The following is a 57127-nucleotide window of genomic DNA, read 5'->3' on the forward strand; positions in this document are numbered from 1 at the left end:
TAGTCGTCGTAGCCGCTGATGAGGAAGGCCTCGGCGAACATCCCGTACGCGGCGGTGAGGGCCCACATCCAGGCGGCGGTGCGGGGCCGGGTGCGGGCGGCGACGACCGTGAGCACGACGATGTGCGCCGTGAACGACACCGACGACCACGGCACGTCCCCGCCCCTGATGAGCGCCACGGGGGCGGCGCTCATCAGGGAGAGCCAGAAGGCGGCGACGGGCCGTACGAGGGTGAGCAGTACGGCGCCGGCGGCGGCGACGGCGATCGGGAACGCCCCGGTGTCGAACACCGCCATGAGGAGGACGAGCGCGAAGAACGCGATGGCGGCGTGCCGGATCCAGACGGCGTACCGGCGTATGCGCTCGGGCAGCCGCCGGACGACCGGGGCGTCCGGCGGCAGGGGCGGCAGCAGCCGGTAGGCGAGTGCGTCGTCGAGGAGGTCGTGGCGCAGGCCCCGGAGCGCGTTCTGGGCGAAGTGGTATTCGGGGCTGCGGCCGCCGGGGGCGTCGGGGCGCCGGGTCCGCTGGGTCGTCTCGGTCACAGCAGCCACGGTAAGCGGGCGGGGCGGACGCGGGCGTCGGCTGGAAAGCGGATTCTCCCGCGTCCGCCTTGAGTACTACGCGGTGGTACGGGGCCCCGGACCGGCCGGATACGACCGGGCCGCAGGCGGGGTCAGGCGCGGAAGGCGTCCGCGTGTTCGGCCGCCCACGCGGCGAAGGTGCGGGCGGGCCTGCCGGTGACCTTCGCCACGGTGTCGGTGACGGTGCGGCCGACGAGCGGGGTGTCGCCGTACGCCTCCAGCAGGAAGTCGATCACGTCCTGCGGCTGGCCGGCGGCCCGCCACCCCTCGACGGCCTCGGCCTCGGTCAGCTCCACGAGCCGTATCGCGCGGCCCCGGGCGGCGGCGAGCGCGCCGACCTTGTCGTGGAGGGTGAGGACCTCGGGGCCGGTGATCACGTACTCCTGGCCGCCGTGTCCTTCCTCGGTGAGGGCGACGGCGGCGACGTCGCCGATGTCGGCCTCGTGGACCATGGCGCTGAGGCGGCCCGCGAAGGGCTCGCGCACCTCGTCCGCCGTACGGACGAGGTCGGCCCACTCCAGGGCGTTCGCCATGAACTCGACGGGCATGAGGACGGTCCAGGGCAGGTCGCTCGCGCGGACGGCGTCCTCCAGGAGACTGGGGCCGCCGCCGTGCAGCACGGTGACGCGGCGGACGCCCGCGTCCCGGGCCATGTCCATGATGCGGGGGCCCGTCTCCAGCGGGGCGAAGTACGCCCCGCCGAAGGTGATCAGGTGCAGGCCGGTGACGCCGTCGAGGGCGCCGGTGAGGGTTTCGGGGTCGGTGAGGTCGCCGCGGACGACGTCGACGCCGGCGGGGAGCCGGGCGGTCGAGGGGTCGCGGGTCAGGGCGCGGACGGGCTCGCCTCGGCGCAGCAGTGCGGCGACGACCTGGCGGCCCACGGTTCCGGTGGCTCCGGTGACGAGATGGGTCATGCGGAGCACGTTACGAACCGTCGCGGTCAGCCTCCGTCCTCGACCGCCGTCGGGGGCGAGCCCGGACGGTCACCACGCCAACTGGGCGATCTCCTCCGCGACGACCGCGCAGGCGTCGGCCGCCGGGTCGATCAGCGGGAAGTGCCCCACGTCGGCCAGCAGCGTGAGCCCGACCATCTCGCCCGCCTTCGCGGCGGCCTCGACGTATGCCTCGGAGACGGCCTGCGGGACGACCGTGTCCTCGCGGCCCTGTACGACGGCGGTGGCGATACCGGTGGGCAGCAGCGCGGACGGGTCGGCGTATCCGGCCCGCTCGTCGAACCGGTCCGCGCCGCCGAGGAGTTGGGTCACCGCGCCCCCGCACACGTCCAGCTCGGCGGCCCGCTCGAAGTGGGCGATGGGCGCGAGGGCGACGACCCCGCGCAGCTCGGGCGGCGCGTCGAGCCGCCAGGGCGACCCGGTGGGCAGGACGTGCCGGGCGGCGGCCCACAAGGCGAGATGGCCGCCCGCGGAGTGGCCGGTGAGCACCGTACGGCGGCGGTCGGCCCGCGGCAGGTGCCGCGCGACGAGCGCGGGGAGCGCGTCCAGGGCGGCGGCGACGTCGTCGAACGTGTCGGGCCAGCGTCCGGCGACGGGGCCCTCGGCACCGGAGCCGCGGGGTCCGGGGATCTCACCGCCCCGCCGGTACTCGACGTTGGCGACGGCGAATCCACGGCGTGCCAGATAGTCCACGAAAGGGGTGATGTGCCGCCGGTCGTACGGCGCGCGCCACGCGCCGCCGTGCAGGACGACGACGAGCGGCGCGGCGTCACCCGGGCCGCCGCGCAGACCGTCGCGCGGGGCGTAGAAGTCGACGATCTGGTCCGGGTGTTCACCGTAGGAGGCGGTGGAGTCGGGGTCGACGGCCGGATGCGACAGGGCCGATGCCTCCTCGGCTGCGTCGCGTGCGGCGGGGTCGGGCATGCTGCTCAACCTTTCGGTGACGGGGCCGAATTGGCCTGACCTGCGGGGACGTTATCAGGACTGACGCCCCCGCAGACCGGATCGCGCACCGCCGCTAGCGCCCCGAACACACCTCCGCGAGGACGTCCGCCAGGACGCGTGCCGCGCGCTCGGTGTCCGCGAACCCGACGTACAGCGGGGTGAAGCCGAACCGCAGCACGTCGGGGCGGCGCAGATCGCCCACGACACCGCGTGCGATCAGCTCTTTCATCACGGCCGGGGCCTCGGCACAGCCGAGTGCGACCTGGCTGCCCCGGTCCGCGTGGGCGGCGGGGGTCAGCGAGGTGACGGTGCCGGGGGGCGCGTACGCGTCGACGCACTCCAGGAAGAAGTCCGTCAGCGCCAGGCTCTTGGCCCGTACGGCTTCGATCGCCACGCCGTCCCACACGTCGAGCGCCGCTTCGAGCGCCAGCATCGACAGGATGTCGGGCGTGCCGACGCGGCCGCGCGGGGCTCCGTCCGCCGCCGTGTACGCGGGGGTCATCGCGAACGGGTCGGCGTGCGAGTTCCAGCCGGGCAGCGGGGAGTCGAAGCGGGGCTGGTGGCGTTCGGCGACGTACAGGTACGCGGGCGAGCCGGGCCCGCCGTTGAGGTACTTGTACGTGCAGCCGACCGCCAGGTCCACGCCGTGCGCGTCGAGGCCGACGGGCAGGGCGCCCGCGCTGTGGCACAGGTCCCACACCGCGAGTGCGCCCGCGGCGTGGGCGGCGGCGGTGATGCCGGGCAGGTCGTGGAGCCGGCCGGTGCGGTAGTCGACGTGGTTGACGAGCACGGCGGCCGTACGCGGGCCGACGGCGGCGGCCACGTCACCGGGGGCGGCCGGGACGAGCCGGCAGCCGGTCAGCCGGGCGGCCGACTCCGCGATGTAGCCGTCCGTCGGGAAGGTGGTGGCATCGACCACGATCTCGTCGCGTGTCGCGTCACCGCTCCCGCCGGCACCGGCACCGGAACCGGCACCGGCACGGTCGCTGTCGGCACGGTCGCCGTCACCGGCCAGCCGTACGGCCGCCACCAGCGCCTTGAAGACGTTCACGCTGGTGGAGTCGCCGACGACGATCTGGCCGGGGGCCGCGCCGACGATCGGGGCGATCCGCTCGCCGATCCGCTCGGGCGCGGTCCACCAGCCGCTCTCGTCCCAGGAGCGGATGCGCAGCTCGCCCCATTCGCGGGTGATGACGTCGGCCATGCGGTCGGGTACGTGGCGGGGCAGCGCGCCCAGCGAGTTGCCGTCCAGGTAGACGGCCCCGTCCTCGATGGCGAACAGCTCGCGCCGCTTGGCCAGCGGATCGGCGGCGTCCAGGGTCTCCGCCCTGGTCCTGAGGTCAGACATGGCTGCGCGCCGTCCACAGCTCGGGGAAGACGTTCTTGCGGGCCCGCTTCTCCAGCCAGGCGACCCCGGCGGAGCCGCCCGTACCGGTCTTGGAGCCCATGGCGCGGCGCGTGGCCACCAGATGGTCGTTGCGCCAGCGCCACACCAGCTCGCCGACGTCGGTCAGGGCCTCGCCGAGCTGGACCAGCTCCGCGTGCCGCTCGGGCTCGGCGTAGAGGGACGCCCAGACCTCCTCGACCTCGGGCGACGGCTCGTACCGCTGCGACAGGTCGCGTTCCAGTACCTGCCCGGGGACGGGGAGCCCGCGCCGGGCGAGCAGCCGCAGCACCTCGTCGTACAGGCTCGGCTCGTACAGGGCCTTCTCCAGCTCCGCGTGGACGCGCGGTGCGCCCCGGTGCGGGACCAGCATCGACGCGGACTTGTCGCCGAGGAGGAACTCCATCCGGCGGTACATCGCCGACTGGAAGCCGGAGCCCTCGCCGAGGGCGCCCCGGTAGGAGTTGAACTGCGCGGGGGTCAGCCGGGCGAGCGGCTTCCAGGAGGCGTTCAGCGCCTCCAGCTCGTACAGGGACCGCCGCAGCGCGTCCATGGCCACGGGGAGGCGGTCCTCGCGCAGGGCGCGGCTCGCGGTCTCCCACTCGTGGACGATCACGGTGAACCACAGCTCCATGACCTGGGTGGTGACCAGGAAGACCATCTCGCCCGGATCGTCCGAGCGGGGGTGCTGGAGGTGGGTGAGGACATCCGCCTGGACATAGTCCTCGTACGGTGTCGTGCCTGCGAAGTCCAGGTTCGGGGTGTCCGAACCGGCTGCGGAGGCATCGGGGGAAGTAGACATCGCTGTCTCCATCAATGCGTGCTACCGGGTAGCGGTCCGCTCCCTCCCATCGGCTGTGGAGCCCCGGTCCCCTCGGGCCGCCGCACGGGCGGTCCCAGTCGCATCATGGCATGTCCGGGCCGGTGATGTAACGGCCGTCCCCGTCGTAGGGCCACGCATTGGACAGACAGCCGTTCAGGCCCTTGATCTGCTGCATCATCACCGGGGCGAGCCGGCCGGGCCCCGGGCAGCCCATGTGCCGGCGGATGCCGATCTCATGCCCGACCTCGTGGTTGATGATCAGATGCCGGTACTCGGCGGGGGTGCCGCTGAAGGTGGGCGACCCCAGCATCCACCGTTTGAGGTTGACGACGACCCCGTCGGCGGTCTCGCAGTTGAGCTCGCCGCGTGTGTTGAGGCCCTGGGCGAGGCAGAGCCGGTCGGCGGTCTTCGGCGTGGCGATCCGGATCACGAAGTCGGCGTTCTCCGAGACCAGTTGGAACGAGCCGCGGCCGTGCGCGGCCCAGCTCCGCGGATGGGCGAGGATCTGCTCGATCTCGCGGGCGGCCTCCTTGGCGGACAGCTCGATGCCGTCCTCGACCTGGACGCGGTAGCGGCGGAGCGTGCCGGAGCCCACCTTGTCGCCGGACGCCCGCGCCGTGGTGAAGGTGCCGGCGCCGGAGGCGGGCACGGCCGGGGGCTTCACGGACGACGTGGACGGCTTCGGGGGCGTCTTCGGCGGGGTGCTGCGGGGAGGCGGGGACGCGGGCGCGCTGCGGGAGGCGCCGGGCTCCGGGGACGCGGCTGCGGAGCCCGTGACGGCGGGGCGGGGCGAGGTGGAGCTCGCGGCCGCGGCGCTGTCGGTGCCCTGCCAGTGCGCGAGGGCGGCGCCCCCGCCGAGCGAGGTGACGGCGACGGCCAGTCCGGCCAGGACTATGCGGGCCGCTGGACGGCGAGCGCCGCCGCCCCGGCCACCCCGGCCGCTTCTGCCACGGCGGCTACGGCGTCCTCGCGGTGCGGCGGCACGCTTGCCCAAGACAGACTTCTCCCCTGTAGCGGCCGGGTGGGGGGAGCCGGCTCTCGGAATCGATGGTCTGTGCGATCGTACCGGCCGGTCGTGCGGACACGGCGGAGCCCGCGCCCCCGGCGAGCCGGGGACACGGGCCCACTGGCGGGCGGGCGGCTCAGCCGAGGATGTCGGCGGCCAGCTCCGACGAGTCCCGCAGGAACGTGCTGCACCGCTCGTACTCGGCCTGCTCGCCGATCGCCTGCGCGGCCCGCGCCAGCGCGTGCAGCGCCCGCAGGAAGCCGCGGTTCGGCTCGTGCTCCCACGGCACCGGGCCGTGGCCCTTCCAGCCGTTGCGGCGCAGGGCGTCCAGGCCCCGGTGGTAGCCGGTCCTGGCGTACGCGTAGGACTCGACGGTCCGCCCGGCCGCGAACGCCTCGTCGGCGAGCTGCGCCCAGGCCAGCGAGGACGTCGGGTACTTCGCGGCGACCTCGGCGGGCGCGGCACCGGCGGCGAGCAGCTCGCGCGGCTCGGGCTCGTCGGGCAGATGGGTCGGGGGCGGTCCCCCGAGCAGGTTCTGGTGAATGGACATGCCCCCAGTCTCCTATGCCGCCCCGTCTCCCACGCCGCCACCGTGCCCAGCGTGTGACCCGTCTCCCACGCCGCCACCGTGCCCCGCGCGTGACCCGGCTCCTACGCCGCCAGCCGGGTCAGGGTGCGGGTCAGCGCGTCGACGCCGTGCTCGGCCTTGGTACGGGGGCAGCCGAGGTTGACCCGGACGAAGCCCTTCACGCCGTACGTCGAACCCGGCTGCACCGCGACCTTCTCGCGCGCCACCAGCTCCCGCAGCAGCACGTCGTCGTCCACGCCCAGCGGCCGCAGATCGAGCCACGCGAGGTATCCGGCCTGCGGCGGCGTCCAGCCCAGGCGCCCCGGGAACGCCGCCTCCAGCCGGTCGGCGAGCATCCGCAGGTTGCCCGCCACATAGGCGCGCAGCTCGTCCAGCCAGGGCGCGCCGTGCCGGTACGCGGCGATGTGCCCGGTGAGGGAGAGCGCGCCGGCCGAGCCCAGGCCCGCGCCCGTCTCCATGTGCCGGATGAACGCCGTACGCTCCTCCGGGTCGCCGATGATCCCGTACGCGCCGGTGAGCCCCGGCAGGTTGAACGCCTTGGACGCCGAGGTGATCAGCGCCCAGCGGCCGTCGGCCGGGGCGAAGCGCAGCCACGGCAGATGGCGGTGTCCGTCGTGGGCGAGGTCCGCGTGGATCTCGTCGCTGATGACGGTCACGCCATGGGCGTCGGCCAGCCGCGCGAACCGGGAGAGCTCCTCCTCGGTCCACACCCGGCCGGTCGGGTTGTGCGGCGAGCACAGCAGCAGCACCCGGGTGTCGGGCCGCGCGAGCTGCGCCTCCAGGGCGGCCGTGTCGCCGACGGGCACGCCCCGCAGTTCCCGCCCGAGGCCGGTCAGGGCCTTGATGAACCCGTCGTACGTCGGGGTGTGGACGACGACGCCGTCCCCGGGCCCGGTCCACATGCGGAGCAGCTGCGACAGCTGGCTGAGCACCGAGGGCCCGTACACCAGCGTCTCCGGGTCGGCCTCGGTCCCGTGGCGCCGCGCGTACCAGTCGCACACCGCGGGCCTGAAGTCCCCGTACCGCCAGTCGGTGTAGCCGAAGACGCCGTGCGCGACGCGCCGCTGGAGCGCCTCCAGCACCTCGGGCGGGGAGCGGAAGTCCATGTCGGAGATGGTGAACGGGACCAGGTCCGGGACGCCGTAGCGCTCCGGCAGGACGTCCCACTGGAACGATCCGGTACCCCGCAGGTCCACCGGTGTGTCGAAGTCGTACGTCACCGAACCCCCTCCTGTACGAGAGCGGGCCCGACCCCGCCTCCGCGGTGTCGGGCCCGGCCACGATCGAGAACGATCAGAGCGCCACTGCCTCGCGTGCCCCGTGGGCCCGGCGCGCCACGCGGCCGCATGTGCCGCGCGGCCTCGTGTGCTACTTGAGCTTCGTGCCCGTGGAGCGCAGCGCCGCGCACGCCTCGGTGACGCGCGTGGCCATGCCCGCCTCGGCCAGCTTGCCCCAGGTGCGCGGGTCGTACGTCTTCTTGGAGCCGACCTCGCCGTCGACCTTCAGGACGCCGTCGTAGTTCTTGAACATGTGGTCCACGACGGGGCGGGTGAACGCGTACTGCGTGTCGGTGTCGAGGTTCATCTTCACGACGCCGTTCTCCAGCGCCGTGGCGATCTCCTCCGCCGTGGAGCCGGAACCGCCGTGGAAGACGAAGTCGAACGGCGACGCCTTGCCGTACTGCGCGGCCACGCCCTCCTGGAGGTCCTTCAGCAGCTCGGGGCGGAGCACGACGTTGCCCGGCTTGTACACGCCGTGGACGTTGCCGAAGGAGGCGGCCAGCAGGTAGCGGCCCTTCTCGCCCAGGCCGAGCGCCTCGGCGGTGCGCAGCGCGTCGTCGACGGTGGTGTACAGCTCGTCGTTGATCTCGTGGCTGACGCCGTCCTCCTCACCGCCGGTCGGGGTGATCTCGACCTCAAGGATGATCTTCGCGGCGACGGCCTTGGCCAGCAGCTCCTGGCCGATGGCGAGGTTGTCGGCGAGGGTCTCGGCGGAGCCGTCCCACATGTGCGACTGGAACAGCGGGTTCTCGCCCTTGGCGACCCGCGCGGCGGAGATGTCGAGCAGCGGGCGGACGTAGCCGTCCAGCTTGTCCTTCGGGCAGTGGTCGGTGTGGAGCGCGACGGTGATGTCGTACTTCGCGGCGACGATGTGCGCGAACTCGGCGAGGGCGACGGCGCCGGTCACCATGTCCTTGCTGTACTGGCCGCCCAGGAACTCCGCGCCACCGGTCGAGATCTGGATGATGCCGTCGCTCTCGGCCTCCGCGAAGCCGCGCAGGGCGGCGTGCAGGGTCTGGGACGACGTGACGTTGATGGCCGGGTAGGCGAACTTGCCTGCCTTCGCCCGGTCGAGCATCTCGTTGTAGACCTCGGGGGTTGCGATGGGCATCTGTCCGCTCCTTGTGATCTGCGGTTGCGTTGCGTTGCTGATCCCTGACCTGGGGGCGACGTCATCGTCGCCCCTATCTTTCCAGACGGCCGCACGGGCCACACCGGCCGGAGGGCCCCGTGCCGCACGGCGGGTGGCCCGTTTCCCGCGAAACCGGCCACCCGCATGAAAAGCCGCAGGTCAGGTCCCGCATCCGGGACGGGGCGCCGATCGGACCGCTCAGGCGAGGCCCAGCTCGTCCAGGGCGTACGCATACCGGTAGGGCACCCCGGCCGTCGAGCTGATCTTCTCGGCGGCGCCGGTCGCGCGGTCCACGATCGTCGCCACCGCGACCACCTCGGCGCCGGCCTCGCGGACGGCCTCGACGGCGGTCAGCGGGGACCCGCCGGTGGTGGAGGTGTCCTCGACCACCAGCACGCGGCGGCCCGTGATGTCGGGGCCCTCGACCCGGCGCTGCATGCCGTGCGCCTTGGCGGCCTTGCGCACGACGAACGCGTCCAGGGTGCGGCCACGCGCGGCGGCGGCGTGGAGCATCGCCGTGGCCACCGGGTCGGCGCCGAGCGTGAGGCCACCGACCGCGTCGAAGTCGAGGTCGTCGGTCAGATCGAGCATGACCTGACCGACGAGCGGCGACGCGACCCCGTCCAGGGTGATCCGCCGCAGGTCGACGTAGTAGTCGGCCTCGAGACCGGAGGAGAGGATCACCTTGCCGTGCACCACGGCCTTGTCCTTGATCTGCTGGAGCAGGTCGGCTCGTACGTCCGTCACGTCAGTCATGCCCCTGAGCTTAAGCGGAGCGGTCGGCCGGGCCGGTCGCAGGCGGAACCCGGCCGTCCGCGCCCGGCGGGCTCAGAGGCGGCGCCAGGCGAACGTCGCCGCGATCTCCAGCGGCTCGATGGGCGTGACCAGCCGCGGCTGGGTGTTGAGCCCGTTCGGCGGGCCGGACTGGGGCTCCACGCAGACGGCCTCGTCCTGCTCGTCGTAGACCACGACCCACTGGGCCCGGCTGGTGATCCGCAGTTCCAGCAGCTCCGGCCAGGTGAGGGTCACCTCCACCCCGTGCGGCATGCCGAAGCAGTCGTCCCAGGGGCCGGGCGCCGGGGCGATCCGGTGTCCGGTGGGCAGATGGTCGTCGCCGCGCTCCTCCTGCCACTCGGGGGCGAAGTCGACGCGTACGTCGTCGCCGCCCAGGTTCCGCAGGAACCACGGGTGCCAGCCGGCCTGCGCGGGGAACGAGTCGCCGTGCGTCTCCACACCGAGCTGGAGGGTCAGCGACTCGTCGGTCAGCGCGAACGTCTGGGTGACCCGGCCCGGGTACGGCCACGGCTCGTCCAGGTCGTAGGTGAAGGCCGCCGCGTCCTTCTCCGTCCGCACGGTGCGCCAGGCCGTGTCGCGGCCGGTGCCGTGGATGGCGTGCGGCGGCGAGTTGAGCGGCAGTTGATGGACCGTCGCCCCGTTGAGGAAGCGGCCGTTCGCGGTACGCCCGCACCACGGCACCATCGGGAAGCAGCCGTACTTCTCGCCCTGGCGCAGCAGTTCCGTGCCGCCCACCCGCAGGCTGCTCATCCGGCAGCCGTTCGCCGGGGTCACCGTCAGCTCGACGTCTCCGGCCGCCAGCCGGACCGGTTCGGCGCTCTTCGCGTTCTTCTGGCTCATGTCGCTCAGGCTCACAGCGAACGACCCTACTTGCGGCGGCGCAGGGCGCGCCCGACCACCACGGCCGAGGCGATGGCGAGCGCGGCGGCCGGCGCCAGCCAGCGCAGCGCACCGGCGGTGCCACCGGCGTCCGGACCCGGCACGGGGGCGTAGCGGCCGCGCGGCGGCGCGTGGTCGACCTCCTCGGCGCTGCGGCCGATCATGGTGCGCCGTGCGTGGGCGGCCTCGGCCGGCGCGGTCCAGTCCTCGGCGTCGACGGGGTCGCCGGCGCGGGCGTCGTCCAGGGGGAACGCCTCGTCGGCGAGCGGGTCGAGCGACGAGGGCGGCACCGGCGCGTCGAACACGGACGGGGCGGGACTCTCGCCCTCGGCCCCGTCGTCCACCCCGTCGTCGTCCACGTCGGCGTCATCGAGGTCGGCGTCATCGAGGTCGGCGTCACGGATGTCGGCGGCGTCCGCCTCGTCGCTCGCGGCGGCGGCGAGCGCACCGCCCGCCTCCTCCGTATCCGCCGCCTCCTCCGTATCCGCCGGCTCCTCCGTATCCGCCGGCTCCGCCGACTCTCGCGATTCCGCCGACTCCGCAGCCGATTCCTTGGGCGACCCGCCCGGGGCCTGTGCCGACGGTTCGGCGAGTGATTCGGCGAGTGATTCGGCGAAACGGTCCAGCAGCCGGTGCGCCGCCGACTCCGCCGCGTCCGCCGGCAGCTCGGCGAGACGGCCCTGCGCACTGGCGGTCCCGCTGAACGCGAGCGTCGTCCCGCCGTCGGCGGCGGTCGGACGTACCGTCATCGCCAGCTTCGCCGAGCCGGAGCCGCGCACCTCCGTGCCCTCGGCGTCCACGGCGAACGCCCCGTCCTTCCGTGGCCCGGTCACGCGCAGGGCGCCCCGGTAGGTGATCGTGTGCCCGCCGACGCGTACCTTCAGCCGGCCCGACAGCGGGTCGGCCGACGCGTCCGCGTCCTGTTGGAGCCCTGGGACGCAGCGGGCGACGCGGGCGGGGTCCGCCAGCGCTTCGCGGAGGGTCTGTACGGGAACCGGAACGAACACCTCATGCTCCATGGAAACCGAGCCTACCCACGTGGGGGCGCCACGTCGCCCATCTGTGCGTACCTGTTGCCCCGTCCCGACCCGCCCGGCACCCGACCCGCCCGGCACCCGGCCCGTCCGGCACGTCCCGTCCGGCACGTCCCGTCCGGCACCGTCCCGCGCGGCGCCGGACGCGCGGGGTCAGTTCCCGTACCGGGGGTGCATGAGGGTCGACGGGCGCAGCCCGGACAGCCGGGCCCGCTCGGCGTGGCGCGCGCCGTCGTCCAGGGTGGCCGGGTCGGGGGCGTAGGCGTGGGGCGCGTCGGCGGACAGGCGCAGCTCCGGCGGTACGCCGCCGGGCACGGCGAGCAGGAACCCCCAGTCGGAGGGGCCCGCCGCCGTGCCGTCCAGGACGGCGCCGTCGGGGGACGACCGGTCGGGGCCGCTGGTGAACGCGGAGCGGCGCTCGGTGACGCAGTACGGGCGGGTCGCGAAACCGGCGGCCCGCAGCGTGGCGTCGACCGTCCAGTAGGTGTGCGGCCTGGCCTCCACGGGGCCCGCGTGCACGGCGAGCCGTCCGCCGTCGGCGACGACCCGGGCGGCGAGGCCGTAGAACTCCTCCGAGTAGAGCTTGCCGCTGACGGTGATGCCGGGGTCGGGCAGGTCGGAGATCACCACGTCGTACGGTCCGGTGGCCGTGCGCAGCCAGGCGAACGCGTCCGCGTGCACGACACGGAGCCGGGGGTCCTCGTACACGCGGCCGTTGAGCCGGGACAGCGCCGGGTCGGTGCGGGCCAGGTCCACCACGCCCGCGTCGACCTCGACCACCGTGACCCCGTCGACGCCCGGGTACCGCAGGACCTCCCGGGCGGCCAGCCCGTCGCCACCGCCGAGGATCAGCACGCGCGCGTGCCGCCCCGCCATCGCCGGGTGCACCAGGGCCTGGTGGTACCGGTACTCGTCGCGGCCGCTGATCCGCAGCCGCCCGTCCAGGAAGAGGTCCGGGTCCTCGTCCCGGCCGCCGGTCAGCACGATCTCCTGGACGGCCGTGTGGACGGCGACCCGGACCCGGTCGCCGTAGACGGCCCGTCTGGCCGCCCGCTCGAAGTCGTCGACGAGCACGGTCGCCGTCGCGAGCAGGCCCAGCACCACGGCGTTGGTGACGATGAGCAGGCAGCGGCCGCGCGCCGTCAGGTCCCGCCCGAACAGGCACAGCACCAGCGCCCCGCCCGCCACCGCGTTGACCGCGCCGGTGAGCAGCGCGCTCGTCAACTGCCCCAGCCAGGGGAGCAGGAGGAACGGGAACGCCAGCCCGCCGACGAGCGCGCCCACGTAGTCGGCGGCGAACAGATCGGCGACGGTGCCGCCCGCGTCCTGCTCGGCACGCCGGGAGATCCGCTGGATCAGCGTCATCAGCAGCGGTATCTCGGCGCCGATCAGCACACCGATGGCGAGCGAGAACGCCACGAGCGCGTACCGCGATTCGCCGATCCACGCGAAGCTGGCGTACAGCGCGAGCGCCGAACAGCCGCCGATCAGCGCGAGCACGGCCTCGACCAGGCCGAAGCCGACCGCCGCGTGGCAGCGCAGCCGCTTGGCGAGCAGCGAGCCCACGCCCATCGCGAAGACCATCACGGACAGGACGACGGACGCCTGCGTGACCGAATCACCGATCAGGTACGAGGCCAGCGCGACCAGTTGCAGTTCGTACACCAGACCGCACGCGGCGCAGACGAACACCGTGGCCAGCACCAGGAATCGCCCCGCTCGCGGCCGCTCGGACCGCGGCGCCGCCTCCTGGGACGGCGCCGCCGAGACGGAGGCGGGCGCTTCGATCATGCGTTAACGCTACGTCACGCCATCATCGCTCTTTGTCACCCACACGAGTGCTACTGGGGCGTTGCGGGCATACGGGCGCCGACACTGGTTCTGGTCACCACAAGTTGCCCTTCCTGCGGATACGCGTGCCAGGTGCGCCACCGGACCTTGCCCTCGTGCCGCTGCGCGAGCATCGCCGTGAAGGCGTGCGGCGAGCCGGGGAACGTACCGGCGAGGCCGTGCGGATGGTCGGCCACAAGGGCCAGGAGTTCCTGCGCACGACCGGCGAACGAGCCGTGCGAGAGGGTCTCGACGCGGGCGGCGAACTCGTACTCCCATTCGCCGATGCGTTTGGCCACGCCCAGCGGCAGTGGCGTGCTGCTGCCTGGCATGCAGGCGACGGTCTCGGAGCAGCTGCCCCGCTCCTCCTCCAGCAGGACCTGGTGGGAGGCACCGAGCAGTCTCAGCTGGAGGGTGGCGCCGGACAGTTCGAGGTCGAGCACGGCCAGGGCGGGCAGCGCCTCCCGGCCCAGCGCCCAGGCGAGGTCGGCTGCGCGCGTGTCGGTATAGGCGGTCTGGAGGGTCGTGAGCATGATTCGGCTCCGCAAACACGGTCTGTCGGGTGGACCGGGGCGTCGTCCCGGGAAGACGTTCAGGGGACTTGGGGATCGCCGGCTCGGGTCCACACGAGGTCCGAGGGGGGCTGGAAGTTCTCGACAGCGAGGGAATCATGAACCGCGCGAGGCTCATAACGCTTTTACCCACCTTTGCGGGGTTTCCATCCCCTCGGGGGCCGTACGGTTCAACTGTTCACCGGACAACGGCCCCCGCCTGCGGTGACCCCGCCGCGTCCGCCAATGAGGGCACGTCCGGCGGGAGTTCATCCCGCCGGACGCCCTGTGCCGCGACGGACCAGCTGCCCCGTGTCAGCTGCCTCCGCCGCCACATCCACCGCCACCGCCACCACCGCCACCGCAGGACGAGCCGCCCCCGCAGGAGTGGCCGCCGCCGTCGCCGCCGGCCCACCAGCTCCCGCCGGACGCCGCTCCCGAGTGCGGGCGTGACCGGCGACGCCCGCCGCCGCCGCCGCTCAACAGGGCGAACAGTCCACCAGCGATCACCACCACGATGACGATTCCGAAGAACGCGTCGGCCATGTGATTCACCATCCCCCGTGTCGTTCGTGAGAGGGGGATGCCCCCGCTCCCCGAACTCCCAACCAGAATTGAGGAACTCCAGAGGTTCGGCCCGGCTCGTCAGGAGCCGCCACCGCAGGACGACGAGGAACCGCCGCACGACGACGAGGAGCCGGAGCAGGACGATCCGCCGCTCGAAGACGATCCGCCGCTCGAACAGGATGAGGAAGAGGGCGACGCCCCGCCGTCCCCCACCCACCAGCTCGCGTCGGCCCCGGTCGAGCCGGACGAGCCCGCGTACCCGGACGACCCCGCGTATCCGGAAGTCCCTGGGGACCCGGGCGGCCCCCACGGCCGGGACGAACCCGAGCGCCGGGAAGGCGCGCCGGACGGCGAGCGCCGCGCCCCGGCCACCACCCACACCGCGACCCCGATGGCAACGGCGAACACCAGGACGACGATCGCCCCGAACACGAAGACGATGATTCCCACCGTCCCACCTCCCCCTGTGTCGATCCCCGGCCGTTCCCGGACGGGTCCGTTCCTGACGAGCCGTTCCCGGACGGGTCCGCTTCCGGGCGTCCGGCCTCTCGTCGCGGCTGATCCCCCGGCGCGACACCACCCAAAGCACACTTGAGCAACTCCAGAGCTTCGGCCGAGGATGGCCGCCATGACGAGAGCACCGCTCAACCGCCGGCTCGCCGGGTTCGGCACGACGATCTTCGCCGAGATGTCCGCGCTGGCCGTCGCCACCGGCTCCATCAACCTGGGGCAGGGCTTCCCCGACACCGACGGCCCGGAGGAGATCCGGGAGGCCGCGGTACGGGCCCTGCGCGACGGGCGCGGCAACCAGTACCCGCCCGGCCCCGGCGTGCCGGAGCTGCGCACCGCGATCGCGGCGCACCAGCGGCGGCGGTACGGCCTGGCGTACGACCCCGACACGGAGGTGCTCGTCACGGTGGGCGCGACGGAGGCCATCGCGGCGTCCCTGCTGGCGCTGGTCGAGCCCGGTGACGAGGTCATCGCGCTGGAGCCGTACTACGACTCGTACGCCGCGTGCGTCGCCATGGCGGGCGGCACCCGCGTCCCGGTGACCCTCCACCCGAGCGAGGGACGTTTCGTACTCGACCTGGACGAGCTGCGCGCGGCGGTCACGGACCGCACCCGGCTCATCCTGCTCAACACGCCCCACAACCCCACCGGTGCGGTGCTGACCCGCGACGAGCTCGCCGCCGTCGCCGCGCTCGCGGTCGAACGGGACCTGCTGGTCGTCACCGACGAGGTGTACGAGCATCTGGTCTTCGACGGCGCCGACCACGTCCCGCTCGCGACCTTCCCGGGGATGCGGGAGCGTACGGTGACCATCTCGTCCGGCGGGAAGACGTTCTCGTTCACGGGCTGGAAGGTCGGCTGGCTCACCGCGCCGCCCGAGCTGACCACCGCCGTGCGCACCGCCAAGCAGTTCCTGACGTATGTGGCGTCCGGGCCGTTCCAGTACGCGATCGCCGAGGCCCTGGCCCTGCCGGACAGCTACTTCGACGCGCTCCGTGCCGATCTGCGGGCCAAGCGGGACCTGCTCGCCGACGGGCTGGAGCAGGCCGGGTTCGCGGTGTTCCGCCCGGCCGGGACGTACTTCGTCACCGCGGACATCCGCCCGCTGGGCGAGCGGGACGGGATCGCGTTCTGCCGGACGCTGCCCGAGCGGTGCGGGGTCGTCGCCGTGCCGAACGCGGTGTTCTACGACCACCAGGAGCAGGGCGCGCCGTTCGTGCGGTTCGCGTTCTGCAAGCGCCGGGAGGTGCTGGAGGAAGCGGTGAAGCGGCTGGAGGCCGCGCACTGGCCCGGCCGAGGCCACTGAGGCCGGCCACGGGGCCGGGCCAGGCGCCGGGCGCGGTGCCAGCCGGTGGGGCGGGCGCGGGCGGGGCGCTGGCCGGGCGAGGCGGACGCGGGGGCCGGTTGAGGCGGGCGCGGTGCTAGCCGGTGGGGCGGGCGCTGTCACGGCGACACGCGCGTCCGGTCCCGGTCGCGGGGGCGGACCACCCGGGCGGGCCGTTCCCGCTCGCGCCGCCCGCGCGCCCTGCCGATGGTCGGGGTGACCGATCCCGCGCGCACGGAGGTGCACCCTGTCCGCCGACACCTTCGACCCCGCCGCCCTCCCCCGGGCCAGGCCCGTCCCCCGGTGGCGGGCGTCGCTGTACCGGGCCGCGCCCGCCCTGGGGCTGTTCGCGGCGGCACGGCTCACCGGGATGGCCGTCCTGGCCGTCTGGGCGTGGCACATCGGCCGGTCGCCGCGCGCGCTGCTGGCCGGGTCCTGGGACTCCGACTGGTACCTGCGGATCGCCGCGCACGGCTACGGCAGGACCCTGTACTGGCCGGACGGAGTCGTCCAGTCGGACCTGGCGTTCTTCCCGCTCTACCCGGGTCTCGTGCGGACCGTGACCGCGGTGCTGCCGGTCGCGGGCGGCACGGCGGGGCTGCTGGTCTCCTGGGCGTCGGCGGGCGCCGCCGCCTGGGGGATCTTCCTGGTCGCCGAGCGGCTGCGCGGGCGGCGGGCCGCGACCCTGCTGGTCGTGCTCTGGGGGCTGCTGCCGCACTCGATCGTGCTGTCCATGGCGTACACCGAGCCGCTGCTCACCGCGTTCGCCGCCTGGTCGCTGTACGCGCTGCTCACCCGCCGCTGGCTGTGGGCGGGCGCCCTGGCGGCGCTGGCGGGGGTGTCCCGGCCGAACGGCATCGCGGTGGCCGCCGCGGTCTGCGTGACGGTGCTGTGCGAGCAGTACCGGCTGCTGCGGCGGGAGCGGCGCGCCGACGCGCGGCTGTGGGCGGCGGCCGCCGCGGCGCCCGCCGGGTGGGCCGGGTTCGTGCTGTGGGTGGGCGTGCGGAAGGGCGATCCGCTGGGCGGGTACTTCGCGGTGCAGGCCGGGTGGACGTCACGGTTCGACTTCGGGGCGGGCCTGCTGCGCTTCGTACGGACCGTGGTGACCCGGCCGATGGACCTCGGGTTCACGATGGCGCTGGTGTTCACGGCGGTGGGCGTGCTGCTGTTCGCGCTGTTCCTGCTGGACCGGCCGCCGCTGCCGCTGCTCGTGTACACGGCGGTGCTGGTGGTGATCGTGGTGGGCGGGACGGGCTTCTTCGAGTCGAAGCCGAGGTTCCTGCTGCCCGCCTTCCCGCTGCTGCTGGCGCCCGCGTGCGCGCTGTGCGAAGCCCGGCCCAGGACGGCGATCACGGTCGTCGTCGCCCTGGCCGGGCTGTCGTTCGCCTACGGGGCGTACCTGCTCACACTCGCCCCGATGGCCCTGTAGGCGCCGGGGCGCTCAGCCCTCGTCGCCGTCGGCTTCCTTGTCCTCGGGGACCTCGATGCCGAGCTGCTCGGCGAGCCACTTGTCGAACTCGATCGACGCGCGGACCCAGCTGACCGTGGACGACACGAAGTGCTCCAGGCTCACGCCCGTACCGATGAGCATCTGCGCCTCACCGATGAGCCGCACGGTCGCGCCGCCCTGCTCGTCCTCGTGGAGGTGCGTGTAGACCTTGGGCCACAGGGTGCGGCGGTTCCAGTCGTCGACCAGTTCCATGATCTTCATGCGGTCCTGGACCGGGTGCGGGCGGTCGTAGAAGGTCCGCACGGAGAAGACCTGCTGCTCCGCCTCGCCGCGGAACATGAAGTACGTGCGGAAGTCCTCCCACGGGGCGGCGAGGTCGCCCTCGTCGTCGACGACGTACTTCAGCTCCATCTGTTCGAGGAGCTGCTTGACCAGGTCCTGGTCGGGGACGACGGGGCCCGCCGGTCCCTGGGCCTGAGGCTGGGGCTGGCCCCCGAAATTCGGAATCGAGGACGGGTCGATGCTCACCGGGTGATTTCCCTTCGTACGGATACCGCCATCCTCCCCCATGCCGGGCGGTCGGTGGCAAGCCCGGACGGCGGCGATCCGCTGCGGGCTGACAGATCTCCTCCCCCTGGCCGGAAAAAGCCCCGCGAGAGGGGCGGGGCGGCGGCACCCGCCACCGCCCCGCCCGATCCCGTCGAGCCCTGTCCGTACGGCTCCGGCCGCGCCCGCTGCCGTCTGGCCCCGCCCGTACGGCCCCGCCCGCTGCCGCCTCGCCCTGTCCGTACGGCCGGCCCCGCCCGCTCCCGTCTGGCCCCTCCGTACGGCTCCGCCCGCTGCCGCCTGGCCCTGTCCGTACGGCTCCGGCCCCGCCCGTCACGCCCGCCGGCCCCGTACGGCCCCGCCCGCTGCCGTCAGGTCCGCCGGGCCCGTACGGCACGGCCGCTGCCGTACCGCCGTGTCACAGCGTCTTGGCCGCCGGGGCCGGGGCCGCCGCCCCCACGGTCAGGCCGTCGGCCGCCCGGTCCACGCGGACCGTGTCGCCGTCCTTGACCTCGCCGGACAGGATCTCCCGGGCCAGCCGGTCGCCGATGGCCGTCTGGACCAGGCGGCGCAGCGGCCGGGCGCCGTACGCCGGGTCGTGGCCCTCGTCGGCGAGCCACTCCAGCGCGGCCGGCGTGACGTCCAGCGTCAGCCGGCGTTCCGCGAGGCGCTTGGCCAGCCGGCCGATCTGGAGGCGGGCGATCCTGGCCAGCTCCTCCCTGCCGAGCGCCGAGAAGACCACCAGGTCGTCCAGCCGGTTGAGGAACTCCGGCTTGAACGAGACGCGGACGACCTCCAGGACCTGCTCCCGCTTCTCGGCCTCGCTCCTGAGGGGGTCCACCAGGAACTGGCTCCCCAGGTTGGAGGTGAGGATCAGGATCGTGTTGCGGAAGTCGACCGTGCGCCCCTGACCGTCCGTCAGCCGCCCGTCGTCCAGCACCTGGAGCAGGATGTCGAAGACCTCGGGGTGGGCCTTCTCGACCTCGTCCAGGAGCACGACGCTGTACGGGCGGCGGCGCACCGCCTCCGTCAGCTGGCCGCCCTCCTCGTAGCCGACGTAGCCGGGGGGCGCGCCGACGAGCCGGGCGACGGAGTGCTTCTCGCCGTACTCGCTCATGTCGATGCGGACCATCGCCCGCTCGTCGTCGAAGAGGAAGTCGGCGAGCGCCTTGGCCAGTTCGGTCTTGCCGACGCCGGTCGGGCCGAGGAAGAGGAACGATCCGGTGGGCCGGTCGGGGTCGGCGATCCCGGCGCGGCTGCGGCGGACGGCGTCCGACACGGCCCGTACGGCCTCGCTCTGGCCGATCAGCCGCCTGCCGAGCTCGTCCTCCATGCGCAGCAGCTTCTGCGTCTCGCCCTCCAGGAGCCGGCCCGCCGGGATCCCGGTCCAGGAGCCGACCACATCGGCGATGTCGTCGGGGCCGACCTCCTCCTTGACCATGGTGTCCTTCGCGGCCTCCTGCTCGGCCTCGCTGGCCGCGACGAGCTCCCGCTCGACGGCGGGGATCTCCCCGTACAGCAGCTTGGACGCGGTGTCGAAGTCGCCGTCGCGCTGGGCGCGCTCGGCCTGGCCGCGCAGGTCGTCCAGGCGTTCCTTCAGCTCGCCGACGCGGTTGAGGCCCTGCTTCTCCTTCTCCCAGCGGGCGGTCAGGCCGCGCAGCTCCTCCTCCTTGTCGGCGAGGTCGCGGCGCAGCTTCTCCAGGCGCTGCACGGAGCCGGGGTCGGTCTCGTTCTTCAGCGCCAGCTCCTCCATGCGGAGGCGGTCGACGGCGCGCTGCAGCTCGTCGATCTCGACGGGCGACGAGTCGATCTCCATCCGGAGCCGGGACGCGGCCTCGTCCACCAGGTCGATGGCCTTGTCCGGCAGGAACCGGGAGGTGATGTACCGGTCGGAGAGCGTGGCGGCGGCGACGAGCGCGGAGTCGGCGATCTGGACCTTGTGGTGGGCCTCGTACCGGCCCTTCAGGCCGCGCAGGATCGCGATGGTGTCCTCGACGGTCGGCTCGGCGACCAGCACCTGCTGGAAGCGCCGCTCCAGGGCCGGGTCCTTCTCGACGCGCTCGCGGTACTCGTCCAGGGTGGTCGCGCCGACCATGCGGAGTTCACCGCGGGCCAGCATGGGCTTGAGCATGTTGCCGGCGTCCATGGCGGAGTCGCCGCCGGCGCCGGCGCCGACGACCGTGTGCAGCTCGTCGATGAAGGTGATGATCTGGCCGTCGCTGGCCTTGATCTCGGACAGGACGGTCTTGAGGCGCTCCTCGAACTCGCCCCGGTACTTGGCGCCGGCGACCATCGCGCCGAGGTCGAGGGAGACGAGCCGCTTGTTCTTGAGGCTCTCGGGGACGTCGCCCTTGACGATGCGCTGGGCGAGGCCCTCCACGACGGCGGTCTTGCCGACGCCGGGCTCGCCGATGAGGACCGGGTTGTTCTTGGTGCGGCGCGAGAGCACCTGGACGACGCGCCGGATCTCCTGGTCGCGCCCGATGACGGGGTCGAGCCTGCCCTCGCGGGCGGCGGCCGTGAAGTCGGTGCCGAACTTCTCCAGGGCCTTGTACTGGCCCTCCGGGTCGGCTGTGGTCACCCGGCGTCCTCCCCGTGCCTTCTCGAAGGCGCTCAGCAGTTTCCCGGCGGTGGCGCCCTGGCGGCTCAGGACCTCGCCGGCCTGGCCGCCCTTGGCGGCGATGCCGATGAGCAGGTGTTCGGTGGACAGGTACTCGTCACCGAGGTCCTTGGCGCGGCTCTGGGCGTCGGCGATGACGGCGAGCAGGTCGCGGTTGGGCTGCGGCGGGGCCACCGTGGAGCCGGTGACGCTGGGGAGCGCGGCGAGCAGCCGCTCGGCCCCGGCGCGCACGGCGGCCTGGTCGGCGTCGGCGGCGGCGAGCAGGTCGGTGATGTTCTCGTTGTCCTGGCCCTCGATCAGGGCGAGCAGCAGATGCGCCGGGGTGAGGTCCGGGTGTCCGCCGGACACGGCGCGGCTGCCGGCGGCGTTGAGCGCGTCCCGGCTCCTGTTGGTCAGCTCGGCGTCCACGGGTACTGATCCTCCTCCACTGCGGGTGATGTCCACTGCGTCGGGCCCACCGCGGTCACGTCCACGACGGCCACGTCTTCGGTGGCCAAGTGCACCGTGGTCACGTCCACCGTGTGCCCGACCACTGCTGTGACATGCCTGCCTTTGACCCGGTCAACCTGCACAAAGTTGAGTCTATTCCACTCAAGGTGGTCGGGGCCAGCGCCCCCGGGTAGGTTCCGCACCATGGCCATCGACCTGCGCGACCCCGACCCGTCCTACGTCGGCTTCTGGCGCGAGTACCACATGTGCACGCTGACCACGATCCGGCCGGACGGCACCCCGCACGTCGTCGCGGTGGGAGTGACGTACGACCCGGAGGGCGGCGAGAAGGGCATCGCCCGGGTGATCACCAACAAGCACAGCCGCAAGGTCGCCAACGTCCTGGCGGCGGGCCCCGAGGGCGCGAAGGTCGCGGTGTGCCAGGTGGACAAGGGCCGCTGGGCGACGCTGGAGGGTCGCGCGACGGTCCGTACGGAGCCGGATGCCGTCGCGGACGCGGTGGCCCGTTACGCGGACCGGTACGGGCGTACGCCGTCACCTAACCCGGACCGGGTGGTCATCGAGATCGCCCTGACCCGGGCGATGGGCCGCGCCTGAACCGCGCCGGGGCTCCGGCGGCACGGACGCCGGACACGGCGGGACCGGACCCCGGCGGGCGGCGGAGGCTCGGCGGGCGGCGGAGGCTCGGCGGCGGCGCTCGCAGGACACGCGGACAGCACAGCGGCGCCATCGTGTTTCAGGTCCACGATGGCGCCGCTGTGTGGGGGAAGCACCTGAGCGATCTACAACGACGGGGGAATCGCTCAGGCGCTGCGGGGGGTGGCGGTGGTGGTCTCCGGCTCGACGAGCTGGTGGTCACGCTGGTCGAGGTTGACGAAAATCATGCCGTACCTGATGGCACAGCGGACGGGCTGCGGGGCGCCCCGGGGCCTGCGCAGGCACCGGTAGGCGCGGATGTCCTCGTCGTCGCCGCGCGTGATGACGATCGGCTCGCCGAAGAGGGTGACCATCAACGAATCGCCACGGTGCGGCACGGCCGTGACGAGGTCGATGAAATGCCACCCCGAACGGTAGGCGGACGCCATCTCGCGCCGGAAGCGCGAATCGTCGGGGACGTTCATGCCGCTTCGCCCGCCGGTGCGGCATCCCAAGTGGGCTCACGCGGGGCCGCCGGCGCGGCATCCCAAGTAGGCTCACGCGGGGCCGCCGGCGCGGTGTCCCACGTGGGCTCACGCGGGGCCGCCGGTGCGACCTCCCACGTGGGCTCGCCCACGCTGATCGCCGGCGTGGTGTCCCACGTGGGCTCACCCACGCCGCTCGCCGGTGCGGTGTCCCAAGTGGGCTCGCCCAGGCTCGCGGGCACGGCGTCCCATGTGGGTTCGCCCAGACTGCGGCTGGGCGCGACATCCCAAGTGGGCTCGCCTACGGCGACGTTCCCCGCGGGTCCGGACTCCCACGTCGGCTCGCCGCTGGCGGCGAGAGCGCCGAGAGCAGCCGCAGCAACAACAGCTATGGCGCTAAGTGCACGAACCATCCTGGTCATGGACGATCTCCACCTCTTTTTGTCCTTACCTCCTCCCCCGCGCCTATGACGATGGCTCACTCCGAACGCTTCCACCAGCCAGGCCAGGCATCATGTTCCTGAAATACAGGACCCTGAGGGGGGTGCAATGCAGTCGAAAAGGGGCCATTCGGACGCCGGGCACAGTCACGACGAGCTGTGCGAAGCGGGAAAGCGCCTTTACGCGGCCGCTCTTCGCGCTGGCCGGATCGCCCGGTCGGAGGTGGACGCGGCACCCTGCCTCATCGATCTCGCGCTGCTGCACCCCGACCCGGACGAGCCGCAGTGGCTCCGTCCGATCCCGCCGTCCATCGCGCTCAATCAGCTGATACACCCCATCGAGCGCGAGATCCAGCAGCGCAGACAACTGGCCCTCAACCTGGCCGATACTTTCGAGCCGTTCATGACGATCACGGCGTCGTCGGCGCCGCCGAGCGAGGCCATCAACGTCCTCGAAGGGCTCACGCTCATCAACGCCACCCTGGACCGGGTGATGGACGAGTGCTCGGAGGAGCTCCTCACCATCCAGCCGGGCAGCGGCCGCAAGCCCGAGACGGTGAAGGCGGGACTGCGCCGGGTGGAGCCGCTTCTGGGCCGCGGCATCAGGATGCGGACGCTCTACCAGCACACGGCCCGTCACCATTCGGCCACGATGGCCTATGTGGAGCGCATCAGCCCCTACGGGCTGGAGGTCCGCACGCTGGAGGAGATCATCGACCGGCTCATCATCGTGGACCGCAAGGTGGCCTTCGTCCCGGCCCGCCGCGACCGCCAAGTCGCCCTGGAACTCCGCCACGAGGGCCTCGTGCAGTATCTCGTCGGCGTCTTCGACCAGTTCTGGCTACGCGGGGTGCCCTGGGACGAGGAGGTCTCCTACGCTCCCACCGTCGACGGCATAAGCGGCGTCCAGCGCTCCATCGCCAAGCTGCTGGTCGAGGGCCATGTGGACGAGGCCATCGCCCGCCGGCTCGGGATGAACGTACGGACCTGCCGGGCCCACATCGCCAAGCTCGCCTCCGCGCTGGGCAGCGGCAGCCGCGCCCAACTCGGCTATCTCATCGCCCGGTCCGGGATCCTGGAGCAGGAGTCCTGCGAGTGAACGAACGATTCTCCGCCGCCGATGCCGTTGTCGACGTCCAGCTGGACCACACCGCCGGCACCCTCGCCGTCTCCGGTCCCGGCCTGCCGGCCGTACGGCTCGTCCGCGCCCCCGGCACCGAGCCGGACGAGCACGTGCCCATCGGCACCCGCACCCCCGGCGCGCTCACCTTCACCGCCGACGGCGCCCCCGCGCCCATCGCCCCCGCCAAGGGCCGGCTCACCCGCCGCTCGTACCGCGTAGACACGACCGTCGGCGGCACCGCCTACCGGCTCGTCCCCTGCTCGTACGCCGAGAGCCGCCTCCTGCGCGACGGGCGCCGCCTCGGCCTGCTGGACTCCACCGGTGACGGCAGGGTCGGTGCGGAGTGGCTCGACGGGGCCGACGTCACACCGCTGGACCTCGCGGTCGGCACCACCCTCGCCGCGGCCTTCGGGACGGGCGCGCAGCCATGGTGGGAGACGGCGACGGCGTTCGTGGCCGACCTGACCCCGTAGGGGACCCGGGAGAGACGCTGGACGGCGGCTGGACGCGGCTGGGCGGCGGCTGGACGCCCTGAGCGTACGTCAGCCCTGTCCGGGCGCCCACGGGGTGACCTCGACGGCGTCGGTGTTGCCCAGGTCCAGCGGGCCGTCCGACGGCGCCACCGTCTGCGCCGCCGCACCCGGCGCGGGCACGACCGTCAGATAGGCACCGCTCGTCGCCACGATGTCCGCGCGGGTCACCGTGTTCCGCCACAGCAGGGACGCCCTGGCCCGCTCGCCGGGCCGCAGCGTGAACGTGGAGCGGCGCGCCGTTCCGTCGACGCTGTTCGTACCGAGCCGCACCGAGACGTCCAGCTTCTCGCGCTCCTCGTCCAGGACGGCGACATCGGGGTAGCCGCTCACCTCGAAGGGCCGCGTGCCGCAGTTGGTGAGGGTCACGCCCATCGCCCGCAGCCCCATGGCCGCCTCCACGGGACCGGTGGCGACCCGCACACCGGACGGCGGGCACGCGGACGAGGCGGCGGGCGGCGCGGCGGACGGTGACGCGACCGGGGGCGCGGGCGCCCCCGTGCCGCCGGAGCCGGCCGCGGCACCCGTGCCCGTACCCGTACCGGTGCCGCCGCAGCCCACCGCCGTCAGCGACAGCAACACACCGGCCACCCACACGCGCCCCGCCAGGGCTCCGCTCCCCCGTGTCCGCATACGGGAATCCCCACACGCGCGGCGCCCCACGACGCGGAAGGCCCCCTCCGAAGAGGGGGCCTTCCGCGCACGCCGAGACATCGCTCGCAGCTCCGGTCACTCGCCGCGCTTGGTGCCCGGCCGCCACACGACCAACGCGCTCGTCTGCTGCACGTCCTGATACGGCACCAGGTCGCGCCGGTACGAGGCGTGCACCTGCGCCTCGCGCTGGCGCATCGCCGCCGCCGCGCCGTCGACCGCCGCGCTCAGTTCGGCCACCCGGGCCTGGAGCGCGGCGACCTGGTTCTCCAGCTCGATGATCCGCTTGATGCCGGCCAGGTTGATGCCCTCGTTCTGCGACAGCTGCTGCACCTGCCGGAGCAGCTCGATGTCACGGGCCGAGTAGCGCCGGCCGCGGCCGGCCGTACGGTCCGGGGAGACCAGCCCGAGCCGGTCGTACTGGCGCAGCGTCTGCGGGTGAAGCCCGCTCAGCTGGGCCGCCACCGAGATGACGTACACCGGTGTCTCGTCGGTCAGTTCGTAGGCACCGCTACCGAATTCGCGCTGTCGTCGACGTGGGTCCATCGTGGCGTCAAGCCCCCTTCGCGGCCTGGAACAGATCCGCCCGCGGGTCCTCGCCCGCGGTCGCCTCGCGGTACGTCTCCAGCGCCTCGCGCGCCTTGTCGCCGAGCTCCTTGGGCACCGCCACCTCGACGGTGACCAGCAGGTCTCCGCGCGTACCGTCCTTGCGCACGGCGCCCTTGCCCCGGGCGCGCATCGTACGGCCGTTGGGTGTGCCGGCCGGGATCTTCAGCGTGACCGGGGGCCCGCCGAGCGTCGGCACCTTAATCTCACCGCCGAGCGCCGCCTCGTGGAACGCGACGGGCACCGTGACGGTGAGGTTGTCGTCCTTGCGGCCGAACACGGGGTGGGCGTCGACGTGCACGACCACGTACAGGTCGCCTGCCGGTCCGCCCCGCTCGCCGGGCGCGCCCTTGCCGCGCAGCCGGATCCGCTGCCCGTCGGACACGCCCGCCGGGATGCGGACCTGCATGGTGCGCGACGACTTGGCGCGTCCGCTGCCGTGGCAGACGTCGCACGGGTCCTGGGCGATCAGCCCGCGGCCCTTGCAGTCCACGCACGGGTCGGTGAGCGAGAACGAGCCGCTGCCGCCCCGCGACACCTGGCCGGTGCCGACGCAGGTGGGGCAGACCCTCGGGGTGCCGTTCTTGTCGCCGGTGCCCGAGCAGGCGGCGCACGGCTGCTGGCTGGACATCCGCAGCGGGACCGTGGCCCCGTCCACCGCCTCGGTGAAGCTGAGCGTCACCTCGGACTCGATGTCCTGGCCCCGGCGCGGCTGTGTGCGGGTGCCCGCGCCGCCGCGGTTGAACAGCCCGCCGAACACATCGCCGAGGCCGCCGCCGAAGCCGCCCGCGCCGGCGCCGCCGGGCCCGCCCTGGGCGCCCCCGAAGAGGTCGCCCAGGTCGAAGTTGAACGTGCCGCCGGCGCCACCGGGTCCCGGCCGGAAGCCTCCGTTGCCGAACAGGGCGCGCGCCTCGTCGTACTCCTTGCGCTTCTTGGGGTCCCCGAGGACGTCGTTCGCCTCGGAGATCTCCTTGAAGCGCGCCTCGGCGGAGGCGTCGCCCTTGTTGGCGTCCGGGTGGAACTCTCGGGCGAGCTTCCGGTACGCCTTCTTGATCTCGGCCTCGGTGGCGTCCTTGGGGACGCCGAGAACCTTGTAGTAGTCCTTCTCGACGAAGTCCTTCGTACTCATCGACGTCCCTCCTCCCGGACGATCACCACATCCACTACGTCAGCCGGGGGGCCGGCGGCCCGGAGGCCGCCGGTCCCGAGGCTGTCAGCCCTCCTCGGGGCCACCGCTCTCCTCGTCGCCCGACGACTGCTGGTCCTCCTTGGAGGCCGCGGGTGCCGCCCCCGGCTGGGGTTCGGCGACCGCGACCCGCGCGGGGCGGATCGTACGCTCGCCGATCCGGTACCCCGGCTGCAGGATCGCCACGCAGGTCGTCTCGGTGACGTCCGGCGCGTACGAGTGCATCAGGGCCTCGTGGATCGTCGGGTCGAAGGGCTCGCCCTCCTTGCCGAACTGCTGGAGGCCCATCTTCGCGGCGACCGTCTCCAGCGATTCGGCGACCGACTTGAAGCCGCCGACCAGCTCGCCGTGCTCCCGGGCGCGGCCGATGTCGTCGAGTACGGGCAGGAGCTCGGTGAGCAGGCTCGCCACGGCGAGCTCCTTGACCGCGACCCGGTCGCGTTCGACCCGGCGGCGGTAGTTCTGGTACTCGGCCTGGAGCCGCTGGAGGTCCGCGGTGCGCTCGTTGAGCGCCGTACGGGCCTGGTCCAGCTGGGCCGTCAGGCCGGCCGTCTGGTTCACGTCCCCGCCCTGGGCCGCCGGGCCGTCCTCCGTGGAGGGCGCCTCGGCGGCTTCGGCGGCGTCGTCGGGGCCGGCGCCGGAGGGGACGTCGGGCTTCTCCTCGAAGCCCGGGGTCTCCTCCGTCATGCGGCACCGCCCTTCGGCTTCTCGTCGTCCACGATCTCGGCGTCGATGACGTCGTCGTCAGCCTTGGCGCCCTGGCCGTCACCGGCGGTCGCGCCACCGGCCGCCTGGGCCGCCTGCGCGTCGGCGTACATGGCCTGGCCGAGCTTCTGGGAGACGGCCGCGACCTTCTCGGTGGCGGTGCGGATCTCGGCGGTGTCCTCGCCCTTGAGCTTCTCCTTCAGCTCGGTGAGCGCGGTCTCGACCTCGGTCTTCACCTCGCCGGGGACCTTGTCCTCGTTGTCCTTGAGGAACTTCTCCGTCTGGTAGACGAGCTGCTCGCCCTGGTTGCGGGTCTCGGCGGCCTCGCGGCGCTTGTGGTCCTCCTCCGCGTACCGCTCGGCCTCCTCGCGCATCCGGTCGACCTCGTCCTTCGGCAGCGAGGAGCCGCCGGTGACGGTCATCTTCTGCTCCTTGCCCGTGCCCAGGTCCTTCGCGGTCACGTGCATGATGCCGTTGGCGTCGATGTCGAAGGCGACCTCGATCTGCGGGACGCCGCGCGGGGCCGGCGGCAGACCGGTCAGCTCGAACATGCCGAGCTTCTTGTTGTACGCCGCGATCTCGCGCTCGCCCTGGTAGACCTGGATCTGCACCGACGGCTGGTTGTCCTCGGCCGTCGTGAAGATCTCCGAACGCTTCGTCGGGATCGTCGTGTTGCGCTCGATCAGCTTGGTCATGATGCCGCCCTTGGTCTCGATGCCGAGGGACAGCGGGGTGACGTCGAGCAGCAGGACGTCCTTGACCTCGCCCTTCAGAACACCGGCCTGGAGGACGGCGCCGATGGCGACGACCTCGTCCGGGTTCACGCCCTTGTTGGCCTCGCGGCCGCCGGTCAGCTCCTTGACCAGCTCGGCGACGGCCGGCATACGGGTCGAGCCACCGACGAGAACGACGTGGTCGATCTCGGAGAGCTGGATGCCCGCGTCCTTGATGACGTTGTGGAACGGAACCTTGCACCGCTCCAGCAGGTCCTGGGTGAGCTGCTGGAACTGGGCGCGCGTGAGCTTCTCGTCCAGGTGCAGCGGGCCCTCGGCGGAGGCGGTGATGTAGGGCAGGTTGATCGAGGTCTCGGTGGACGAGGACAGCTCGATCTTGGCCTTCTCAGCGGCCTCGCGGAGGCGCTGGAGCGCCATCTTGTCCTTGGACAGGTCGACGCCGTGGCCGCTGAGGAACTGCTTGACCAGGTAGTCGACGACGCGCTGGTCCCAGTCGTCACCACCGAGGTGGTTGTCGCCGTTGGTGGCCTTCACCTCGACCACGCCGTCGCCGATCTCCAGCAGCGACACGTCGAAGGTGCCGCCGCCGAGGTCGAAGACCAGGATGGTCTGGTCGTCCTTGTCGAGGCCGTACGCGAGGGCGGCGGCCGTCGGCTCGTTGACGATGCGCAGGACGTTGAGACCCGCGATCTCGCCGGCCTCCTTGGTGGCCTGGCGCTCGGAGTCGTTGAAGTAGGCCGGGACGGTGATGACGGCGTCCGTGACCTTCTCGCCCAGGTACGCCTCGGCGTCGCGCTTCAGCTTCTGGAGGATGAACGCGGAGATCTGCTGCGGGTTGAAGTTCTTCCCGTCGAGCTCGATCTTCCAGTCGGTGCCCATGTGGCGCTTCACGGACCGGATGGTCCGGTCGACGTTCGTCACCGCCTGCCGCTTGGCGACCTCGCCGACGAGCACCTCGCCGTTCTTGGCGAAGGCGACGACGGACGGCGTGGTCCTGGCGCCCTCGGCGTTGGTGATGACGGTGGGCTCGCCGCCTTCCAGAACGCTGACGACGGAGTTAGTCGTGCCCAGGTCGATGCCGACCGCACGTGCCATTTCGATTCCTCCAGCTGACTTGAGTGGAACAGGCTCAAGGATGCACGACGGCTCTGACAGAGTCAACAGACCTGAGTCGGGCCCGCTCAACTTTTATCCCGCCCTTATGCGCAACACGGGGCGCCGGACCACCCATGGGCCCTGCCGTACCCCTATTGTTCTGGACAAAAGCCGCGACCACCCCAGAACGGTCAGGTGTGTGCCATGCACCCCAAGCGCATCCTGGATCTGACTCTCGGCTCGGCACTGCTGGCCCTCTCCGCCCCGGCGCTCGCCGTCGCCGCGATCGCCACGGCCGCCCCGGGCCTGCTCGCCACCGCGTGCGGCCGCCCCGGAGCCCGCCGCGCGGTGTTCGTCCGGGAGACCAGGACCGGCCTCGGCGGACAGCCCTTCACCCTGCGGACGCTGCCCGTGCGGCGGCTGCGCCTGGACCAGCTGTCCCGCCTCCCCCATGTCGTACGGGGCGAGATGTCGCTCGTCGGGCCCGCGCCGCTCGCGCCGGGCGAGCCCGGCGAGGACGCGCCCTGGCGGCGCGGCGTACGGCCGGGGCTGACCGGACTGGCCCAGGTCAGGCGCGGTTCGCGGCTACCGTGGGATGAGCCGCTGATGCTGGATCAGCACTATGTGGAGCACCATTGGATCGGGCTGGACGTCGCCCTCCTGCTCCGTACGCCCGCGGCCCTGCTCACGGCCCGCCGTGAGAGCGGTGGTCAGGCTCACCTGAGCGACGCAGATCACCGCGTGCGCGGCTACAGTGCGGCGGAATAAGTGGGTACGCTCAGCACGGACTGAATAAGTTACCGCTTAGTAGTGCACTGGGTCAGGACTGAGTCAGTGCGGACCCTGCCACCGCCTCGCAGGCCCGAGGAGCCCCCATGCAACTCGCCGCGATCATCGTGTCGCTGACCCTGACCGTGGTCGGCGTTGCACTCATCGCCCGAGCCGTCGCCCAGATCTGGCGCTTCGTGAAGCTCGGCCAGCCCGTGCCGGCCGGCAGCCGCACGGACGCCCCGAAGCAGCGGACGATCACCCTGGTCAAGGAGTTCCTCGGCCACACCCGGATGAACCGGTGGGGGATCGTCGGCTTCGCGCACTGGTTCGTCGCCATCGGTTTCCTGACCCTGCCGCCCACGCTGGCGCAGGCGTACGGGCAGCTCTTCCAGGCCGACTGGACGCTGCCGGTCATCGGCGGGTTCCTGCCGTTCGAGATGTACATCGAGTTCATCGGCCTGATGACGGTCGTCGGCATCGCCGTGCTCATGGTGATCCGGCTGCTCAGCCTGCCCTCCCGGGCCGGCCGCAAGTCCCGCTTCGCCGGCTCCAAGGCCTGGCAGGCGTACTTCGTCGAGTACATCATCCTGACGATCGGCCTCGCGATCTTGGCGCTGCGCGGCCTGGAGGGCGCGCTGCACCACGTCGACTCGTACGAGGCCGCGTACTTCGTCTCGTACCCGCTCGTCCTCGCCTTCGACGGCCTGAGCGCCGGCACCCTGCAGACCCTGGTCTACTTCACCGCGATGGTGAAGATCGGCACGTCGCTGATCTGGATGATCACCGTGTCCCTCAACACCAACATGGGTGTGGCCTGGCACCGGTTCCTCGGCTTCCCGAACATCTGGTTCAAGCGCAACGCCGACGGCTCCACGGCGCTCGGCGCGCTCCAGCCGATGACGTCCGGCGGCAAGGAGATCGACTTCGAGACGGTCTTCGACGACGAGAGCGGCGAGGAAGCCGTCTTCGGTGTCTCCCAGGTCGAGCACTTCTCCTGGAAGGGCATCCTCGACTTCTCCACCTGCACCGAGTGCGGCCGCTGCCAGTCGCAGTGCCCCGCCTGGAACACGGGCAAGCCCCTGTCGCCCAAGCTGCTCATCATGTCGCTGCGCGACCACGCCCACGCCAAGGCGCCGTACCTGCTGGCCGGCGGCGGCAAGACCATGGAGGGCGAGGAGAAGGCGTCGGCCGAGGCCCTCGCCGGCGTCCCCGCCTCCGCGCTGGCCGAGGCGGAGCGCCCGCTGATCGGCACGGTCGAGGAGAACGGCGTCATCGACCCCGACGTGCTGTGGTCCTGCACCACCTGCGGCGCGTGCGTCGAACAGTGCCCCGTCGACATCGAGCACGTCGACCACATCGTCGACATGCGCCGCTACCAGGTGATGATCGAGTCCGCGTTCCCGTCCGAGGCGGGCACGATGCTCAAGAACCTGGAGAAGAAGGGCAACCCCTGGGGCCTGGCCAAGAAGCAGCGCGTCGAGTGGACCAAGGAGGTCGACTTCGACGTCCCGATCGTCGGCAAGGACATCGAGGACCTGACCGAGGTCGACTACCTGTACTGGGTCGGCTGCGCGGGCGCCCTGGAGGACCGGGCGAAGAAGACCACGAAGGCCTTCGCCGAGCTGCTGCACATGGCGGGCGTCAAGTTCGCGATCATGGGCGGCGACGAGAAGTGCACCGGTGACTCCGCCCGCCGCCTGGGCAACGAGCCGCTGTTCCAGCAGCTCGGCCAGGAGAACGTGGCGATGCTGAACATGGCGTTCGGCGAGGACGAGGACGAGCCCTCGACGCGCAAGCCCAAGGCGTCGAAGAAGATCGTCGCGACCTGCCCGCACTGCTTCAACACGATCGCGAACGAGTACCCGCAGCTGGGCGGCGAGTTCGAGGTCATCCACCACACGCAGCTGCTGCAGCACCTCATCGACGAGGGCAAGCTGATCCCGGTGACCCCGGTCGACGGCCTGATCACCTACCACGACCCGTGCTACCTGGGCCGGCACAACAAGGTCTACACGCCGCCGCGCGAGATCATGTCCGCCGTCCCCGGCCTGCGCCAGCAGGAGATGCACCGCCACAAGGAGCGCGGCTTCTGCTGCGGCGCCGGCGGCGCGCGGATGTGGATGGAGGAGCGCATCGGCAAGCGCATCAACACCGAGCGCGTGGACGAGGCCCTGTCCCTCAACCCGGACATCGTGTCCACGGCCTGCCCGTTCTGCCTCGTCATGCTGACGGACTCGGTCAACGGCAAGAAGAACGAGGGCGCGGCGAAGGAGTCGCTCACCGTCGTGGACGTGGCGCAGCTGCTGCTGGAGTCCGTGAAGACGCCGGTGCGGGACGCGCCGGAGGCACCGGCTGCGGACGCCGCGGCGGAACCGGAGCCGGCGAAGTAACCCTCTTCACCGCTGTACGGCGAGAACGGCCGGACCTGCCTCGGGGGCAGGACCGGCCGTTCTCGCGTTCCGGGGGCGACACGGCGGCCTCCTCGGCCCCGGATCGCCCACCCCGGAACGCCGCCCCCGGATCGCCCACCCCGGATCGCCGACCCCGGATCGCCCACCCCGGATCGCCGACCCGGGGCCCGCTGACGGACTCCACCGGCGGACGCGCCGGAGCGGGGCCCTGGCGAGCCCTGCGAGGGTCACCCTGACCGGGGCCCCGGTCGGCGGCGGTCTGGCCGGAGCCGCGTCGGCGCCCTGCTCGGGGCCCTGCTCGGCGCCCTGGTCGGGGGCCTCGTCGGCGCCCTCGTCGGCGGTCTGGCCGGGGGCCTCGTCGGCGCCCTGACCGGGGCCTCATCGGCGCCCTGGTCGGGGCCCTGCTCGGCGCCCTCGTCGGCGGCCTGGCCGGGGGCCTCATCGGCGCCCTGACCGGGGCCTCATCGGCGCCCTGGTCGGGGCCCTGCTCGGCGCCCTGACGGGTCCGTCGGCGGATCCCCTAGGGGATGTCACAGCTCAGCCGCAAAGGACGCGCACGAGCCGGGCCCGGACGCCGGACACAGCGGGACCTAGTACGTTCATTGACGTGGCTGGATTCAGGATCGGACGCGGCCGGGACAACCGCACCCCGCGACAGCAGAGCACGCAGCAGGCCCCGTACGCGGGCGCGGCCCCGCCGCCCCCGTACGGGCAGCCGCAGCAGCAGTGGCCCCAGGGCGGGCAGAGGCACGGGGAGCCCGAGTACTTCGGCGACCCGTACCACCACCCCGGCCACCCCCAGCAGGCCCCGCACCCGACGCAGGGGCATGGACACGGCCATGGGCACGGCCATGGGCAGGGGCCGGGGCAGGGGCCGGGGCCGGGGCCGGGGCACGACCCGTACGCGGCGAACAACCCGGGGCACACGCGGGCGTTCAGCATCAACGACGACCTGTACGCGGCCGACGGCCCGTACGGCCCCGACGCGGCCCCCATGGCCCCTGCCGCCCCCGCGGCGCCCGCGGGCCCCCGGCTGCCCTGGAAGCAGCTGCTGAGCGGCATCGTGATGCGCCCCGGCCCGACGTTCTGGCAGATGCGCGACCACGCGGTCTGGGCGCCGGCCCTGCTCGTCACGTTCCTCTACGGCCTGCTCGCCCTCTTCGGCTTCGACAAGGCGCGCGAAGAGGCGATCAACGCGACGATCTCGACGGCCATACCGTACGTGCTCGTCACGGGCGTGATGTTCGTGGTCGGTGGTCTCATCCTGGGCGCGGTGACGCACACCCTGGCGCGTCAGCTGGGCGGCACCGGCTCCTGGCAGCCCACGGTGGGCCTGTCGATGCTGATCATGTCGATGACGGACGCGCCGCGGCTGCTGTTCGCGCTGTTCCTGGGCGGTGACAACTCGCTGGTCCAGGTGGTGGGCTGGCTGTCGTGGCTCGCGGCGGGCGCGCTGTTCACGTCGATGGTGAGCAAGTCGCACGACCTGCCCTGGCCGAAGGCGCTGGGCGCGTCGTCGATCCAGCTGATCGCGCTGCTGTCGCTGATCAAGCTCGGCATGCTGTAGGCCCGAGCGCGGGCGGAGCACACGGAGACGCGGAACACACGGAGACCGGAACACACGGAGACCGGAACACACGGAGACCCGGAAAGGCCCCCACCCACAGGGGGCCTTTCCCCTTGCCGCCCCCTGCCCGGGGCGCGCCGTGCAACCTTCCCCCCGCCCGGCGGGTCTCCACGCTGTACGTCCCCGCCCGCACAGCGTGAAAGGCCCCCGTTGCACCAGAAGAGTCTCGTCGTCGCCCGGACCGGTGGCCTCATGGCCGCCGTCGTCCTCGGCAGCCTGCTGGCCGCCGCCCCGCAGGCGGCGGCAGCCGACGTCACCTGCTCGACGAACGTCTACAAGCGGACGTTCTACAAGAACACCTCCTTCTCCGGCACCCCGGTGAGGACCGACTGCGACAGCGCCGTCAGCGAGAGCTGGTCCGGCGTCCCGGTCTCCGGCGTACCGTCGAACAACTTCGGCGTGCGCTGGTCGGTGACCCGCGACTTCGGCTCCGGAGGCCCCTTCACGTTCACCGCCTCCGCCACCGACGGCGTCCGGGTCTACCTGGACGGTGTCCGCAAGATCGACCTGTGGTCGGGCACCGGTGACACCGCCCGCTCCAAGAGCGTCAACCTGACCGTTCCCACCGGCAGGCACACCATCCGCGTCGACTACGTGAACTGGAGCGGCGCGGCGAAGGTCGGGTTCACGTACGTACCCCGGACGTCGGCCACGTACGACAAGACGAGGCCGCTCGCCCCCACCGGCGTGAAGACCGCCTACAACACCACGACCCGCAGGACGACCGTCTCCTGGTCCGCCAACAAGGAGATGGACCTGGCGAGCTACTCCCTCTACCGGCGGCCCGTCAGCTCCAGCACCTGGACCCGGGTCGCCACGACCACCGCGCGCGCCTACACCGACCCGCTCGTGAACCCCGACGACCGCACGCCCTACTACTACGAGGTCTGGGCCACCGACAGGGCGGGCAACGCATCGGCGGGCAGCGCGGACGTCATCGTCCGTCCCCTGCCCGTCGTCACCTCCGTGACCGGCGCCTACGACAAGGCGACCGGCAAGGTCACCCTGAAGTGGCCCCTCAACACCGAGCCGCACTTCGACCACTACACGGTCCTGAGCAACGACAAGGTGGACGGCTCCTACGTCTGGGTACCGCTCGGCACCACCACGGGCAGCACCTGGACCACCGGCCCCGTCACCCCCGACGGCGAGACCCGCCACTACCGCGTCCTCGTCACCAACGACGGCGGCACCACCACGTACAGCCCGGCCTGGCTCGACGCCACCGCCGCCAATGAGCTCTGGCTCGCGATACCCGACGGCATCGCCCCCGTCTACGCCCCCGAGCTGGCGCTGAAGCCCTGCGAGGGCGGCGTCCAGGCGACCGCCACCGACTACGCCCCGGCCCCGCTCCGCGACTTCACCGGCTTCGAGATCGAGCGCCGGGAGGCGGGGGCGAGCACCTGGTCCGTGGCGCTGCGCCAGGGCTACGACCCGCGCCTCACCTTCGCCACGGCCGGCGTCTGCGACCCGTTGCCCGCCGACGGGCGCACCTATGAGTACCGGGCCCGTACCTACGACGCGGCCGGGAACTACTCGCCGTACAGCGAGATCCGTACCCTGACCACGGCAGTACCGGCCGGCTGACGGTCACGGGAACAGCGTGCCCCCGTGCCGCTTCGCCCCGCCGGTCCGACCGGCGGGGCGAAGTGCCGCACGGGACGACGTCCGGCCTACAGCGCTTCCTTGTTCGGCTTCGCCGCCTCGCCCGACCTGCTCACGGGGGGCAGCACGCTCCAGGGGAAGTTGATCCACTCGTCGGTGCGCTTCCAGACGTACTCGCACCGCACCAGCGAATGCGACTTCTCGTAGATGACGGCGCTGCGGACCTCGGCGACATGGTCGAGGCAGAAGTCGTGCACCAGCTTCAGCGTCTTGCCGGTGTCGGCGACGTCGTCGGCGATCAGGACCTTCTTGTTGCTGAAGTCGATCGCGTTGGGAACCGGCGCGAGCATGACGGGCATCTCGAGCGTCGCGCCCACTCCGGTGTAGAACTCCACGTTCACCAGATGGATGTTCTTGCAGTCCAGCGCATAGGCGAGCCCACCGGCGACGAAGACCCCGCCGCGGGCGATGCTGAGCACGACGTCCGGCTCGTAGCCGTCGTCGGCGATGGTCTGGGCGAGCTCGCGGACAGCACGCCCGAACCCTTCGTACGTCAGGTTCTCCCGTACGTCACTCATGCTCACACCTGCGTCCGATGGAAGTTCTGGAAGGACCGCGAGGCGGTGGGCCCGCGCTGCCCCTGGTACCGGGAGCCGTACCGCTCACTGCCGTACGGGAACTCCGCCGGCGAGCTCAGCCGGAACATGCACAGCTGCCCGATCTTCATACCCGGCCAGAGCTTGATCGGCAGAGTCGCGAGATTCGACAGTTCCAGGGTCACATGCCCGGAGAACCCGGGGTCGATGAACCCGGCGGTCGAATGGGTGACCAGCCCCAGCCGCCCCAGCGAACTCTTCCCCTCCAGCCGGGACGCGAGATCGTCGGGCAGCGAGATGACCTCGTACGTCGACGCCAGCACGAACTCGCCGGGGTGGAGGATGAACGCCTCGTCGCCCTCCGGCTCGACCAGCCGCGTCAGATCCGCCTGCTCGACAGCCGGGTCGATGTGGGGGTAGCGGTGGTTCTCGAACACCCGGAAGTAGCGGTCCAGCCGCACATCGATGCTCGAGGGCTGCACCATGGATTCGTCGAACGGGTCGATCCGCACCCGCCCGGCGTCGATCTCGGCCCGGATGTCCTTGTCTGAGAGAAGCACGCCCCGAGGATACGCAGAGCGCGCGGGCCCGCCCCAATCGGACGGACTCCGCGCGCCTCCCACCACGACCGCGCCGCGCTACCGCCGCGCGAGCGTCACGGGCACGGCGTGCCGCAGCCGCGCACAGCGCGGACACCGAATGAGCCGCCCGGGCCCGATCCGACCGGCTCCGAGCTGCTGCATCGGGAACGAAGCGGTACTGAAAACGTGCCCTTCGGCACAGCGGACGACGGTGCGCTCCATGGAGTCCATCAAGCCCTTTCCCCAACAAGCGGTGGACGAGACAGCCACATTAGGGGATCAACAGGACACCGCTCCAGGCGGCACTCCGGGCACCAACCCTACGCCCCAACTCCCGCCCCCCGAGCCCGGATCACCCCCACCACACAACACGCGGGCCCCGCGGCGCGATACACCGGGGGCCTGCGATGAGGTACAGTGAGCGACGATGCGGCCCGAACCTCCGGCCGCCGCGCGGGTGTAGTTTAATGGTAGAACATGAGCTTCCCAAGCTCAGAGCGCGGGTTCGATTCCCGTCACCCGCTCCACGACGAAGGCCCAGGTCGATGACCCGGGCCTTTCTTGTTGTCTGGACGTCTCAGGGGCCGCCGTGGCCTCCGCGTGCTCCCATCTCCGGGACAGGGCCGTCTCCCGATGCGGGTGAGGGGCTGCGTGATCCGCACCACTCCCGACAGAGGAACGTTCCTCCCGCCGGCGCAAACGCGAAGACCCTCCTCGACAAGCCCACGCACGCGCCCGCGCCCGCGCCCAGAGGGGACGTCTCCGCGGGGCCGCACCGGGGCGACCGGTCCCGCACCGTCTGTTCATCGCCGACGAGGTGGAGCACGTGTTCGTCGGCGCTCTCTCGTACCGCATGGCCGACGTGGCGCGGGCCGTCCTCGTCCTGACACCACGTATCAGCGTGGGGCGGGAAAGGGCTCAAGGACCGTCGGTGGCGCTTGCGGGCCGTGGGCGGATGCTGCGACGCCACGTCCGGGTCTGCTCGTTCCAGCTGATGACCACACTGGCATCGCCCTCGGGTGGGGCAGCGAGGGCCTTGAGGTCAGTGTCGATCAGGGCTTGCAGCGCCGCGTCCGGCAGATTCGGCGGTACGTGGAAGCTGAGCCCGGTGCGGTCTTCATGAACGACGATCCAGTAGGAATCCCCGACCTCGAGTTCTTGGACTTCCCGCTCTCGATCCTGCCACCGGTGGACGAGTGCGCGAATGGCGCTGCGAGCGGAGTCGTAGGCGCGCTCGCCGGCCCGGGTGGCGAGCGCTTGGAGGAAGGGGAGCAACGCCGCGCTCCCGATCGCTGCCGCGATCACCACGTAGCCACCGGACGCCGCCCTGAGGGTGAGTTCAGGGAGTCTGCCGTCCTCGTACGGTGCGATGTGCCGGAAGACGGGATGCTCTCGCAGGTCTGGCCACGGTGAACTCCCCAGATCCCAGTGCAGTTGGTCTAGCCCCCGGTTGCGCTGAGGCTCGCCCTCGGGCCAGTGGGAATCGAGATCGTCCAGCCAGTCCTGCAACGTGGCACGGTCGACCCAGAAGTCCCGCTGCAACAAGCGGTCAACCACAGCCATCGCCGCGTGGCTTGCCCGCTCCTGTGCAGTCCGCGGCTCCTCAGCCATCGGGTCCCCCTCCTCGGTGGCGTCGTCGTCCTGCCGGACGCTCTACGGCCGGCGCGGACAAGAGATTCTCCCGCACCGATCAGCGGGCTGCCAATGACCTTTTCCACCCTCACTCTGAGCTGGTCAGGTGAAGGGTGAGGACGGCTGTCGTGGAGGCCAGGGCGGAGATACCGCACCACGGGGCGGAGTCCGAACCCACCAACCCCAGGTCAGGCAAGACGTGGTGGGCCATCTCGGGGCAGATCTGGGCGGACCACCAACTTCCCTTGCGCCTGCGGTGGTAGGGGTGATCAGTCCGGTGCCGCAGTAGCCGCCGTCGGCGATCGTGGTGGTCCTCTCGACCGCCCCGCCTCGAGCCCTCGTACTCCAGTCAGAAGTCGTTGCCTGAGCTGGTTCTCTTTCGGTGATTGAAGGGCACCGCCTCACCGGCGCCTTGTGCCTCGTCGTGGGCGTCCTTCACATAGCCCGGCCCCACCGTCGCACCGTCCAGGGGGCGAACACCGGACGGTGCCGGGTGGTCGGCCGACCCGGACCGTGGCCATGGCCGGCTCGTCGGTGCTGGTGTCGCCATGGATCGCCTTCGACTCATCCGATCCTGTGGCCCCGCGTGCCCGGCACGTCGCGGGTCCGCCATTCGCGGACGTCCGCTATCGGGATCACGTCGAATCCTCGCGGTCGGTCGCTGGTTCGGGAAGCGTTGCGACGAGGATCTCGGCGGCCTGGGTGACGTTGTCCGCGCGGACCGCACGGGCCATGGCGCTCCGTGCCGCATCGGGTGTCGTGTCCGGCGGCACCACCATCAGGGCGAAGTGGTCGCTGTCGCCACGGGTGATGAGGACGGTGTCGTCGCCGAGGGGGAAGGAGTCGAGGTGGACGACACGGTCGTCGACGACCACGCGAGTCGGGACCTCCTCCCAGGCGGCGGTGTCGAGGCCGACCCGCGTGATAGGGCCGAGGTGCCCGGTGAGCACCTGGATCAGGGCGGGCAGCTCGGCCGTCACGTCCCGGGAGCGGGGCCACCACGCGCCGTCCAGGACGCCTTCGCGGGAGTGCGTCGTCTGCAACCTGAGCAGGGCCGTGCCGGGCTTCACCACCTGGTGGATCTCGTCCGGAAGGAGCTTGGAGGGGACGGGGGTGTCGGGTTCGGCCATGGCGGTTCACCTGCCTGCACGGGGGGCGGCACCTCTCAACGACGAGCCGCCGCTGTTCCACGGTACTCCGTGCGTTGGCGGTGAGGACGCTCCCACGGGACGGGCACGCCTCCCACCCGAACGGAAATGGCCTGGTCAGAAGCGCTCGTCCGGCTACGGGGCGGAGTATGCTGGAGATACCGGGAGTAACTCGAACACCCGCTCCCACGCGGACGTCGTTTCCGGCGATCAAGACACTGGGCCGCCCACGGGCGGCCCGGGGACGGGTCCGCAATCATGACCACCCCGACCGCTCCCCTGGTTTCCGCGCGCCTGTCGATGACACCGAAGACCACCCTCACCGGCCTGTTGGACGGCGCGTGGTGGCCCTCTTCACGTGACCTCAAGGCGGAGCTTCCCGCCCTGGTCGACGCGCTGGAGGACCGCTTCGGACGCATCACGCGCGTCATGGTGAACCCCGCTCACTGGCCCGTCGTCCCGCACGAGGTTCCCGCCACCGGGCACACCGTGCGCGTGGGCTGGTTCACCGAACAGGACCCCGACAAGGTGATCCTTCTCTCCTACACCGTCGGCCGCTGCGACCTGCTGGTGATCCCGCCCGGGACCGAACCCGCCGCAGCCGCCCGGCTGATGACCGCTGCCGCGACCCCCGGCAGCGCCCTCACCGCCGGTGTGCTGATGTCCGACGAGACCGCGACCGGCCGCCGTCTGCGGGACGCCCGCAGCGGCGAGGACGCCTGGGAGACCGACGGAGGGCCCGCCCGGCCCCTCCGGCACCCGGTCGTGGGCGCGCGGATGATCTCCCTGCCGGGGAACACGCGGAGATGACGACATGGGAACCCTGCTCGCGCTCGGCATGCGCGTGATCCACCGGCGCAGCGCCCAGCACGGCGCACCCATCGCGGCCTACCATCTCAGCGACGACCCCTTCCCGGCCGTCAGCCGGCCCACCCGGCCCACACAGCCACCCCAAGTCGACAGCGCGAGCCTCCAGCCGCAGGGTCACGGGCACCTGGCGCTGACCTCGGACCACTCCTCCGACCGAGGGCCGCGGGTGGTGCGCCTGACACCCGGGCCAACCCACCCGCCGGCCCCTCGCTCGTACTACGAAGGGAACACACCGTCTTGTCCCCCGCCGAGAACCAGGCGCTGCCGCAGGCAGGGCACGCCGACATCCGTATCGTCGCCGCCACCCCCGAAGCCGCCCGCGCGGTCGCCGAAGTGATTCGCCGCTGCTTCGCCGGAACGGAACAACGCAGCTACCCCGTTCCCGATGGTGGCACCCGGCTGCACCTCACCGTCGACACCGAAACCGCCGCGGAACCCGCCCTCTCCTGGCTCACCACCAGCAGATCGTCCACCCGCACCGGCACCCACGACGACGAGGTCTGAGAAGCATCGGACCCGCGCGTGCACCGAAGGACTCGATCACGGCGATGGAGAGATCGCCACCCGCTCCACGCGAAAGCTCCAGGCCACAGGCCAGACGCTCTGTTGCTGTGTCTGAACCTCCTGAGGGCGGGCCGGTGCCCCGACCCGCCTCGTGCCGGCCTCAGCCGGCCGGTCCCGACTGCGCTGGTACGAGGCCGGGTTCCGGCCTGGGTGGTGCTCCACTCGCACCGACACCAGTGTGCTGGACCGCACGTCGCCAGAGCGGTCCCAGTGAGCGGTAGAAGCGGTCCGGCAGGAAGACAGCGTCAGCGACGAGCATCGCGGCGGAGAAGAGCGGCAGGCCCATGAGCACCGCGATGCCCACGTGCATGATCAGCAGCATGCACAGGACGGGGTACTTGAGTCTGCCGAACAGGACGAACGGGAAGGCGACCTGCAGCAGCACTGTCAGGTAGCAGGCGGCGGCGATCAGTACCTCATGGCTGTCGACCATCCGGGAGAGCGCGGGCCAGGGCTGGAACAGGTGGAGGTTCAGGGCGTAGTGGAGGGCGGTCCCGTTGCCCCAGGTGCCACCCTGCACCTTGTACAGCCCCGCGGAACCGTAGAGGAAGCAGACCTGAGCGGCGATGACGAACATCCCGCAGTTGTGCAGGACGGTGACCACTGTCAGACGGGCGTCGCTGAGATGGCGCCGGAACTCGCCCGCCGCCTGGGGAGAACGGTGTGTTTCTCTCCCCGCCGCCGAGCCGAGCCCGGCCCTGCGTGCGTCGAGGGACCAGCGGCGGCCGCAGGCGGTGAAGACGAGGTACACGGCCATGAGGAGGATGAGGTTGTCACCGCCGTCCGTCATGAGGATCGCCCTGGCGTGGAAGGAGGCGACCACGAGGGCGAACAGCACGGACACCGCCCTGGTGCGCCAGCCCAGCATGAACAGCGCGGACGTGACGACTGCCACGGCGTAGCAGACCTCGAAGTAGGCGCGGCTGTCGGACAGGGTGAGAATGCTGGCCCAGCCCGTCTGGTCGAACAGCTGCCTCGCCAGCGCGGGCGTCCACGGCGAACCGGGCCCCCAGATCTCGTCGCGGTGCGGAAACTCACGCAACAGGAAGACGAGGTAGAGCAGGCCGTATCCGATACGCAGCACCGCCGCCGCGTACAGAGAAACCGGTTGCCCGATCAGGAGGGCGAAGAACGCGGAGATGCGGTCGAGCGTTCGCTGCGTCGCTGGGCGCGTGCCCGCTCCCTCGGTGTCGCACTTCGACGGGGCGGGTGCCCTGGTCGGGGTCGGCTCAGTCGGTGCCATGCGGGGCCACCTTCCACCAGGGCAGGTAACGGGTGTCCACGGGCGCCGCGGCGGCCGCACGGCTGTTCCCTGCCGGGCCGGGGGGGCCGACCGGCTGCGTGACGACCCGCAGCTGGATGGCGTCGAAGGAGCCGCCGCGCAGGTCGGCGACGCGATCCGCCGCGATGTTGCGGAGGTACCGCTGGATCATCACGGCCCGCTCCGAGCGTGGCCGGTCGTCGCCGCCGAGGGTTTCGAGGTAGGAGCTCCAGGCTCGGCGCAGCGTGTTCTGCGTCGTATGGCTCGGGAAGGGGTTGTGCTCGATCGTGGACCGGTCCGCGCCGCTCAGGTCGAACCAGCCGCTCACCTGCACGGTGCCGTGAGGAGCGGTTCGCATGGTCCTCGCCGAGATCTGCCGGTTGACCGACTCGGGGTCCGGGGCGAAGAGTCGCCAATTCTGCTCGAATACCGGAAACACCCACGCGTTGATCTGCTTGCCGTACTGCTGCGAGATCGTATTCGCAGGCGCCACGTGGAGAAAGACAAGGACCACATGAACGAGCGTTGTCATCAGGCACAGGACTACGGCGGCCCCTGTGGCCGCCTTCAGCAAGCGACTCGCCTTTCCTGAACCACCATGAGAAGCAGGAGGCGTGCCGCTGCGGCCACTTTCAGGCGGTCCGGCTCTCAGGTGCTCCGATTCCTTCGATTCCGCTGGCTCGACGTCGCTCAGCACGGCCCCACCCGGCCTTCCCATCCCGACTGTTTTCCGCTTCTTCCGGATTCCACGCGTGGCGCGCGACGGAATCGAAGACGATCCGCCGCGCGCCACGCGCCCCACTCACGTATGCGGGCGCCTGCACATGTGCTCAGACCCCGTAGGGACCTGTGCGGGACTCAACGCCGCGCCTACCACTGCGTACGGGAGCTCACTTGTCGCCGTAACCGCCGGGCTTGCCCGGCTTGTCGTGGTCGCCCTTGCCGTCGTGGCCGTGCCCCGGCTTGCCCGGCTTGCCGTGGTCGTCGTGCCCGTGCCCCGGCTTGCCGGGCTTGCCGTGGTCGTCGTGCCCGTGCCCCGGCTTGCCCGGCTTGCCGTGGTCGTCGTGCCCGTGCCCCGGCTTGCCCGGCTTGCCGTGGTCGTCGTGGCCGCCATGGCCGTCACCGGGCTTGCCGGGCTTGCCGGGCTTGCCGGGCTTGCCGGGCTTGCCGGGCTTGCCGGGCGGCTTGGGAAGGCCTCCGCCCGTGACACCACCGATCGTCGCGCCCGTCGTGCCACCCGTGGTGCCCGCGATCAGGCCACCCGTGGTCACTCCACCAAGCACTCCACCGACAGCGCCACCGGTGCCGCCGCCCGTCGTCACGCCGCCGAGTACACCGCCGACGCCTCCGGTGGTGCCCCCGTTCGTCCCGCCAGTCGTGCCGGCGATCACGCCACCCGTGGCGGTTCCGCCGTTGGTGCCGCCCGTGGTGGTCCCGCCGTTGGTGTCCCCGGCACACGCCGGCCGGGTGATCGTGTTGGTGTCCAGCGTCACGGACCCGTTCCGGGCCAGCGCCCGGCCGACGAGGTCCGCGTCCGTGGTGGCGCTGATCGACGTCATGGCCATGATGGTGCCGACGAAGTCGGAGTTCGTACCGAGCGTGGCGGAGCTGCCGATCTGCCAGAACACGTTGCACGGCGAGGCGCCGTTGATGAGGCTCACGTTGCTGTTGGAAGCCGTCGTCAGGCCCGAACCGACCTGGAAGACCCAGATGGCATCGGGGTTGTTCTCGCCGTCCAGGGTGAGCGTGCCGGTGAGGCCGAGAGTGGACGACGCCGTGTAGACGCCCGGTACCAGCGTCAAACCGCCGGCGTCCGGAGGAAGTGCGCCGTCCGAGGACTGTCCGGCCGCGTTGTTGTACGCCGCGACCAGGTCGCTCTTGGCACCGGCGGCCACCGCGTCCGCGGAGTGGAACGTCCCGTTCACCAGCCCCGGGGGGAAACCGGAAATGGCCGTCCCGGGGTGCACTCCGACATCTCCGGTGATGACCGAAGGCCCGGTGTTGGTGACCGACTCACCGGCCAGAACCGCGAAGCTGTCGGCGGTTCCCAGAGGTACGGGCAAGGCGACCGCGTTTGCCCGTGTCGGCGTCACTGCCACGACGACGGCGGCGACCAGCACCGCGAGCGCCGCTGTCAACCAGGCAGATGTTCTGCGCCATTGAGGCGCGTCATGGATGTCCAGTGTCATGGAGAAGCCAGCTCCTGAGGGGATGATGGCGTGATCGGCAAATTCCGGGCCGTCCAGAATCGCCCATTCTGACGGCCGCATATTACGCAGACAAATTCCCCATTATTGCGGCCCTTCGGGGCGTTTCCGCCAGAGCCCACCATACGCATCATGGAATATATGAATAATCGGCTGGACGGCAGAGACCTCCGTCCGGAGTTCGCCGGGCGGGCGAAGGGCAGCGCGGCAGAGAGAAGGCGTGGTGCGTCGAGAACTCCCTCGCGGGCAGGCGACGGTCACGCGCACCGCCACCCGGGCATCTGGCTCATGGAGGGGGAAGGGCACGGGGCTGAGGCCAGTCGAAGGCCGTTCCCGCACACCAGGCGACCCTGATGGCAGTGAACGATCCCTGATGCTGGAAACGCGCACGAGGCTTAACCTGGGAGTGGGTCGGCACACTCTCACGTGCGACCGGCCCGAAAGGGCGACCCCGGTGTGTATACGCCGGGGTCGTGTAACCGGCACCGTGGCGCCCGCAGGGAGTAGGGCATGATCCATTCAGCCGATATCCGCGAGTGGCGTGGCCACGACGTCATCGACCCCAAGGGCCGCAAGATCGGCGTCCTCGAAGCGATCTACGTCGACACCGCCACCGACGAACCGGCTATGGCCACCATCCGCACGGGGCTACCCACCCGCCAGCACCTCGTCTTCGTCCCGCTCGGCGAGGCCGTTCTGGGACCGGACTACGTCAAGGTCGCGCACACCAAGGGACTGGTGAAGAAGGCCCCTGCCATCGGCACGGACGACATCCTGCCCGCCGAGCAGGAGGAAGCGGTCTTCAAGCACTACGACCTGGCCTACCAGCCCGGCACCCACGGCGAACGGCAGTTGGCGCGCCGCTGACCTACCGTGTCCGCGCCGTAGACACACCGGTGGAGGTGCTCTCGATATGGCATGGCTCCTGTTCCTGCTGCTCGCGGCCGTCATCCTGGGAATCATCGGCGTGGTGGTGGAGGGCCTGGTCTACCTCCTGATCATCGGCATCGTGATCGTCGTGGCCGAGGTGGTGTTCATCGCAGTGCGCTCCAAGAGCTCAGGCCGGCGCCGCGTCCGATGACACCGGTTCGACGTCATGGGTACCCGCTTGGCCGACGTAGTCGCCAGGTCCCTCGTCGCTGTGACCGCTACCGCACAGTCGACCGCCTCACCGCCTTCGCTCGCTCGCGTTCGTAACCGCCTCAGCGGGCCCATCAACGTTGCCGGTCAACGCGACACACGATCGACCACGAGGGGCCAGAACTCCGATTTATCCACGCTCGTGCCCCATCCGTGCCCTTCAGCGCGGTCAACACCGGTCATGAGCGGTGCGGCGATGCCATTCCGATCACACCGAGCCCTGCCGTTTCCGCAGGTCACACAGGCCCTCAAGCCGGGAGGAGCCGTTGATTCCCAAGCTCAGAGCGCGGGTTCGATTCCCGTCACCCGCTCCGAAGTGAAGCCCCAGGCCATCGGCCCGGGGCCTTGTTGTTGTCTGGCCGCCTCAGGGGCCGCCGAGCCCGCCCGCACCATCTAGGTGGCGCGGGGACAGTGCCGCCTCCGCATGCGGGTGAGGGGCTGCGTGATCCGCACCACTCCCGACAGAGGAACGTTCCCCCGCAGGCGCGAACGCGAAGATCTTCCTCGACAAGCACCCGCGCCCGCGCCCGCGCCCGCGCCCAGAGGGAGACATCCCCGCAGGGCCGCACCGGGGCGACCGCTCCTGCGACGATCTGTTCATCGCCGACGAGGCGGCGCTCCTTCACCGGTGGACGGAGCGGTTCGACGAGGTGGAGCACGTGTTCGTCGGCGCTCTCTCGTACCGCATCGCCGACGTGGCGCGGGCCGTCCTCGTCCTGACACCACGTATCAGCGTGGGGCGGGAAAGGGCTCAAGGACCGTCGGTGGCGCTTGCGGGCCGTGGGCGGATGCTGCGACGCCACGTCCGGGTCTGCTCGTTCCAGCTGATGACCACACTGGCATCGCCCTCGGGTGGGGCGGCGAGGGCCTTGAGGTCAGTGTCGATCAGGGCTTGCAGCGCCGCGTCCGGCAGATTCGGCGGTACGTGGAAGCTGAGCCCGGTGCGGTCTTCATGAACGACGATCCAGTAGGAATCCCCGACCTCGAGTTCTTGGACTTCCCGCTCTCGATCCTGCCACCGGTGGACGAGTGCGCGAACAGCGCTGCGAGCGGAGCACCGGCTGCCAGGCCGCCCTGGACGCCGAGCGGTACCTCGCCGCCCCCTGACCCTCCGTCGCCTCCGCACCCCGCTCCCGCGCCCGACCGGCGCGGGGCGGGGCCGGGGCGGGACCGGGGACACGGTGGGACGGTGCGGGCGAGGATCTCGCGGATGCGGCGGAGCCCCTCGGGCTCCGCCGAGTGCCAGACCCCGAGTGTCAGGGCCCTGGTGCCGTGCGCGTCGGGGGCCGCGTGCTCATCCGCAGCAGGACGTACCCCCACAGGCCGGTGCCGCCTCGACGGCCGGCAGCGGCGGCGTGCCGGTCGCGGGCTTCACCGCACGCACGATGGCGGAGTGCATGCCGTCGGCCACCTCATGCGTCGGCACGATCTCCACCTCCGTGAACCCGGCGTCCTGCAGGCCCCGCCGATACTCGCCCATCGACAGCGCCCCGGCGACGCACCCCACGTAGTCGCCGCGCTCGGCCCGCTGTTCGGGCGTCAGACGGTCCTCCGCGACCACGTCCGAGACCCCGATGCGCCCGCCTGGCACGAGGACCCGGAACATCTCCGCGAAGACGGCGGGCTTGTCGACGGACAGGTTGATCACGCAGTTGGAGATCACGACGTCCATCGTGCCCGCAGGCAGCGGCAGGGACTCGATGGTGCCCTTGAGGAACTCGACATTGGCCGCACCCGCCTTCTCCGCGTTGGCCAGCGCGAGCGCCAGCATCTCCTCGGTCATGTCGACCCCGTACGCCTTGCCGGTCGGCCCCACCCGCCGGGCGGACAGGAGCACGTCGATCCCGCCGCCCGAGCCGAGGTCCAGTACGCGCTCGCCCTCGCGCAGTTCGGCCACGGCGAGCGGGTTTCCGCAGCCGAGGGAGGCGGCGACCGCCTCCGCGGGCAGCGAGTCGCGGTCTTCCGCCTCGTAGAGCCCGGCGCCGAAGTCGCCGTCGGCTTCCGTGGTGCCCGGCCCACCACACGCGGTGGCCCCCTCGGTGACCCGCAGAGCCGCCGCGGCATACCCGACGCGGACCTTCTCGCGCAGTTCCATGGACTGCTCGCTCATACCACGCCCTCCTTGATTCGATTCCTGCCGATATCAGAATCTCTCCGACATCGATGGATGTCAACATAGAAGTATGTCGAATCACCGGATGGCGCCCGGCGCCGGCGCGAGGCCGGGCGTGGGCGACCCGAGGCGTCCCCGTCGGCGCCCCGGCATGACGGCGGCAGGGCGAGGCACCAGGGCATGTGGACGCTGAAGGCCCAGGGCAGCGGCCTGGGCCTTGCGCACCCCCGGCCCTCGCCCCGCGCCCCGCGCCCCGCGCCCCGCGAGGAGCGGCATCCCCACCCCCACCGGCAGGAGCGTGACCGGCTCGCGGCGCGGTTCCTCGACGCGTTCACCGGAGGAGACGTCGAGGGGCTGAGGGAGCTGCTCACGTGGGCCCCGTCGCAGACGCTTGGGCGCTTCTGCGCCGAACACGGCAGGTCCGCCATGCGCCCGGCTGACGGGCACAGGGCCGCCGCGCCACCGGCCCCGACTCTCCGCCGCGCCACCGGCCCTGGCTGTCGCCGCGCCGACTGCCGTGGCTGTCCGCCGGCCACGGGCGCCGGACAGCCCGCGGTGGACCCGGCGCGCGGATACGGCCAGACCACGCGGCGCGGACGCGGCGTGTGGCCGGGCCGGGCCGGGCCGGTCATCCGATGACGGGGCGTTCCTCGGGGAGTTCATAGCGGCGGGTGCGCTCGCGCAGGGCGAGGGCGGAGACGAGGGTGACCGGGCCGAGGCGGCCGACGAACATCAGGATGACGGCGATCAACTGTCCGGGGACCGGCAGTTGCGCGCTGACACCTGCGGACAGCCCGTTGACGCCGAAGGCCGACACCGCTTCGAACAGCACCACCTCGAACGGTGCCTTCACCACCGTCATGAGCGCCAGGGACGCCGCCGTGACGAAGCCGACGCCGAGGAGGGCGACGGTGAGTGCCTGCCGCAGGGCGTGGGGGGCGATACGGCGGCCCAGGATCGTGGAGTTGGGTTCGCCGCGCACCTCGGCGACCATCGCGGCGGCGAGGACGGCGAAGGTGGTGACCTTGATGCCGCCCGCCGTGCCGGCGCTGCCGCCGCCGATGAACATCAGCGCGCACGTCATCAGCAGCGTCGCGTCCTCCAGGGAGCCGATGTCGATGGCGTTGAAGCCGCCGCTGCGGGTCATGACGGAGTGGACGAAGCCGTTGAGCAGCTTGTCCTCCCAGTCGAACCGGCCCAGCGTGCCGGGGTTGCCCCACTCCAGGAGGCAGGTCAGCGCGGTCCCGGCCAGCAGCAGGCCCGCGGCCGTGATCAGGGTGAGTCTGGTGTGGAGGGACCAGCCGCGCCGCCCCGTCGTACGCCTTCGGGTGCGGTGCCGGAGCACTTCCAGCAGCACGGGGAAGCCGATGCCGCCGAGGATCACGGCCACCGCTATCGGCAGCGTCACCAGCGGGTCCGTGGCGTACCGCATCAGGCTGTCGGGCCGGAGGGCGAAGCCGGCGTTGTTGAACGCCGACACCGCGTGGAAGAAGCCGTGGTAGACGGCGTCACCGGGCGGCATCGCGTACCCGTACCGGAAGCGGAGCGCCAGCCACGCCCAGACCGCGAGTTCGACGGCGGCCGTCGTCGCGGCGACGCCGAGAAGGACCCGGCGTACGTCTCCGATGCCGAGGCTCCTGGTCTCGGCGGCCGCCGTCAGCTGCATGCGCAGCCGCAGCCTGCCCGAGACCAGCAGGGCCAGCAGGGACGCCATCGTCATGATGCCGAAACCGCCGACCTGGATGAGGGCCAGGATGACGCCCTGACCGAAGCCGCTCCAGTACGTCCCCGTGTCGACCACGACCAGGCCCGTGACGCACACCGCCGAGGTCGCGGTGAACAGGGCCGTAACCACACCGGTCGCGCCGCCGTCGGCGGAGGCCACGGGCAGGGTCAGCAGGACGGTGCCGCCGAGGATGACCGTCGAGAAGGCCATGACGGTCGTACGGGCCGGGTGGGTGGTGAACAGCGCCTGCCACAGCCGCGCCACGCGTCCTGCCACCGCTCGCTCCCGGCCTTCCCACGCTGGTCCCGGCTGCCCGGTGCGCCGTCCTGTCGGCGGTCGCTCGCGGAGCGTGCCGGCGGTCGCTCGCGGAGCATGCCGACGGTCGCTCACGGAGCATGCCGACGGTCGCTCGCGGAGCATGCCGACAGGGCCTCCCCAGCCCGGCGGTCGGTCAGCTTACCGGCGGTCCTCCGCACGCCGCCGAAGGCGCGTGCGGGCATGTCGTGCCGGTGTCGGCGGTCGTCACCGCGAGGTTCCCGGCGCGCCGCTCGCGCCGCGGAGATGGCGCACCGGCCCCGCGTACGCGCGTACCCGCGAACCGGCGGACCGGCGGACCGGCGGACCGGCAGCACCCGCGTACCCGCGAACCGGCGGATCGGCGTGCCGGCGTCGGGCGGCGAACCCGCGTACCCGCGTACCGCGGTGAGCGCGGGCCGCCGGCGGCCGGGTCTCGATGGGCGTCATCCGATTCGGGCCATATGGTGCGGTTCGCGCCCCACGTAAAGTAATCGCCAAGGCGTCACCCGTATGCGGGACGCCTCGCTCATGTGTCGCATCGTCGAGGAGAGCCGTCGTGCCCGTTCTGCGGATGAGCAGTACTCCCCTGCCCGGCATCGGGGTCCGTTACGACCTCACCACGCGGGAGGACCGGCACCTGTCGGTGGTCGCGCGGCGCGACGGAACGCGGGTGCTCAACGCGTACCGCCAGGACGATCCCGACGCCTGCGCCCTGTCCGTGAGACTCACCGCCGGTGAGTCGGAGGCACTCATCGACGCGCTCATGCCCGCCCACCACAGCCCCAACCTGCTGTCCACCACGGACCTCGGGCTGGTCGCCGAGCGGATCGAGCTGGCCGCGGCCTCGTACTGGAACGGGCGGCTGCTCGGCGACACCCGTATGCGGACGGAGACGGGCGTGTCCATCGTGGCCGTGCTGCGCAGAGCCGACGCCATTCCCGCGCCGGGGCCGGACTTCCGTCTGGCCGGCGGCGACACCCTCATCGTCATCGGCACCCGCGAAGGCGTCGACGCCGCCGCCGCGATACTCGGAAGGGAGTGATGAGTGCACTCGTCCGCCGTCTTCCTCATTGAGTTCGGTGCGATCATCCTCGGCCTCGGCCTGCTGGGGCGGATCGCCGGACGGCTGAAGTTCTCCCCCATACCCCTCTACCTCCTCGCCGGTCTCGCCTTCGGCACCGGCGGGCTGCTCCCCCTCGGCGCGAGCGAGGAGTTCGTGGCGATCGGCGCCGAGATCGGCGTCGTCCTCCTGCTCCTGATGCTCGGTCTCGAGTACACCGCCACCGACCTCGTCACCAACCTGAAGAAGCAGTACCCCGCCGGCCTGGTGGACGCCTGCCTGAACGCCCTGCCAGGCGCGGCGATGGCCCTGCTGCTCGGCTGGGGGCCCGTCGCCGCCGTCGTGCTGGCGGGAGTCACCTGGATCTCGTCCTCCGGCGTGATCGCCAAGGTCCTCGGCGACCTCGGGCGCCTCGGCAACCGCGAGACGCCCATCGTGCTGAGCATCCTGGTCCTGGAAGACCTCTCCATGGCGGTCTACCTGCCGATCCTCACCGCCCTGCTGGCCGGTACCGGGCTCGCCGCCGGCAGTGTCACCCTCGCCATCGCGCTCGGCGCCGCCGGACTCGTCCTCTTCCTGGCCCTGCGGTACGGCAGGGTCATCTCCCGTTTCGTCTCCAGTGACGACCCCGAGAAGCTCCTCCTGGTCGTCCTCGGCCTGACCCTCCTGGTGGCGGGCATCGCCCAGCAGCTCCAGGTGTCCGCGGCGGTCGGCGCGTTCCTCGTCGGCATCGCCCTGTCGGGCGAGGTCGCCGAAGGCGCCCACAACCTGCTCAGCCCGCTGCGGGACCTGTTCGCGGCCGTCTTCTTCGTCTTCTTCGGCCTCCACACCGACCCCGCCAGCATCCCGCCCGTCCTCCTCCCGGCCCTCGCCCTGGCCGTGGTCACGGCCACCACGAAGATCGCCACCGGCTACTGGGCCGCCAGGCGGGCCGGGATCTCCGCCAAGGGACGGTGGCGGGCGGGCGGCACCCTCGTGGCGCGGGGCGAGTTCTCGATCGTCATCGCGGGACTCGCCGTCACCGCGGGCATCGAACCCTCCCTCGGGCCGCTCGCCACCGCGTACGTCCTGATCCTGGTGGTGCTGGGTCCGCTCACCGCCCGCTACACCGAGCCCATCGCCACCCGGCTCACCAGCCGCGGGCGACGCCACGCCCCCACGGAGCTGGTGGTCGTGCCTCCGCAGGAGGAGATGCTCGACCCGGTGGAAGACGGCACGGCAGGACGGGCCTGATCCTGATCCTGATCCGGCGATCGCAGAACCCGTGGCGGCGGCTGGCTGGCACGGGCGCGGCACCTCCTCGAGGACGCGCGGGCGGCAACATGGCCGGACGCGGGTCGCCCGTCGGGAGACGGGCCGGCCGGCTACGGGCCCGTCCCCGGCCGGACGCCGTCGCCCGTCGAGAGACGGGCCTGTCCGGGCCGAGACGGGTCCCGCCCAGGTCGAAACGGCCCGCCCGAGCCGAGACGGGTCCCGGCCGGACGCCGTCGCCCGTCGCGGCCTGGTGGCTCGTCACGTCTCGGCGACGGCTTCCAGCGGGCTCAGGGCGGCCGCCCGGCGGGCGGGGACGGTGGCCGCGACCGCGCCGATCGCGAGGGACAGCAGGCATACGAGGAGGAGCGTGCCCCAGGGCGGTGCCAGGGAGTACTGCTCGATCGCGCCGTTGGCGAGCGAACCGACCGCCCAGGCGCCGAACAGGCCGCCCGCCAGGCCGAGGAGCGTGCCGAAAGCGGCGACGGTCACCGCCTCCAGGCGGATCATCCGCCGGATACCGGCACGGTCCATGCCGATGGCGCGCAACGCGCCGATCTCCCGGGTGCGTTCGGCGACCGACACGGCCAGGGTGTTCAGGATGCCGAGCGCGCCGATCACGGCACCGACGGCGAGCATCCCGTACATCACCGTCAGCAGGTCGGCCATGGGGCCGGCGGCCTCGGCGACGAGTCGCCGCCGGTCCTGCACCTTCACCAGCGGGCTGTCGCCGACGGCGGTACGCAGCCGGTCCTCGACGCTCTGCGACACCGCGCCGTCGTCGGTGCGGACGAGGACGCGCTGCACGGAGCCGGGCAGGAGGCTGTTCCTCGCCACCTCGGTACGGGCGCCCAGGGCGTCGCGGGCGACCGGGTTGTCCCTGTACACGCCGACGACGGTGTAGCCCGTGGGCTCTCGCTGCCGGCCGATGCTCGCGTCGAGCCGGCCGCCCGTGGTGACGCCGTGCTCCCGAGCGAGGGTGCTGGAGACGGCGATCCGGCCCGGACCGAGGTCTCTTGCGGAGCCGCTGACGAAGTCGAGCTTCATGACGGCGTTCACGGTGTCGGGGTCGACGCCCGCGATCTCCCGGACACCGCCGCCGGTGAACAGGGTGGAGTCCGTGACGGCGCTCGCGGTCCGCACCCCGGCGGTGCCGGCCACCTGCCGTACGGCGGCCGGGTCGATCCCGGCCATGGTGGAGCGGCTGCTGATCACGTAGTCGGCGCCGAGCCCGGCCGCCGCCTGGCGGTCGAGGGCCTGCCCGGTGGAGTTCCCGATGACCGCGAGCCCCGCGACCAGTGCGGTGCTGATCAGCAGGGTGGCGGCGGTGGCGGCGGTGCGGCGCGGATCGCGCAGGGCGTTCTCCCGGGCGAGACGGCCGGTGATGCCGAAGCGGCCGGTCAGGCGTCCGGTCAGCCGGATCACCGGGACGGCGAGCAGGGGCGCGAGGACGATCAGCGCGGTGACGAGGAGGCCGCAGGCGAGCATCGCGTCCCGCAGGTTCTCCTCGGACGCGTCCTTCGCCGCCCCGCTGAGCGAGATCAGCAGACCGGCTCCGAGGACCAGCAAGGCCAGGCCCACCACGCCGCGCGTCCGGGTACGGGCGGCGGAGGCCGGCTGTCCGGCCGTGCGCAGCGCCTCGACGGGCGCGACCTTCGCCGCCCTGCGGGACGGCAGCCACGCGGCGAGCACGGTGACGCCCACGCCCACACCGAGCGCCGCCGCGACCGGGCGCGGGCCGATCACCAGGGGGCCTCGGGGCAGCGTGTTCCCGCCGGTGCTCAGGACGGCGGGCAGCACCGAGGCGATGCCGAGGCCGAGCAGGAAGCCGGCCGCCGATGCGACGAGGCCGACCAGGGTGGCCTCCAGGAGGACCGAGCGGGACACCTGGCCGCGCGAGGCGCCGATCGCCCGCAGCAGGGCGATCTCGCGGGTGCGCCGCGCCACCAGCATGGTGAAGGTGTTGACGATGAGGAACGAGCCGATGAAGAGGGACACTCCGGCGAAGACCAGCGGCAGCTTCGCGTACCCCCGGGTCAGGGTGTCGACGAGGACGGCCTGCTGAGCGGCGAGGGCGGCGCCGGTGGTGGCCTCGGCGCGGTCGGCCGGGAGCACGTCAGTGACCCGGCGGGCGAGGTCGGACGGGTCGGTGCCGGGCGTCGCCGACAGGTCGATGCCGGTGTAGTGGCCCGGGGACGCGAACAGCTTCTGGGCGGTCGCCTTGTCGAACAGGGCGAGGGTGCCTCCGGCGGTCACCCGGGTGTCGGTGGTGGTGACGATGCCGACGAGCCGCTTGGTCATGACGGGGCCGTCGGTGGCCAGGGTGATCGTGTCCCCGACGCGGAAGCGGCCGGCGGCGGCGGTGCCGCCGTCCACGGCGAGTTCACCGCTGTCCGCCGGGGCACGGCCCTCGGTCAGCGGGTAGCGGCGGTCCTCGCCGTCCGCGCCGGGCACGTAGGCGGCAGCCAGGTTCGACCACGCCCGGTCGGCCCGCAGCGGGGTGCCGTCCGCCGCGTTCATGGTGGCCGAACCGTCGACGGCGGGCCGTACGGCGGCGACGCCGGGCACGTCGGCCAGTCTCCGTACGAGTGCGTCGTCGAGGGCGCCGCTCGGCTGGTCCGCGCGGGCCCCGGCAGCGCCGGAGGGGGCCCCGGGCGGGGGTTCCTTCGCGGTCACGGTGACCGCGATGCCGGCGAAGTTCTTCGACGCGGCGGCGCGATGGGCCTCGGCGGTGGAGTCCGCGAAGACGAGGGTGCCGGAGACGAACGCGACCCCCAGACAGACCGCGAGGACGGTCATGATCTGGCGGGCCTTGTGCGCCAGGATGTCGCGCAGGGCTGTTCTCAGCATGGGTGGCTTCCGGAGGAGGGCGAGGGCGAGGGCGAGGGAGAGGGAGACGGGGAGGGGGAGGGAGAGGGAGGGCGAAGGCGAGGGAGACGGGAGGGCGAAGGCGAGGGAGACGGGGAGGGCGAGGGCGAGGGCGGTCAGCCGGTGGTGCGTGAGCGGGGGTCGAGTTCCCTCATGCGCTCCAGGACCCGGTCCTGCGTGGGGTGGGCGATCTCGTCCACCACGCGGCCGTCGGAGAGGAAGACCACGCGGTCGGCGTAGCCGGCGGCGACGGGATCGTGGGTGACCATGACGACGGTCTGGCCCAGCTCCCGTACGGAGTCGCGCAGGAAGCCGAGGACCTCGGCCCCGGCGCGGGAGTCGAGATTGCCGGTGGGCTCGTCGCCGAAGACGATCGCGGGACGGGAGGCCAGGGCGCGGGCCACCGCCACGCGCTGCTGCTGCCCGCCGGACAGCTGCGCGGGCCGGTGGTGGAGGCGCTCGGACAGGCCGACCATGGAGACCACCCGGTCCAGCCACCGCTGGTCGGGGCGGCGTCCGGCGATGGTCGACGGCAGCGTGATGTTCTCCAGCGCGGTCAGCGTCGGCAGCAGGTTGAACGCCTGGAAGACAAATCCGACGCGGTCACGGCGCAGTCGCGTGAGCTGCCGGTCGTTCAGTGTGCTCAGTTCGGTGGTGCCGACGCGTACGGAGCCGGAGGTGGGCGAGTCCAGGCCGGCCGCGCAGTGCAGCAGGGTGGACTTGCCGCAGCCGGACGGGCCCATGATCGCGGTGAACTGGGCCTCGTGGAAGGCGATGTCCACCTGGTCCAGGGCGACGACACGGGTGTCACCGCTGCCGTAGACCTTCGTCAACGCGCGGGTGGCGGCCGCGATGCCGCCGTCCGTCGGGCGCGGCACAAGCGGGTCGGCGATCATGGGGGACTCCTCTTCGACGTACGGAAGGCGCACGTCGAAGGGTGTCGGGGGAACGTATCGGGGACTGGGCGGCCGTGTATCGGCGTCCGCGCCGCTGCGTACCGGTTCTGTAGCGCGGGCGGTCAGTCCGGCAGGCGCAGGGTGGCGACGGCGCCGCCGTCCGGGGCGTTGTCCAGGCGCAGTTCGGCACCGAGGAGCCGGGCCTGCCCCAGGGCGATGGTCAGGCCCAGGCCGTGGCCCGAGCCGCGTTCCGCCGCGCCCGTGTGGAAGCGGCGCGGCCCGTGGAGCAGCAGGTCAGGCGGGAAGCCGGGGCCGTGGTCGCGTACGACGACCGTACGGCCCTCGACGCCGACCCGCACCGGGGCGGCACCGTGCCGGTGGGCGTTGACGACGAGGTTGCCGACGATCCGCTCCAGACGGCGGGGGTCGGTCTCCACGGTCCGGTCGGCCTCCACGGTCCGGTCGACCTCCGCGCCCCGGTCGGCCTCCGCGCCCCGGTCGACCTCCGCGCCCCGGTCGGCCTCCACGGTCCGGTCGACCTCCGCGCCCCGGTCGGCCTCCACGGTCCGGTCGACCTCTGCGGTCCGGTCGACCTCCACGGTCCGGTCGGCCTCCGCGCCCCGCGGTCCGTCGGCGACGGTGACCTCGGTGTCGTAGCCGGTACGCGCCACGGCCTCCGCGACGACGGCGCCGAGCGGCACCCGGGCGCGGACGGGCTGCTCCGCCCCGGCGTCCAGGCGGGAGATCTCCAGCAGATCCTCGACCAGACCGCGCAGATCCCGCACTCGGGCACGGAGCAGGTCCTCCGTCTCACCAGGCGGCAGCAGGTCGACGGCCGCCAGCAGGCCGCCGACCGGCGTGCGCAGCTCGTGGGCCACGTCGGCGGTGAACCGGCGCTCGTTCCGCAGCCGCCGGCCGAGGCTGTCGGCCATCAGATCGACGGTGGCGGCGATCTCGGCCACCTCGTCGTCGCCCCCGGTGGGCCCGGTCCTGGCGTCGAGGTCCCCGGCGGAGATCCGGCCCGCGGTCTCGGAGACCCGCCGCAGCCTGCGGGCGACCAGGC

51 protein-coding genes and 1 tRNA gene (2 of these 52 running past the window's edge) are annotated in these 57127 nt (G+C 72.1%); 17 read left to right on the forward strand and 35 right to left on the reverse strand.

Annotated elements, in window-relative coordinates; translation table 11 throughout:
* From ACGF5U_RS12325 to ACGF5U_RS12395, 15 genes are all read right to left on the reverse strand, one after another.
* Positions 1–542: the start of a sensor histidine kinase gene (locus ACGF5U_RS12325; RefSeq protein WP_392709984.1), read on the reverse strand. The gene continues 769 nt to the left of window position 1, outside the view; the window shows 542 of its 1311 coding nt (coding positions 1–542); its start codon is at positions 540–542; the stop codon falls past the left edge of the window.
* A 131-nt stretch (positions 543–673) separates the two neighbouring features.
* Positions 674–1495, reverse strand: a complete 822-nt coding sequence (locus ACGF5U_RS12330; RefSeq protein ID WP_392709985.1) for an NAD(P)H-binding protein — start codon at positions 1493–1495, stop codon at positions 674–676.
* 69 nt (positions 1496–1564) lie between these two features.
* Complete coding sequence (locus ACGF5U_RS12335; RefSeq protein WP_392709986.1) at positions 1565–2458, reverse strand: alpha/beta hydrolase family protein; 894 nt, start codon at positions 2456–2458, stop codon at positions 1565–1567.
* 94 nt (positions 2459–2552) lie between these two features.
* A complete protein-coding gene (gene kynU, locus ACGF5U_RS12340; RefSeq protein ID WP_392709988.1) occupies positions 2553–3827 on the reverse strand; it encodes a kynureninase in 1275 nt (424 codons plus the stop codon).
* Positions 3820–4665 (reverse strand): tryptophan 2,3-dioxygenase family protein, encoded by an 846-nt coding sequence (locus ACGF5U_RS12345; RefSeq protein WP_392709989.1) that lies wholly within the window; start codon positions 4663–4665, stop codon positions 3820–3822. Before ACGF5U_RS12345 ends, kynU begins: the two co-directional genes overlap by 8 nt.
* A gap of 103 nt (positions 4666–4768) precedes the next feature.
* A complete protein-coding gene (locus ACGF5U_RS12350; protein ID WP_392709990.1) occupies positions 4769–5680 on the reverse strand; it encodes a DUF3152 domain-containing protein in 912 nt (303 codons plus the stop codon).
* 148 nt (positions 5681–5828) lie between these two features.
* Positions 5829–6242: a DUF3151 domain-containing protein gene (locus ACGF5U_RS12355; RefSeq protein ID WP_392709991.1), complete on the reverse strand. Its 414-nt coding sequence runs from the start codon at positions 6240–6242 to the stop codon at positions 5829–5831.
* A gap of 101 nt (positions 6243–6343) precedes the next feature.
* Positions 6344–7501, reverse strand: a complete 1158-nt coding sequence (locus ACGF5U_RS12360) for a MalY/PatB family protein (protein WP_392709993.1) — start codon at positions 7499–7501, stop codon at positions 6344–6346.
* 148 nt (positions 7502–7649) lie between these two features.
* Positions 7650–8690, reverse strand: a complete 1041-nt coding sequence (fbaA, locus tag ACGF5U_RS12365) for a class II fructose-bisphosphate aldolase (RefSeq protein ID WP_392710634.1) — start codon at positions 8688–8690, stop codon at positions 7650–7652.
* Positions 8691–8891: 201 nt separating this feature from the next.
* Positions 8892–9440 (reverse strand): orotate phosphoribosyltransferase, encoded by a 549-nt coding sequence (gene pyrE / locus ACGF5U_RS12370; protein ID WP_392710636.1) that lies wholly within the window; start codon positions 9438–9440, stop codon positions 8892–8894.
* An 81-nt stretch (positions 9441–9521) separates the two neighbouring features.
* Positions 9522–10328 carry an aldose 1-epimerase gene (locus ACGF5U_RS12375; RefSeq protein WP_392709994.1) on the reverse strand — a complete coding sequence of 269 codons (807 nt, stop codon included), beginning with the start codon at positions 10326–10328 and terminating at the stop codon, positions 9522–9524.
* A 26-nt stretch (positions 10329–10354) separates the two neighbouring features.
* Positions 10355–11386 (reverse strand): SRPBCC domain-containing protein, encoded by a 1032-nt coding sequence (locus tag ACGF5U_RS12380; RefSeq protein WP_392709995.1) that lies wholly within the window; start codon positions 11384–11386, stop codon positions 10355–10357.
* A 168-nt stretch (positions 11387–11554) separates the two neighbouring features.
* Complete coding sequence (locus ACGF5U_RS12385; protein ID WP_392709997.1) at positions 11555–13192, reverse strand: polyamine aminopropyltransferase; 1638 nt, start codon at positions 13190–13192, stop codon at positions 11555–11557.
* 50 nt (positions 13193–13242) lie between these two features.
* Positions 13243–13764 carry a DUF2617 family protein gene (locus ACGF5U_RS12390; protein WP_392709999.1) on the reverse strand — a complete coding sequence of 174 codons (522 nt, stop codon included), beginning with the start codon at positions 13762–13764 and terminating at the stop codon, positions 13243–13245.
* A gap of 333 nt (positions 13765–14097) precedes the next feature.
* Positions 14098–14328, reverse strand: a complete 231-nt coding sequence (locus ACGF5U_RS12395) for a hypothetical protein (protein ID WP_392710001.1) — start codon at positions 14326–14328, stop codon at positions 14098–14100.
* Positions 14329–14968: 640 nt separating this feature from the next.
* Between ACGF5U_RS12395 and ACGF5U_RS12400 the strand changes: the two genes are divergently transcribed.
* Positions 14969–16165: a pyridoxal phosphate-dependent aminotransferase gene (locus ACGF5U_RS12400; protein WP_392710003.1), complete on the forward strand. Its 1197-nt coding sequence runs from the start codon at positions 14969–14971 to the stop codon at positions 16163–16165.
* A 265-nt stretch (positions 16166–16430) separates the two neighbouring features.
* Positions 16431–17612: a mannosyltransferase family protein gene (locus ACGF5U_RS12405; RefSeq protein ID WP_392710637.1), complete on the forward strand. Its 1182-nt coding sequence runs from the start codon at positions 16431–16433 to the stop codon at positions 17610–17612.
* 12 nt (positions 17613–17624) lie between these two features.
* On the opposite strand, the gene ACGF5U_RS12410 is transcribed toward ACGF5U_RS12405, so the two are convergent.
* On the reverse strand, positions 17625–18161 hold the full coding sequence (locus ACGF5U_RS12410) for a YbjN domain-containing protein (RefSeq protein ID WP_392710005.1): 537 nt from the start codon (positions 18159–18161) through the stop codon (positions 17625–17627).
* A 436-nt stretch (positions 18162–18597) separates the two neighbouring features.
* Complete coding sequence (gene clpB, locus ACGF5U_RS12415) at positions 18598–21207, reverse strand: ATP-dependent chaperone ClpB (RefSeq protein WP_392710006.1); 2610 nt, start codon at positions 21205–21207, stop codon at positions 18598–18600.
* 225 nt (positions 21208–21432) lie between these two features.
* Between clpB and ACGF5U_RS12420 the strand changes: the two genes are divergently transcribed.
* The gene (locus ACGF5U_RS12420; protein ID WP_392710007.1) at positions 21433–21846 is read left to right on the forward strand and encodes a pyridoxamine 5'-phosphate oxidase family protein; all 414 of its coding nucleotides are present in this window, start codon (positions 21433–21435) and stop codon (positions 21844–21846) included.
* Between the two features lie 206 nt (positions 21847–22052).
* Here the strand turns inward: ACGF5U_RS12420 and ACGF5U_RS12425 are convergent, their stop codons facing one another.
* A complete protein-coding gene (locus tag ACGF5U_RS12425) occupies positions 22053–22370 on the reverse strand; it encodes a (2Fe-2S)-binding protein (protein WP_392710008.1) in 318 nt (105 codons plus the stop codon).
* Between the two features lie 549 nt (positions 22371–22919).
* On the opposite strand from ACGF5U_RS12425, the gene ACGF5U_RS12430 reads away from it, so the two are divergent.
* Together ACGF5U_RS12430 and ACGF5U_RS12435 are read left to right on the forward strand one after the other, a co-directional pair.
* Positions 22920–23909: a helix-turn-helix transcriptional regulator gene (locus tag ACGF5U_RS12430; RefSeq protein ID WP_392818378.1), complete on the forward strand. Its 990-nt coding sequence runs from the start codon at positions 22920–22922 to the stop codon at positions 23907–23909.
* Positions 23906–24406 (forward strand): hypothetical protein, encoded by a 501-nt coding sequence (locus ACGF5U_RS12435; RefSeq protein WP_392710009.1) that lies wholly within the window; start codon positions 23906–23908, stop codon positions 24404–24406. The genes ACGF5U_RS12430 and ACGF5U_RS12435 overlap by 4 nt, the downstream gene beginning before the upstream one ends.
* 69 nt (positions 24407–24475) lie before the next feature.
* Here ACGF5U_RS12435 and ACGF5U_RS12440 read toward each other — a convergent pair whose 3' ends face one another.
* The 5 genes from ACGF5U_RS12440 to dnaK form a co-directional block, all read right to left on the reverse strand.
* Positions 24476–25096, reverse strand: coding sequence for a DUF4232 domain-containing protein (locus tag ACGF5U_RS12440; protein WP_392710010.1), 621 nt, complete (start codon positions 25094–25096; stop codon positions 24476–24478).
* 96 nt (positions 25097–25192) lie between these two features.
* Positions 25193–25660, reverse strand: a complete 468-nt coding sequence (locus ACGF5U_RS12445; protein WP_392710011.1) for a heat shock protein transcriptional repressor HspR — start codon at positions 25658–25660, stop codon at positions 25193–25195.
* Between the two features lie 7 nt (positions 25661–25667).
* Positions 25668–26849, reverse strand: coding sequence for a molecular chaperone DnaJ (gene dnaJ / locus ACGF5U_RS12450; protein WP_392710012.1), 1182 nt, complete (start codon positions 26847–26849; stop codon positions 25668–25670).
* 84 nt (positions 26850–26933) lie between these two features.
* Complete coding sequence (gene grpE, locus ACGF5U_RS12455; protein ID WP_392710013.1) at positions 26934–27593, reverse strand: nucleotide exchange factor GrpE; 660 nt, start codon at positions 27591–27593, stop codon at positions 26934–26936.
* Complete coding sequence (gene dnaK / locus ACGF5U_RS12460; protein WP_392710014.1) at positions 27590–29440, reverse strand: molecular chaperone DnaK; 1851 nt, start codon at positions 29438–29440, stop codon at positions 27590–27592. The genes grpE and dnaK overlap by 4 nt, the downstream gene beginning before the upstream one ends.
* Before the next feature lie 204 nt (positions 29441–29644).
* Here dnaK and ACGF5U_RS12465 point away from each other — a divergent pair, with 204 nt between their 5' ends.
* The 5 genes from ACGF5U_RS12465 (at position 29645) to ACGF5U_RS12485 (ending at position 35836) form a co-directional block, all read left to right on the forward strand.
* Positions 29645–30208 (forward strand): sugar transferase, encoded by a 564-nt coding sequence (locus ACGF5U_RS12465; RefSeq protein ID WP_392710015.1) that lies wholly within the window; start codon positions 29645–29647, stop codon positions 30206–30208.
* 107 nt (positions 30209–30315) lie between these two features.
* Positions 30316–32601: a (Fe-S)-binding protein gene (locus tag ACGF5U_RS12470; RefSeq protein ID WP_392710016.1), complete on the forward strand. Its 2286-nt coding sequence runs from the start codon at positions 30316–30318 to the stop codon at positions 32599–32601.
* 303 nt (positions 32602–32904) lie between these two features.
* Positions 32905–33075 carry a hypothetical protein gene (locus ACGF5U_RS12475; RefSeq protein WP_392710639.1) on the forward strand — a complete coding sequence of 57 codons (171 nt, stop codon included), beginning with the start codon at positions 32905–32907 and terminating at the stop codon, positions 33073–33075.
* A gap of 154 nt (positions 33076–33229) precedes the next feature.
* The gene (locus ACGF5U_RS12480; RefSeq protein WP_392710017.1) at positions 33230–34189 is read left to right on the forward strand and encodes a Yip1 family protein; all 960 of its coding nucleotides are present in this window, start codon (positions 33230–33232) and stop codon (positions 34187–34189) included.
* Positions 34190–34399: 210 nt separating this feature from the next.
* Positions 34400–35836, forward strand: coding sequence for a PA14 domain-containing protein (locus ACGF5U_RS12485; protein WP_392710018.1), 1437 nt, complete (start codon positions 34400–34402; stop codon positions 35834–35836).
* 86 nt (positions 35837–35922) lie between these two features.
* Here the strand turns inward: ACGF5U_RS12485 and ACGF5U_RS12490 are convergent, their stop codons facing one another.
* Positions 35923–36432: a phosphoribosyltransferase gene (locus ACGF5U_RS12490; RefSeq protein WP_392710019.1), complete on the reverse strand. Its 510-nt coding sequence runs from the start codon at positions 36430–36432 to the stop codon at positions 35923–35925.
* Between the two features lie 2 nt (positions 36433–36434).
* On the reverse strand, positions 36435–37010 hold the full coding sequence (dcd, locus tag ACGF5U_RS12495; protein WP_392710020.1) for a dCTP deaminase: 576 nt from the start codon (positions 37008–37010) through the stop codon (positions 36435–36437).
* A gap of 474 nt (positions 37011–37484) precedes the next feature.
* On the opposite strand from dcd, the gene ACGF5U_RS12500 reads away from it, so the two are divergent.
* Positions 37485–37558, forward strand: a tRNA-Gly gene (locus ACGF5U_RS12500).
* Between the two features lie 391 nt (positions 37559–37949).
* On the opposite strand, the gene ACGF5U_RS12505 is transcribed toward ACGF5U_RS12500, so the two are convergent.
* Both ACGF5U_RS12505 and ACGF5U_RS12510 read right to left on the reverse strand, forming a co-directional pair.
* Positions 37950–38642, reverse strand: coding sequence for a hypothetical protein (locus ACGF5U_RS12505; protein ID WP_392710021.1), 693 nt, complete (start codon positions 38640–38642; stop codon positions 37950–37952).
* A gap of 656 nt (positions 38643–39298) precedes the next feature.
* Positions 39299–39793: a DUF5994 family protein gene (locus tag ACGF5U_RS12510; RefSeq protein ID WP_392710022.1), complete on the reverse strand. Its 495-nt coding sequence runs from the start codon at positions 39791–39793 to the stop codon at positions 39299–39301.
* 276 nt (positions 39794–40069) lie between these two features.
* Between ACGF5U_RS12510 and ACGF5U_RS12515 the strand changes: the two genes are divergently transcribed.
* Positions 40070–40621 (forward strand): DUF5994 family protein, encoded by a 552-nt coding sequence (locus ACGF5U_RS12515; RefSeq protein WP_392710023.1) that lies wholly within the window; start codon positions 40070–40072, stop codon positions 40619–40621.
* A 297-nt stretch (positions 40622–40918) separates the two neighbouring features.
* Positions 40919–41185, forward strand: a complete 267-nt coding sequence (locus ACGF5U_RS12520) for a hypothetical protein (RefSeq protein ID WP_392710024.1) — start codon at positions 40919–40921, stop codon at positions 41183–41185.
* 160 nt (positions 41186–41345) lie between these two features.
* On the opposite strand, the gene ACGF5U_RS12525 is transcribed toward ACGF5U_RS12520, so the two are convergent.
* The 3 genes from ACGF5U_RS12525 to ACGF5U_RS12535 all read right to left on the reverse strand — a co-directional run bounded on the left by ACGF5U_RS12525 (position 41346) and on the right by ACGF5U_RS12535 (position 44695).
* Positions 41346–42488: an HTTM domain-containing protein gene (locus ACGF5U_RS12525; protein WP_392710025.1), complete on the reverse strand. Its 1143-nt coding sequence runs from the start codon at positions 42486–42488 to the stop codon at positions 41346–41348.
* On the reverse strand, positions 42475–43080 hold the full coding sequence (locus ACGF5U_RS12530) for a DUF5819 family protein (RefSeq protein ID WP_392710026.1): 606 nt from the start codon (positions 43078–43080) through the stop codon (positions 42475–42477). The genes ACGF5U_RS12525 and ACGF5U_RS12530 overlap by 14 nt, the downstream gene beginning before the upstream one ends.
* 316 nt (positions 43081–43396) lie before the next feature.
* A complete protein-coding gene (locus tag ACGF5U_RS12535) occupies positions 43397–44695 on the reverse strand; it encodes an ice-binding family protein (RefSeq protein WP_392710028.1) in 1299 nt (432 codons plus the stop codon).
* A gap of 528 nt (positions 44696–45223) precedes the next feature.
* On the opposite strand from ACGF5U_RS12535, the gene ACGF5U_RS12540 reads away from it, so the two are divergent.
* Both ACGF5U_RS12540 and ACGF5U_RS12545 read left to right on the forward strand, forming a co-directional pair.
* Complete coding sequence (locus tag ACGF5U_RS12540; RefSeq protein ID WP_392710029.1) at positions 45224–45580, forward strand: PRC-barrel domain-containing protein; 357 nt, start codon at positions 45224–45226, stop codon at positions 45578–45580.
* A gap of 46 nt (positions 45581–45626) precedes the next feature.
* Positions 45627–45794 (forward strand): hypothetical protein, encoded by a 168-nt coding sequence (locus ACGF5U_RS12545; protein ID WP_392710030.1) that lies wholly within the window; start codon positions 45627–45629, stop codon positions 45792–45794.
* Between the two features lie 1353 nt (positions 45795–47147).
* On the opposite strand, the gene arsM is transcribed toward ACGF5U_RS12545, so the two are convergent.
* A complete protein-coding gene (gene arsM / locus ACGF5U_RS12550; protein ID WP_392710031.1) occupies positions 47148–47963 on the reverse strand; it encodes an arsenite methyltransferase in 816 nt (271 codons plus the stop codon).
* 631 nt (positions 47964–48594) lie between these two features.
* A complete protein-coding gene (locus ACGF5U_RS12555) occupies positions 48595–49968 on the reverse strand; it encodes a TrkH family potassium uptake protein (protein WP_392710033.1) in 1374 nt (457 codons plus the stop codon).
* 592 nt (positions 49969–50560) lie between these two features.
* Here ACGF5U_RS12555 and ACGF5U_RS12560 point away from each other — a divergent pair.
* Positions 50561–51031, forward strand: coding sequence for a cation:proton antiporter regulatory subunit (locus ACGF5U_RS12560; RefSeq protein ID WP_392710034.1), 471 nt, complete (start codon positions 50561–50563; stop codon positions 51029–51031).
* A 3-nt stretch (positions 51032–51034) separates the two neighbouring features.
* Positions 51035–52282 carry a cation:proton antiporter gene (locus tag ACGF5U_RS12565; protein ID WP_392710035.1) on the forward strand — a complete coding sequence of 416 codons (1248 nt, stop codon included), beginning with the start codon at positions 51035–51037 and terminating at the stop codon, positions 52280–52282.
* A gap of 279 nt (positions 52283–52561) precedes the next feature.
* Here ACGF5U_RS12565 and ACGF5U_RS12570 read toward each other — a convergent pair whose 3' ends face one another.
* From ACGF5U_RS12570 to ACGF5U_RS12580, 3 genes are all read right to left on the reverse strand, one after another.
* Positions 52562–55150, reverse strand: a complete 2589-nt coding sequence (locus ACGF5U_RS12570) for an ABC transporter permease (RefSeq protein ID WP_392710036.1) — start codon at positions 55148–55150, stop codon at positions 52562–52564.
* Positions 55151–55284: 134 nt separating this feature from the next.
* Positions 55285–56064, reverse strand: coding sequence for an ABC transporter ATP-binding protein (locus ACGF5U_RS12575; protein ID WP_392710037.1), 780 nt, complete (start codon positions 56062–56064; stop codon positions 55285–55287).
* Positions 56065–56186: 122 nt separating this feature from the next.
* A protein-coding gene (locus tag ACGF5U_RS12580) for an ATP-binding protein (RefSeq protein ID WP_392710038.1) crosses the window boundary here: on the reverse strand, positions 56187–57127 show its 3' portion. The gene runs 487 nt beyond the window's last position; 941 of the gene's 1428 nt are visible here — the last part of the coding sequence; the start codon falls outside the window, past its right edge; the stop codon is at positions 56187–56189.

The organism is Streptomyces sp. NPDC047886, assembly GCF_043204435.1.
Lineage (GTDB): Bacteria > Actinomycetota > Actinomycetes > Streptomycetales > Streptomycetaceae > Streptomyces.

Coding starts and splice junctions, on each gene's coding strand:
- ACGF5U_RS12430 (WP_392818378.1), top strand. CDS start 22,920: ATGCAGTCGAAAAGGGGCCATTCGGACGCCGGGCACAGTCACGACGAG.
- grpE (WP_392710013.1), bottom strand. CDS start 27,593: ATGACGGAGGAGACCCCGGGCTTCGAGGAGAAGCCCGACGTCCCCTCC.
- arsM (WP_392710031.1), bottom strand. CDS start 47,963: ATGAGCGAGCAGTCCATGGAACTGCGCGAGAAGGTCCGCGTCGGGTAT.
- ACGF5U_RS12345 (WP_392709989.1), bottom strand. CDS start 4,665: ATGTCTACTTCCCCCGATGCCTCCGCAGCCGGTTCGGACACCCCGAAC.
- ACGF5U_RS12525 (WP_392710025.1), bottom strand. CDS start 42,488: ATGGCACCGACTGAGCCGACCCCGACCAGGGCACCCGCCCCGTCGAAG.
- ACGF5U_RS12380 (WP_392709995.1), bottom strand. CDS start 11,386: ATGGAGCATGAGGTGTTCGTTCCGGTTCCCGTACAGACCCTCCGCGAA.
- ACGF5U_RS12465 (WP_392710015.1), top strand. CDS start 29,645: ATGCACCCCAAGCGCATCCTGGATCTGACTCTCGGCTCGGCACTGCTG.
- ACGF5U_RS12505 (WP_392710021.1), bottom strand. CDS start 38,642: ATGGCTGAGGAGCCGCGGACTGCACAGGAGCGGGCAAGCCACGCGGCG.
- ACGF5U_RS12335 (WP_392709986.1), bottom strand. CDS start 2,458: ATGCCCGACCCCGCCGCACGCGACGCAGCCGAGGAGGCATCGGCCCTG.
- ACGF5U_RS12535 (WP_392710028.1), bottom strand. CDS start 44,695: ATGACACTGGACATCCATGACGCGCCTCAATGGCGCAGAACATCTGCC.
- kynU (WP_392709988.1), bottom strand. CDS start 3,827: ATGTCTGACCTCAGGACCAGGGCGGAGACCCTGGACGCCGCCGATCCG.
- ACGF5U_RS12515 (WP_392710023.1), top strand. CDS start 40,070: ATGACCACCCCGACCGCTCCCCTGGTTTCCGCGCGCCTGTCGATGACA.
- ACGF5U_RS12385 (WP_392709997.1), bottom strand. CDS start 13,192: ATGATCGAAGCGCCCGCCTCCGTCTCGGCGGCGCCGTCCCAGGAGGCG.
- ACGF5U_RS12440 (WP_392710010.1), bottom strand. CDS start 25,096: ATGCGGACACGGGGGAGCGGAGCCCTGGCGGGGCGCGTGTGGGTGGCC.
- ACGF5U_RS12490 (WP_392710019.1), bottom strand. CDS start 36,432: ATGAGTGACGTACGGGAGAACCTGACGTACGAAGGGTTCGGGCGTGCT.
- ACGF5U_RS12375 (WP_392709994.1), bottom strand. CDS start 10,328: ATGAGCCAGAAGAACGCGAAGAGCGCCGAACCGGTCCGGCTGGCGGCC.
- dnaJ (WP_392710012.1), bottom strand. CDS start 26,849: ATGAGTACGAAGGACTTCGTCGAGAAGGACTACTACAAGGTTCTCGGC.
- ACGF5U_RS12510 (WP_392710022.1), bottom strand. CDS start 39,793: ATGGCCGAACCCGACACCCCCGTCCCCTCCAAGCTCCTTCCGGACGAG.
- ACGF5U_RS12400 (WP_392710003.1), top strand. CDS start 14,969: ATGGCCGCCATGACGAGAGCACCGCTCAACCGCCGGCTCGCCGGGTTC.
- ACGF5U_RS12445 (WP_392710011.1), bottom strand. CDS start 25,660: ATGGACCCACGTCGACGACAGCGCGAATTCGGTAGCGGTGCCTACGAA.
- ACGF5U_RS12570 (WP_392710036.1), bottom strand. CDS start 55,150: ATGCTGAGAACAGCCCTGCGCGACATCCTGGCGCACAAGGCCCGCCAG.
- ACGF5U_RS12540 (WP_392710029.1), top strand. CDS start 45,224: ATGATCCATTCAGCCGATATCCGCGAGTGGCGTGGCCACGACGTCATC.
- ACGF5U_RS12420 (WP_392710007.1), top strand. CDS start 21,433: ATGGCCATCGACCTGCGCGACCCCGACCCGTCCTACGTCGGCTTCTGG.
- ACGF5U_RS12470 (WP_392710016.1), top strand. CDS start 30,316: ATGCAACTCGCCGCGATCATCGTGTCGCTGACCCTGACCGTGGTCGGC.
- ACGF5U_RS12575 (WP_392710037.1), bottom strand. CDS start 56,064: ATGATCGCCGACCCGCTTGTGCCGCGCCCGACGGACGGCGGCATCGCG.
- dnaK (WP_392710014.1), bottom strand. CDS start 29,440: ATGGCACGTGCGGTCGGCATCGACCTGGGCACGACTAACTCCGTCGTC.
- ACGF5U_RS12395 (WP_392710001.1), bottom strand. CDS start 14,328: ATGGCCGACGCGTTCTTCGGAATCGTCATCGTGGTGGTGATCGCTGGT.
- ACGF5U_RS12545 (WP_392710030.1), top strand. CDS start 45,627: ATGGCATGGCTCCTGTTCCTGCTGCTCGCGGCCGTCATCCTGGGAATC.
- ACGF5U_RS12390 (WP_392709999.1), bottom strand. CDS start 13,764: ATGCTCACGACCCTCCAGACCGCCTATACCGACACGCGCGCAGCCGAC.
- ACGF5U_RS12330 (WP_392709985.1), bottom strand. CDS start 1,495: ATGACCCATCTCGTCACCGGAGCCACCGGAACCGTGGGCCGCCAGGTC.
- ACGF5U_RS12425 (WP_392710008.1), bottom strand. CDS start 22,370: ATGAACGTCCCCGACGATTCGCGCTTCCGGCGCGAGATGGCGTCCGCC.
- ACGF5U_RS12560 (WP_392710034.1), top strand. CDS start 50,561: ATGAGCAGTACTCCCCTGCCCGGCATCGGGGTCCGTTACGACCTCACC.
- ACGF5U_RS12355 (WP_392709991.1), bottom strand. CDS start 6,242: ATGTCCATTCACCAGAACCTGCTCGGGGGACCGCCCCCGACCCATCTG.